We start from the raw sequence: 54,962 nt of genomic DNA on the forward strand, positions 1-54,962 counted from the left end.
ATGAAGGGTGCTCCGGCGGGAAAGCGCCGAGTATGCCACTGCCGGGAGTGGCAACCGAAGATGCCATTCTTCCCCCCCCCTTGCCTCAGCGAGGGGGGACTTCTTGCGACCCGAAGCGCCGCTTTTCCTTTGCTGCCCGCGCGCTCAGCCGAAACGATCGGCCAGCGCGTCGGTGGCCTGCACCAGCACATCGACAATTGCCGGCTCCGATGCGGCATGGCCGGCCAGCACCACGTGAAAATCCGCTTCGGGCCATTCCGCCGCCAGATCGTAGGCGTTCTTCACCGGGCAGATGATGTCGTAGCGGCCATGCACGATGGTGGTGGGGATATGGCGAATCTTGTGGACATCGCGCAGCAGTTGATTGGGCTCAAGATACGCGCCGTTGCGGAAGTACTGCGCCTCGATGCGCGCCAGGCTCAGGGCGACCTGCGGCGCCTCAAAGGCGGCGACGGTTTCCGGGCTTTCGGCCAGGGTGATGCTGCCACCCTCCCATGCGCCCCAGGCTTTGGCGGCGGCCAGTCGGACCTGTTCGTCCTCGGAGGTCAGGCGCTGCCAAAAGGCTTCCAGCATGTTGCCGTGTTCTTCGACCGGAATCGTCGCGGCATAGCGCTGCCACTTCTCCGGCAAAATCCACGAGGCGCCGCCCTCTTCGTAAAACCAGCGGATCTCTTCCGGGCGGCATAGAAAAATACCGCGGATAACCAGGCCCAGCACGCGCTCAGGATGCTTTTGCGCATAGGCCAGCGCCAGGGTCGAACCCCAGGAGCCGCCAAAGGCCACCCAGCGCTCGATGCCGAGTTTTTCGCGAATGGCTTCGATATCGGCGACCAGATGCCAGGTGGTGTTGTCGCGCAATTCGGCATGCGGGGTGGATTGGCCGGCGCCGCGCTGGTCGAACAACACGATACGGTAGCGCGCCGGATCGAAAAAGCGCCGATGGTAGGTGGCCAGTCCGGCACCTGGGCCACCATGCAGGAAAATCACCGGCAGGCCGTCCGGGTTGCCGCAGTCCTCCACGCGCAAGGTATGAATGGCATCGACTGGAAGATGGTGGGTGCGGTACGGCTCGATCTCGGGATACAGCTCGTGCATGGCGTGGCCTCGAAAAAAACTTGCGCGAGCATAGCAATCATTGTGGGAATCAGGCTCCCTGCATGGCTTTGCTCGGCATCCATTGCCTGATGGAAATCGCGGTTGATTCGGCATCGGGCGGGGCGGACACGCGATAGCCAGGGCGGTCGCCGCAATGGCCGTGCCGCCATGATCGGCTTGGATGATCGTGGCGCAGGTTTAAGCGCTGGCGGCACTCTTCAGCGCCACGGCGAGCGTGCGCAACGCGTGGCGCGAGCGCGGGTCATGCAAGCCGGAGTACAGCACGACCTCATGCGTAGGCAGCGTGGGCAAGGACAAGGCCTCGCTGATGTCGATGGTGCCTGCGGGCGCGGTGCGTCGGGCGATGACCGCGACGGCCAGCCCCGCGGCGGCGGCTGAGCCGACCACGGCCGCGCCTTTGCCGATAAAGACTTCGGTCCAGGGAATGCCGGCCTGGTCCAGCACGCGTACGGCGGCCAGACGGATGCTGCACGTTTCGCCCTGGGTCGCCAAGGGCAGCGGCTGGCCGGAGCGATGCTGCCAATCGGTGGCGGCGATCCAGCCGAAGCTTTCGGCAAACAAGGCCTCGCCGTTGCGGCGTTGCTCCTCCGGTTGCAATACCACGGCGGCGTCGAGGTTGCCTTCCTCGTAAGCTTGCATGACCTCGCGCGAGCCGGCTACGCGCAGCTCGATCAACAGATTCGGATCCTGCTCGCTCATCCGACGCAGCAAGCCAGGTAGTTCGCTGCCGACAATCTGGTGGCTGATGCCAATGACCAGCCGCCGCTGTTCGATCTCAAAGGAGGCAACCGCGCGTTCGTGCGCGCCGACCAGCTCGCGCGCCGAGTCGAGAAACGCGGCGCCTTCCGAAGACAGTCGCACCTGGCGTGGGGTGCGCTCCAGCAAGCGCCGGCCCAGGCGCTCCTCGAGCCGGCGTAGCTTCAGGCTGATCGCCGACTGGGTGCTGTCCAGCGCCTCGGCGGCGCGCGTGAAACTTTGTAAATCGGCAATCAGGACAAAGGCTTTAACAGCATCGAGGTCGAGCGTTTTCATGAGCTAAGCCATTTCATTCTGTGACGACTAAAACATGTCGGTATGTGTTTTCGTGCTGGATGGTAGCGGAGCCGGTTCGATCTGCCCCCTGTCTTCCGCCTGGGTACCGTGCATCCCATGGGTCTTCAGTTTGACCAGGTGCCCGCGGCATTCCACATCGCACGGGTGATGGGCCGGTTTTCATGCGGAGTCTGCAAAACCACCAGGGTGGTCGTGCTGATGCTGGGGTGAATCTTCAGCAGGCGGTCGAGGACCGACTCCAGGTGCGAGATCGACATGGCGACGACATGCAGCAGCGCCGAATCCTCGCCCGCCAGCCGGCGGCAATCGAGCACCTCGGGGATATCCGCCACCAGCGCGCCGATGCGTGCGCAGACCCCGCCATCGCAACGCAGCCGTACCATCGCGTCCAGCGCGAAGCCCAGTTGTTTGGGATTGATGATGGCGCGATAGCCACGAATGACACCGAATTCTTCCAGCCGCTTCACCCGCTCGGCGACGGCCGGCGCGGACAGCCGCACTTTGCGGCCCAGCTCGGCATAACCCATGCGTGCATCCTGTTGCAGCGCCTCGATCAATTGCCAGTCTTTGTTATCCAGCTCGACTTTCGATTCCATCGTCATATGGCCTTATCTTTCGTTTGATCCATAACCAAAATGGCCAGGAGGCCTATGAATCATTATTCACCGGAATAGAGGCCGCGACTACGATGGACGCCTCCCCGCTGTAGGAACGCCCCCATGGAACCCACCGAACGTCTGGATGGTCGAGCGCTAGGGGCCATTGCCGTGGCCTTGCTGACGTGGTCGTCAGCTTATGCCGCGATCGCTTACAGCCTGGCGTCATTCACCCCTGGACAGGTCGCGTTTTCCCGCTTGCTGATTGGCTCGCTGTGTTTTGCCATGCTGCTGATATTCAAGCGCCTGCCGATGCCCCACCGTCGCGATTGGCCGCAGTTGGCCTTGCTGGGCCTGGTGGGTTTGACGGTGTACCACGTCTGTCTTTGTTACGCCGAAACACGCAGTCCCAGCGGTACCGCGGCCATCTTGATCTCGTTAGTGCCTGGCGCGACGGCGGCGGTGTCGGCCATCTGGCTGCGTGAGCGCTTGAGCGGCCGCAAGCTGCTTGGCCTGAGCGTGGCCTTGGCCGGTGTGGTGCTGGTGGTGCTGACGAGTGGCAAGCAGGTCAGTTTCGAGCCGATGGCCGCCCTGGTGCTTGTCTGCGTGCTCGCCTCGGCGATTTACTTCGTCGGCCAGAAGCCGCTGTTCGCGCGCAGCAGCACCATGAGCGTGACCGCGTTTACCTTCTTCGTCGGCACCTTGGGTGCGGCACCTTTTGGCCTCAGTGGTTTAGCCGCCGCCGTGGCTGCCGCGCCTACCTCGCATATCTTAAGTTTGCTCTGGCTTGGGGTGGCGCCGACCTTTATCGGCTACATCGCGTGGAACCTCGCCTTGAAGCGCGCACCTGCCTCGCAGGTCAGCAGCTTTATTTACCTGTCGCCACCGATTGCCGTGTTGATTGGCTGGTTCTGGCTGCACGAGCAGCCCACCTTGCTGACGCTGGCTGGCGGCGTGCTTACCGTGGCCGGTGTGGTGCTGGTCAATGCGCGGCGCCGTGCCGTACCGGTGGTGGCCGCGCCCGCCATGGTGGCCGATGCGGCTTGTAAATAAGGACTTACCCGACGTGACTCACATCAAGTTGATCGAGGCGGCCGGCCAGTTGCCGCAAGCTTGGGCATCGCAATGTATCGGCGCCGTAGGCACGGCCAAGCTCAAACTGATCTGCATGAACGCCACGGCTTACCCTGAAGAGTGTCATGACTATGCCGAAGGCCTGCTAGTGCTTGACGGACACATGATGCTTAGCGTCGAAGGGCAGGCCGTGCGGGTGGGGCGCGGTGAAATGTATCTGGTGCCGGCCGGGGTGCGGCACAGCGTGGATGCGGGCAGCTATGGCACGCTGCTGATTCTCGATGAGTAAGTTGAGCGACTAGCCGCCAGAACATCGCGTGAGCGACTCGCGAGCATGCCCGCGCTGCCGCGATTTTCCCGAACGCGGATGGGCCTGTGCAAGGTCTTCGGCGTGGCGAAAATAGTAGTGAAAAGACGCCTATACGGCTTTTATAAGATGTAGTGACCTTGGCTCGATCGGTTACTCAATTACCCGGAGTGGTCTATGTACGTGCTTCATATTGCCAACAAGAACTACTCGTCCTGGTCGTTGCGGCCGTGGGTGCTATTGAGCGAGCTGGGTATTCCGTTCGATGAGCAACTGTTGCCGTTCGGGGAGGGCTCGAACTGGGCCAGCTTTCGTAGCTTCTCTCCGACCGGGCGGGTGCCTTGCCTGCATGACGGTGAGACGGTCGTATGGGAGTCGATTGCGATCGTCGAATACCTGGCGGAGCGCCATCCTGGCGTTTGGCCGGCGGATCCGTCGGCGCGCGCCTGGGCTCGTTGTGCGGCAGCAGAAATGCATGGCGGTTTCGGCGCGCTGCGCGAGCATTGCTCGATGAGTTGCGGCGTGCGCATCCGCTTGCATGAGATGCCTGCGGCATTGCGTGCGGACATCGCGCGCATCGATGAGCTTTGGAGCGAAGGCCTGGCGCGTTTTGGCGGCCCCTTTCTCGCCGGTGATACGTTTACCGCGGTCGATGCGTTTTATGCGCCGGTCGCGTTTCGCGTGCAGACCTATGGCTTGGAGTTGAGCCGCGAGGCCGCCGCCTATGCCGCGCGTCTGCTCAGCCTGCCCTCCATGGGCCGCTGGCAAGCGGCGTCGCTGGCAGAAACCTGGCGCGACCTGGCGCATGAAGATGAATTAAAACGTGCCGGGACCTGGCTGGAAGATTTGCGCCACGGATAGATAGCCGATGCCTGGATAGACCAGGCATGGGCAGGCCAAACATGGGTAGATCGGGGCAAGAGGCTGTCAGTCCGGCAAAAACTTACCACGCGCTCAAGTCTTCCAGTTCGCAGAGTTTGCTCCAGCTGGGGCGTGCGCGAACCAGATCGGCCAAGTGCTTCAGCGCCGGCCATTCGGTCGCCGGCCGCGGCATGTTGCGCGACCAGCGCATATACATGGTCAGCAATAAATCAGCGGCAGATAGGTTCTTGCCTACGACATAGGGGCCGTGAGCGGCCAGGTGTGCTTGCAGATTGTCCCAGACCGCATGGATTTTCTGCTGCAAGGCCTCACGTTGCGCCGGGGAGTGCTCCGGCGCACCGAGATCCTTGGGGTAAAACCACAGTCGGTACGCCGATGCCAAGGTATTGCTGAGGTAAACCATCCACTGCAGCCAAACGTCGCGTTCCGGGCTGCCCGGCAATGGCGCCAAGCCGGCTTCGGGGTGTCGCTCCGCCAGCATCATCAACAAGGCTGTCGACTCACTGCGCGGCTGGCCGTCAAGGATAAGCGTCGGCACTTTGCCTTGCGGGTTGAGCTTGAGGTAGTCAGGGTTGCGCTGTGCGCCGGCGTCGAAGTCGATGTCCACTAACTGGTAGGGCGCACCGATTTCCAGCAGCGCCTGGTGCACGACCATGCTTGCGGTGCCGGGGGAGTAATAAAGCGTGTACATGAGTCAGGCCTCGAAGAACGGAGAATCTATGTCGTAGGTAGCCGTGCCTGCCAACGCCCCAGGGCGATCAGCAAGACGGCGACGACGACAAAGGCCAGCAACACCGCCAAGCCATCGATCCAGACTTGCGCATAGCCCAGCGCCGACACGTCGAGAAAGGGGTAGGGATACCAGCCGTTGACGGCGCCACGCGCCAGCACATAAAGAAAGTATGCCGCGGGATAAAGCAGCCAGTAGCCGAGTTGCCGCCAATGCAGGTTTTTCTTGGGTACGGCAAACCACCAGTACAACAGGAATAGCACCGGCATGATGTCGTGCAGAATCACATCGGCTACCAGTTGCCAGCCTTCGGGATGCCAGAGCTGGCGCAGCAAGGCGTTGTACAGCGCGCCGACGACAACGATGCTCATCGCGATGCAGGTGTAGACACTTGGCCGTCCAAGGAATCGACTGAGCTGGCCGCGCGGCCCCCATGCGGTGGCGGTCAATGCCAGCGCTACCAGCAGGTTGGTCAGGGTGGTGAAAAAGCCGAAGTAGATCCAGACACCGGCCCACGCACCTTGGCCGCTTTCGTTGGTGATTTGAATCGACAAATAAAGCTGCAACGCCAGCGCCAGCCACTCCAGCAGCGCCGCCGTCGCGGCAAAGGCGCGATAGCGGCTGACAAAGGTGGCGGATGGGATGGCAGACATCCTGGCGCTATTACAGTTTGTAGGCGCGGTGAATGGCCACGATACCGTTGGTGAGATTGCGTACCTCGACGCGACCAAAGCCCGCGCGTTCCATCATGCCTTTAAGCGTTTCTTGATCCGGATGTTTGCGGATCGACTCGGCCAGATACTGGTAACTGTCGGCGTCACCGGCAAACAGCTGGCCGAGCTTGGGTAGCAACTTGAACGAGTGGAAATCGTAAAGCTTGCCGAACAGCTCGCTTTGTACCTTGGAGAACTCCAGCACCAGGGCGCGGCCACCGGGCTTGAGTACGCGACAGATGTCGGCGAGCGCCTTGTCTTTGTCGGTGACGTTGCGCAGGCCGAACGCCATGGTCACGGCATCGAAGCTGTTATCCGGAAACGGCAACACTTCGGCGTTCAGTTGAGCCCAGCGCAAGCCCGAGACCAGGCCGCGGTCAGTCATGCGGTCGCGGCCAACGCCAAGCATGGCTGCGTTGATGTCACCGACGACGACCTCGCCCTGATCGCCGACCACCGGCTTGAGCAGCGCCGCGATATCGCCGGTACCGCCAGCCAGGTCCAGCACGCGGTCGCCGCGGCGTACGCCACTGACGGCGACAAAGTGCCGCTTCCACAAGCGGTGGATGCCGAACGACATCAAGTCGTTCATCAAGTCGTAGCTGCGCGCCACCGAGGTGAACACCTGGCCGACCAGCTTTTGCTTGTCGGCGAGAGGCACATCACGAAAACCGAAGTGGGTGGTCGGGGTCTGGGTGGTCTTGGGCTGGTCGTTCATGCGCGACATGCTACAGCAGGCGCCGCCTGAACTCAGCTGCCGGCATCTCAGGAGGCGGGCGGTCAGGGGGCATTGTTTAAGTGGGCGGCGGTGGATAAGCGCAAACAAACCCGTCCATTCGATAATCGACGATGTATTAAGAAAGGGTTGGTTCGGCCTGGTTTTATTCCCGGGTTAATGCGCGGGCCGTCACAGCTTGGCCATGGTCACGGCGATTAACGAGACGGGTTGCCGGCGCGAGCATTGCTGGGCCTTCATGCCGAACGCTATATTCGGCCTCATTACAGTTACAGGCAGGGTAGCCCGATGTCGACATGGTTTGATCTCCGTCGCACTGTCCTATCGATTACTGTATCCATCTTTCTGATGACAGGATGCCGTCACGCCATGTCTAATCAAGTCGATACCCGAATCGAACCACCCGCACAGACCAATGCTGTTCCGTTGCGGTTTATGGCACATAACTTTGCGGCGCACTGCTACAACACGCAAAGTTGCAGCGTTGTGTACGACAACCATCAATTCACCCGGCCGTATGAAGACAATCCATCCGGCGCGCCGGACGGCCCCGACTACCAGCGTCGTTGGGGCACGGCATCATATCTGGGCGTGAGTAACTTTCCGTCTCCGGCCGAGGTGCGCTGGACGTCGCACGATGGTGTCGCGCATGAGGCCAAGGTGGATATCGGCGACATCTTCAAGAGCGAGCTGATTTGGCACGGCGTGCCTAAAGCAGACATGGCGGATTTTTACGAAGGTCCGGTCGCTGGCGTGCCGAATGTTTTCCTGGAAGTTAACGACCGCACGATTAATGCGTATATGAAGATGCTTGTGCCGACCAAGACGGAACAAATCCCCGGAAATAAATATAGCTATGGCCGCAACGATCTTTTTCTGGCCTGGAGCCATACCTACTAATTCAGGGAGTGAATGACATGAGTGGTAAGGAACCCAAAGAAAAACACAAGCTCGGCGAAGATGGCGTTCTACAAGACGGGGTGTCGTATTACCAGGCCGGCGACGAGAAGCTACGAACCTATCAGGACGCCAGCCAGGCACTGTCGCGCTTTCAGGTGCCGGTGCTGTTTGACGACACCAGGCTGGGCAATAACCAGAGGCCGTGCGATCGACTCTATGTGGCTGCCTTCGATGGCACCAGCAACGATAAAGATAGAGACCCCCTGCATGCGACCAATATTGCCAAGATCGCGGGTCAGATTAGCGCCTCAAACGAAAACAATGGGCACATTCAGGTCGGTTACTTTGCTGGTCCTGGTACCCAAAACAATCCTGCTACGCGCCTCGTCGATAGTGCAAGAGGGCATACCTACGATAAGCGCCTCGAGCAGATGTATAAACAGTTCACCGACCAGGCTTGGGAATGGAAAGAGAAGAATCCCGATGCCGAGATTCGCGTGGCCGCTATCGGCTTCAGCCGTGGCGCGGAACAGGCTGCGGGTTTTGCGCGCCTAGTGCATGAGCGGGGTATCCAAGACCCGACCGGTGCCAGGTACACGTACGGGCTGGACGGGCTGATTACCGATGTGAAGTACAGGAATCCTCCATTGGTCGCCCCGGGGCAAGTGGCTCAGGTCGAGGGTTTGTTTGATGCGGTAGGTACCGGTACACCGTATAACCGTGATCGCCGCCCGCCGCCCTCAGTGATCTCGGGCATCCACATCATTGCCGAGGATGAGCGTCGCAGCACATTCCCGTCTGATCGTATTATCCGTCCGGGTCTGTCGCCCGATGGGCGTTTCCTGGGCCTGACTGTAGCGGGCGCGCATTCGGATATTGGCGGCAGCTACCACCGCGATGGCCTTGCCGTGCGCAACCACAATCTGATGACGGACTATCTCAATGGGTTGAGCAACAGGCCGTTTCTCGTCAAAAACGCCGAGCCGAGCAGTCCGGCCATGAATGTTATACATCGCTCGGAAGAAACCTTTCCGTTCAATTTGGGGCGTAAGGTTGATCGCTCCAAGCCCGAGGGCTATAACGATTTGCTGGTGCCGCCTAGCCTGGCCAAGGCGGTGGATCGTCCCATGCTGGCCGAGCCGCGCGATCCGATCTTGAATGCCCAGTTTTCACGGCGCGCCGTGCTGATCCAGCCGCTGCCGGGAACGATGGTTCAGGAAGCTCAGTCGCAAGAGCCTCGGGGAGCATCAGTGGCAGTCGCCTCGGCATCCTCATCGCCTCTTCTTAGCGATACGCGGCATCCCAGCAACCCGCTATACGAGCAAACCCTGGCGGCGGTGCATCGGCTGGACGCAGGGCTAGGCCGCACGCCGGATGAGAGCAGCAACCGGCTGGCCGCGTCGTTGACCGTCTCCGCACAGAACGCCGGCTTGACCAAGGTCGATCACGTGGTGCTGAGCGAGAAGAATGAACTCGGTCCCTCACGCGCCTTCGCCGTGCAAGGTGCGATGGACTCGCCGTACAAGAAAATAGCCAGCGTGGAAACCGACAAGGCGCTCGACATGACGGTTGAGCAAAGCAGCCGTGCGCTGCGGGCGACGCCGGCGAACCAGGCACAGGCACTGCAACAACCTGCGCCTGTGCCGCAGCAGGGACAGGCGCAGGGCCCGATGCGGGCACCGTAACAGAGTAGGCACGCTTGGCATGCCCATCGGCATGTTCACGTGTTACTGCAAAGACAAGGCCCGGATTTGGCTGTCTAAACTGACTTGTGTGCCAGGAGTGCGCCGAGGTGTATTCCTGGCGCACAGCATCTTGGGCAAGGCGTTTCACAGCGCGGTCGTTTTGCCGCCTTCCTCATAAACCACGCCGTCTTTCATCACGAAGCTGACCCGTTGCATCGCGGTGATGTCGTCGAGTGGGTTGCCCGGCACGGCAATGACATCGGCGCGTCGTCCGGGAGCGATCTGCCCCAGCTCATCTTGCTTATGCAGCAGCTCGGCATTGTGGGTGGTAGCCGCTTGCAGCACATACAGCGGCGGCATGCCGGCTTGCACCATGTATTCGAATTCCTTGCCGTTCTGGCCATGCGGATAAACGGCAGCATCGGTACCGAAGGCGATTTTCACGCCGGCCTTATAAGCCTTGCCGGCGGTGGTCTGAATCAGCGGGCCGACCTGCCTGGCCTTGGCGGCTATTTGCGTTGGGTAATAGCCCGGCTTCTCGGCCATCTCGGCCACGTATTTGCCGGCGATAATGGTGGGCACGTACCAGGTGCCGTGCTGTTTCATCAGCTTCATGTCGTCGTCATTCATGAAGGTGCCGTGTTCGATCGAATCGACACCGGCGAGAACGGCGCGCCGGATCGCTTCGGCACCATGTGCATGTGCGGCCACGGTAAAGCCGTAGTCATGCGCCGCAGTAACGACAGCCTTGATCTCCTCGATGGTCATCTGCGCGTTATCGACACTGGCGCTTTCGTCCAGCACGCCGCCGGAGGGCATGATCTTGATGACGTCGACGCCCTCCTTGTAGTGCTGGCGCACGGCCTTCCAGCCGTCTTCAGGGCTATTGATGATGCCGTCCTTGATGCCGGGATTGCCGGCCAGATCGGCGCGATAGCCGTCGGTGGGATCGGCGTGGCCACCGGTAGAGCCGATCGCTTTACCCGCGGTATAGATGCGTGGGCCGGGCACCAGCCCGGCATTGATCGCATTGCGCAAGGCAATGGATTCGTTATCGTTATCGCCGAGATTTCGCACGCTGGTAAAGCCGGCCAGCAAGGTGCGCCTGGCGTAATTGACGGAGCGGATCGCGTAGTCGGCGGTATTCCAGCGGAACTGATCGGTGTAGCCGGTCGGGCTGGTTTCCATGGTGAGGTGCGTATGCGCATCGATAAGCCCGGGCAGGCAGGTGGCATCCGGCAGATCGCGATAACTGAAGTTGCCGCCGGCTGCGCTGGCCGCCTGCTGGTAGGGTTTCGGGTCGACAGCGCCGGCACGCACTTCCTTGATGCGCCCGCTTTGCACAATCACCGTGCTTTCACCCAGCAATTTGCCGGTGGCTGTATCGAGCAGCCGAGCGCAGTGCAGCAGGCTGACATCGTTGCTGGTCGGGGCGTCGGCGGCGTGAGCGGCCAGGGGTAGTGCGAGCGCGATAACGAAGGCGAGGCGTGCGGACATAAGCATCTTCCATCTTCCTTACGGCGGAGCTGCCATCTTAGTCGCAGCGTGGCTAGACCTACGAGGTGCAAGGCGTTGTAGGGCTTCGCAAGGCTTTAACCCTCCACAACCCTCCCCTGCAGGCAGAGGAGGGGGCTGTAAGCCCGCCGGTGTTTAGCGCCTCCCCCGTGCATGCAGGGGGAGGCTGGGAGGGGGCCTTTACGCAGCCAAGAGGCGTATGGAAAGATCTTGAAGGGCGCAGCCCATTCAATCTTTATGGCCGTGATGCTGCCGGTGCTCAGCCTCGACATGACGGCGATGCAATTCGTCGCTGGTCGACGTTTCGAGCACGACTGGCTGCTCCTCCACGGGATGCGGCCTGGCCGTCTCGGCATCGCCCCCCGAGGTGATTTTCAGAATCGAATGACGGACCTCGCGTGACAGGATGACGCGCGCATCGCGCACCATGCCCTCCAGTACCTGGTCGTAGTCGAGCTTGCCGTCGGCGTCGGTCCAGACCACACGGCTTTCGCGCAGCTTGGAAATAAAACCGCGGAACAGGGCCTTGTCGAAAAACTCAGGTGCCGATAGTTCGTTGAGCAGGCTTAGTCGCTGCGCGGTGAGCGTGCAGGCATTTTCCAGCTCGGCGCCGGTGAGCGTGTGTGGGCCATTTTTAACCAGTGCGGCAATGGTGATGTAGTAGCGCTCGAAGGCCTGGATCAGGCTGCGCGCAATCACTTTGAGCTGATAGGCCGCATCGTCCTGGCCGGGGCCGCGTTCAAGCAGGCGCCCTTCGCCGGTGGATTCGAGCAGGCCACGACGCACAAACAAATCAATGGTCAACTGCAACTGGGCGGCAAAGCCGTCGGCATCCCAGGGCAAGAACAGTTCGCCCTGGATAAACGGGTAAATGATCTTGCCCAACCGCAACACCGAAGCCCGCGACATGCGGCGGTTATTGAGGAAGCAGCAAGCAACCCATGCCGCTGTGGCGGTCAGGTGCAATACGTTGTTGCGGAAGTAGCTGAGCAATACCGCTTGCTCATCTTCGGTGACCAATACATCGCCCAGCGGGTGACGTACGCGGCGGATCCAGGCCATCTGTTCGCCATAGGCGATGATGCCGGCAGGGTCCATCGGGGTCAGCGTGACGCGTTCCGAATACGGCAGCTCTTCCAGCAGTGCTTTCATCAGTTCCAGCTGGGCAAGCAGATCGTTCTCGGCCATCGCGTGCTTGGGCGTGGCCAGCATGGCCAACCCCAGCAGATTGATCGGGTTGACGTCGGCGGCGCGGTTGATATTGATCTGAATGCGTTCGCACAGCTGATCGACCACCCCGTTAATCCACTCGGGTTTGGCGTCGTGATCGGTGGTCGTGGTGCGCCAGTCCGTGCTGGCGGCATCGAGCAGTGGATTCAGCTCGATCGGCTCACCGAAGTTCAGGGCGACATGGCCGTAGCGCTGGCGCAAAACCTTCAAGCCGCGCAACAGTCCGAACAGGGATTCTTTCTCTTTGGGCTTGCCGCTGAGCTCGCCGATATAAGACTTGCCCTCCATCAGCTTTTCGTAGCCGATGTACACCGGTTGAAACAACACCGGCCGGCGTGGCGCGCGCAGAAAAGCGCGCACGGTCATCATCAGCATGCCGGCTCGTGGCGCCAGCAAGCGCCCGGTGCGCGAGCGGCCACCTTCAATGAAGTATTCGATGGGCACGCCGCGATCGATCAACTGCGCCAGGTATTCGTTGAAGACCACTGAGTACAAGGCGTTACCCTTGAAGCTGCGACGCAGAAAGAACGCGCCGCCGCGCCGCAGAATCGGCCCGATACCCGGCAGGTTGAGATTAACTCCGGCGGCGATATGCGGCACCACCACGCCGGCCTTGTGCAGCTGATAGCTGAGCAGCAGGTAGTCGGCATGGCTGCGATGGCATGGCACATACACCACCTCATGTCCCGGCGCGGCGGCGCGGGCTTTATCGAAGTGGTGCATAGCGATGCCGTCGTACAGCTTGTTCCAGAAATTCGACAGCAGAAACGACACCGAGCGCACCACCGGATGCGAATAGTCGGCGGCGATTTCCATCGCCAGCTTCTTTGCCTTGTGCCATGCCTTGGCGTGACTGATGTTTTCCTTGGTCACCGTGGCGGCGATAGCGGCGCGTACCGGTTCGGCGTTGAGTACCGCGTCGACCACGGTGCGGCGATGCGATAGATCGGGGCCGATCACAGCGGCACGGATGCGATGGAAATGTGTGCGCAGTACGCGGGCGATCTTGCGGGCGAAACGCTCCGGCTGGATGTCGCCGGTTTCTTGCAGCGCCGTGCGCAGCGAGACCGGTGCGGAAAAATGCACCACGGTGTCACGGCCATTCAAGAGCAGGGCGAGCAGGCGGCGGAAGCGGCCGACCATGACCCAGTTCTCCGAGAACAGCACGCTGAACCAGCCCGATTCGCGGTTAGGCGCACGGCCGACATAAATCGAGACCGGCACCAGTTGGATGTCGCGCTCGGGCTGACCTTCCAGTGACCGCAGCAATTGGCTCAAAAAATCATTGGGCACGCGATGGCGATTACGCCCGAACAGCCAGCCATCGCGGCGCGTCAATGCAAACATCGACCGTTTGCGGCGCGTGCCGGACAGCAATTGCATCGGGCTGGGCAGGCCGGCTTCGCGGCAGGCGCGGTCCAGAATCAGCGCATCGGAAAAACCATCGCGCTCGATCACATAGCAAACCGGCGTACCGGGCTGCAGCACTGCGGCCGGTTCGGCCGGATCACGCCGCAGACGTACCCAGGGTTGCAGCAGCTGCCCGGCCAGATGGAACCACCACGGTGAGCGGCTGCGTGTAGAGGAATCGAGGGTCGACATATTCTGCATCGGCGGATTGTAACCGTTGCGCTGGTTAGGCTTTTGTTGGAAGTCACGATGCGGGCGGCGGCGGCTTACAGCAGCGGCTCACGCCACTGCTGTAAGCCGGTTCATCGCTGGGGACGGCTTGCTAGATTTTTGCCGCCACCGAGCCGCTGGCTGCCGGTGCCGGGCTGCTGGCAGTGGGGGCGGGAGCGGTCAGGCGCGCATGCGCCTCATGCACGCGGCGCAGCATGTCTTCGCTGTACCAGCGGCCGTCCTGCTGTACGAGTGCATATTCTGTCGATAGAGGTTTGCCGAGCAGGGTGTAATCGATCTTTACCCGGGCGTGGCCGTCCTTGTTTTCGATCGGGGTGACCTTGGCCGAATTCAGGCTGTCATCCAACGACAAGCCATAGATGCCCAAGACCTGCTTCAAGCCGGTAAAGCCGATGGCGTACTTCTGCATGGCGGTGTCGAAATCCATGCTGCGCAGTTCGTCGGCCTTATGAAGATCGAGCTTGCGCGCCGTGGCCACGGCGGCGTTGATCGCCGACTTGGCCTTGTCTTGATTGAACCAGGCGACTTGTTGGGCCCACGGGGCGAGTACGCCGAGGATGTCGTGTGCCTGTTGCTTTTGGGTGTCGCCCATTTGTTTGTCTTGGTCGATGCCCGTCTTGGCGATCTGCTGCACGATGCCAATCATGATCGGCAGCTGGTCTTTGTACTGTTGCTCCATCTGCATCAGCTTAGGTTTGAACTGGGTGTAGAGCTTGGTTTCCGCATCCACTTCGGTGAACTGGCGAATATTGTCGGCGAACTGGGCGCGATCTTGATCGGTAAGTGGTTGTTGGTCAGGGCGTGGCAGCGCCCAGTCACTGCGCACGGTGGCGTACTCGGCAGGCGGCAGCGAATGTTTCCAGAAGCCGGCAAAGTCATCGGCCTTGATCAGGTCGATCGATTGCTGGATAGCGGCTTCGGGCGTTTCGCCGCCGGGTTTGGCGGCTTCCGCTTGGTCTTTGTCTTTGTTGTGGCAGGCAGCGAGTGCCAGCACGGCGACAAACGCAAGCAGCAGGTGGCGTAACGAGTGAAAACGCATCGGGGAATCTCGCGGTAAGTGGCGGTTTGCCAAGCGGGATGAGGTGCAAGAGGGCGAGCGTAAGGGCGGCGACCGCGGCTAAACAAGGGCCGTTAGTCGCATCATCGCCGTTGCCCAAAAAGAAAACCCCGCTGGCGTTGGGCCTCGCGGGGTAATCCGGCAGAGCCGGAAGGGAAATGGCCTTGCCCGCAGAATATTGAGGTCAGCAGGTGTTGGCGCTGGTCATGTTACTGGCTGACCAGAGTTAAGGCAATACTTTATGTTTTGTTATGTAACAACATGATTTTTATAATTTTCTACTTTACTGCACGCGCAGCGCATTGATCTTCTGCCGCCGTTGTTCTTGGTGCGGCGCCGCCCAGTCGTTGTCGAACAGGGCCGGCTCCCACGAGCCATAAGTGGGGTTCGGCAGCACAAACCAGCGGCTGCCAATCCACGGCAGATACGGCGTCATCGCCTTTTGGCGGCCCTCGGCGTTATTGGCCATAACGTCGACAAAATCGCCGATCTGGTCGCCAAATTGCATCAATACCCGGTAATGGCGACCCACCAGCTGGCGGTGACAACCCTTGTCGCTGCCCGCTTGTTCGCAGTCTGGCACCACCGTGCCCAAGCCCAGAAACGCACTTGGGCCAGCGACCGGCAGGCCTGCCTTGTGCAAATTGGCCAGCGTGGCGGCATCCAGGTCCTTGGCGCGATTGGAGATGTAGATCACCGCGATGCCATGCTTGGCCGCGAACTGGGTGAATTCGACGGCGCCGGGCAAGGCGCGTGCGTTTTCTTCCTTGCACCAAGCGGCCCAGCTCGCTTCGTTGAAGTCGCCACCGCCTTGGATGAGGCGCGCCTGATATGGCGAGTTATCCAGCACGGTTTCGTCGATATCCAGCACGATTGCGGGTTTTAATCCTTTGAGCGGGGTTGTGCGGTCGCTCTTGGGCAGTGCGTCCCAGTGCGGGTCTTTCAGCGCAGCGAGCAGGCGAGATTGAGCGTCGCGGTAGGTTTGTAGATAAATCAGGTCATGCTCGATCGCGGTCTGGCTCCAAGCCACGGCATTGAGGTTGTCATTCGCTGCGATGGTGGTGGCTGCCGGGGTCAGCGCTGCCGGTGCAGCCGCCTTTTGCGGCGGCTGAGTGGGCGCAGCGGCGCAAGCGCTGAGCAGGCCGAGCACGGTGGCTGTCACCGGCAGACGAATGGACATGCGGATTCCCCAGGAGATCGGCGGAGGCGTCGAGGCCGCAAAGTTTACGACAGCGGCATTACCGGACAAGCCGCGGTGCGGTTCGTCGTTTGCGCCACCGACATTAGCGGTCTCGTATTCATCAACAACGCATCGCCGTTAAATGCATCCGGCCATGGGGCTGGCGGCCTAGGCAGCCTGCTGACAGACTGCAGGTCACTTTGAAACCTTGTTGAATCGAATGGACTCCATCCAGCCCGTTCCGCGCGAACCTTCAGGCATCGTCCGTATCGTCAGCTACGCGCTGGCAGCGGCGGCTTTGTTGATGGTGATGTGGTTGCGTCTACTGCCAGCGCTGCTGGCCGGTTTGCTGGTCTACGAACTGGTACAAGCTACCGCGCCGTTACTGGGCAAGCGCATTCCCAGCGACCGTGCGCGCGTTCTGGTCGTGGCGCTACTCGGAGTGATTGTGGTGGGCTTGCTGACCTTGCTGATTCTCGGAGCAGTCAGTTTTTTCCGCACCGAGATCGGCAATCCGGAATTGCTATGGCAACAGCAATTAATGCCGCTGGTGGAGAAGGCGCGCCAACAGTTGCCGCCTACGGTAGTGGAGTGGCTTCCCGATAGCGTGGAAGATTTGCGCGACATGGCGTTGCAATTAGTAAGCAAGCACTCCTTGAGTCTGCAATTGCTCGGCAAGGAAGCGGCGCGCGTCTTTGTGCATATTCTTATCGGCATGGTGCTTGGCGCCATCGTGGCACTCAGCCGCGCGCGCCCGGCGCATCAGGTCGGCCCCTTGGCCGCTGCCCTGGGGCAGCGCTGCCAGCGATTGGCCGAGGCGTTTCACAACATCGTCTTCGCGCAGATCAAGATTTCGCTCATCAACACGGCATTCACCGCGATCTTCTTGCTGGGTGTGCTGCCGCTGCTGAGTATTCATATCCCCTTGGCCAAGACGTTGGTGGTCATCACCTTCATCGTCGGCTTGCTGCCGGTTATCGGCAATCTCATCTCCAACACCGCCATCACGATTGCCGGCCTCTCCGTATCGTTGTGGGTCGGTGTTGCCGCGCTCGGCTTTCTCATCCTCATCCATAAACTCGAATACTTCCTCAACGCCCGCATCGTCGGCACCCAGATACGCGCACGCGCGTGGGAGTTGTTGGTGGCGATGTTGGCGATGGAAGCCGCATTCGGCTTACCCGGCCTGGTGGCGGCGCCGATTTACTACGCGTATTTGAAGAGTGAGTTGGAGGCGGAGCGGTTGATCTGAGTGGCGGTAATGCTTGTAGCGCAGTCGCTATTTTGCCATCTCAATCAGTGGAAGCAGTAGCGTGCGCCTCTGCATCCACTCTCGTCAGCGTCGACGCATCGACCGTGACGGCGACACGTAAGGTCAGCATATAGATCACATCTTTGGCAGCGCCGGTGATGGTATCCGTAGTGAAGACGTCGATCACGCCATCGCCACTTTGGATACTTAAGTGCACGGTCGGTAGGTCGTTGTCATCCTTGTATACGGTGGCATGCCAACCTGTGGGGATTGAAATGAATGGTGCACTTACCCGATAGTGGCCGAGGCCGATACGCGCCGTAGCAATGCCAAGTTGGCCAAATGCAAAAGCACTTACTCCAGGTGCATGCTCACCATCAAGCACGACTGAACCATCCGGCAGTAAGTTGAAAGCTGTCGTGATTATGGTCTGCATGTTCAAGCCTTTTTGATGAAGTTGTTGGCGTCGACGACCGTATTTCCTTCATGCCATATCCGGAACACAGACGCTCCCATCGACCATCCGCCCACGCATAGCTCGTTGCTTTGATTGATTCCGAAATAGCACCCGAACATTCCCGCCCGCTCAAAAGCCAAATAAGCACTGTTGTATGCGTTGGAACCATTTGTAGTAATGGTGAGGCCGCCTTTGCGTCCGCTAGGGTCGCCAAAGATGACCATGGGCTGCATGACCTGAAGGGATTCACCCATGCCGTAAGCGGTGACCAGCTTTCCAGTCAGATTGCCGCCCGACTTTGGCAGAGAAGCATTTGCCATGCTTAACGCTGCGGAAACGCGCGTATCGAGGTCTGCATCATTATTCGCGCATTTGCTAAACGCGGTGCGCACAGAATCGCCGTCGGCACCGCTGGGAGCAGTACCGAGATTGATGTTTTGAATACTCATGTTTGTTTCCTGTGTGAGCGCCAGTTCTATTGAATTGACGACTATAAATTGCCGCGAGGTGACCTAAAGATGGGTTATCAGCTACCACGCTATACGGCTTGGCAAGCTGTAACACCGCGCACCTATGCGAGAGAGAGCTTTGCCTCCAGCTCGCTGATTCGGGTCTGCAGTTGATGCAGCTGAGCATCGGAATGCTGCCAGGCTCCTATTAGGTATGTCACGAGACCAACATAGTTGACGTTCTGCAGTAACGGTTCTTCGCAGTCGATGGCCTTTGGCGGTACATAATTTTCGGGTTCCGTTCCAGGGAGATAGGGTGTCTGGTCTCCCTCCGTTCGCGTGCTTTTTCGCACAGCATCCTTGACACCATCCACCAGCAACGGAAAGCGTTCGGCGAGTTCGTGTGCGATCACGCCGACGCGCCGCGCCGTCGCGTCACGCGTATCGGTGTATTCAATCGCGCGAATACTACGCATGCTGTCGGCAACCTTTTCGGGCGACAGATCGACAATGTCCTGCTTGATCCGATAATCGGAGTTTTGCGAAAGCGTGCCTGCAAACCATGCATTCCCGCCTTCCATAAACTGAAAGGCATTGGTACTGCTGCCGAGGTGAAAACTGATTTGCGTACGTGATGTGCTGGAGCCGCCTTCATAGACATCGATGGCTGCCAAATGCCTGGCTCCCCAGTGCGATGCCCTCATCAATGAATAGGCGTTTACATTGGAATTGCAGTCGAGCTGGATCGCGCAGCCACGCGTCACCCAATCGCTCCAGCTACCACCAATGCCAGTCCCTGAAACATTTATCATGTGCAGGCCGGTGATAGTCTGGCTCGGATTGATATTGTTGATAGTGCCGGTAACGTTGCCGCCCGTGACGGGAAGTGCTGCATTGGCGATGGCCGCAGTGGCAGTGGCGCGGCTGTCCAAATCCACGAAGTTGTTTTGGCACTTGCCGAATGCGCTGCGTACGGGATCACCGTCAGCGCCGCTTGGAGCGGTACCGAGATTGATGTTTTGAATGGACATATGGCTACTCTCTTTTTTGAAGATCGATGACTTCAGGATGGAAATTGCCGCACAGACGCCCGTCATGAGTAACGTGCAAGTAAGTCTCTGCGGAGGTTCTTATGGAAGATCAGTCGCCTGATATCTGCATTGAGCAAGTGAGAACCGACTCCAAGATCATGTCGCGATGCAGGGCCTGTTGGCGGGATTTCTCGGCGTTGGGTCAGTGGCATCACAACCGTGTGCTTCAAACGATTTACAGCCTGCCCAAGTCAACCAGGCATACCGTGGGAGGAATGATCAGCCCTTGCGTGTAGTTGGGCGCAACGCCGACGATCGATTGAGAGATATCAACGCCATCGGGTCTGCTCCTGTAGCAAGAGATCAATACGTTGGTCAGCCCATTGGGCACGTCCCCGCCAAACTGGACGCCCAGGCTGGTGAATGCGAATCCATAATTCGATGTGGGTTGTCCCGTGATGCCTGAAGCGGTGGCCTGGCCCCTAACGTTCAGATACTTACGACCAGAGTCGAAGATCAGATCTCCGGAGGCATTGAAGGTCTGAAATCCGATATTCCCGGACGACGATTGTGGGACGCGATCGAAGACGTAGGCCTTGAAGGTGGATAAGGCGGTGTAGAAGGATGCGGTATAGCTTCCATCACCGTTTCGAATGATTTCAAACAAGCCGACGAATCCACTGGGGGAATAAACCACCAGGATGGGGGCGATACCTGAGTAAGTGAGAAACCCTGATGGCTTGTCTCGGCTGTAGGTGCAGGCAACATCGTTGATGGATATCAACGAGTAGTTGAACATCTCGGAGTCCAGCGAAATGTTGCCTGAGTCGGCCATGATCTGCAGTCCGGCGCTCATGGGCTGTACCCGTAGACGATGGTGGTATTGCCGCCCATATCGCCCGCATATTTCCAGGACAAGGTGTTGCCCGAGATGCTGACTTTTACCGGGGCGTGTAAATTTCCATTCGCATCACGATGCGGAATCGGGCTCGATGTGACGGATAGGACAACGAAAGGTTTGCCCATAGAGAATTCCGGTACGTTGATGCTGCCGCTGCTTCCGTTGGTGTCCACCGAGCCGACACATCGCCCTGGCGCGTAGGTGGTGTCGAACAACAAGGCACCATTGGCGTCGTAACACTCCAGACCGGCGCCCATTACCAAAGCCCCATGCGCACGCGCAGCCTACCGCTGGCATCGAATACTTGTACCAGCGTATTTGTCAGTACCAGCCGTCCGTTGCCGCCCGATCCATTCAGTTCAAAACTGTTGCCACTCTTCGAAATCGACCAGCCGCGTTGACCTGGGACGTAATCGGTCGATTGAATGACATCGCCGATCATCGCATTGGTGATCCATCCATTGCCGATGAGACCTTGCGAGATAAACGTCTGCCCGTTCTGCACCACGAAGGGCGATGTCAATTGGTTGTTGATGACATTGATAAGCGCAAAGCGGTCGGCCTGCACAAGAAACTGGCTTTGATACGAACCATCCGACTGCTGCTCTACGCCAAGGCCCATGCCTGCCGCATAAATCTGGCCGGTGGCGGTATTTACCTGCGCACGCAGTGTGTAAGTGGCCTTGAGTTTGCCGTCGGCATTCGCTTGCGCGGAGGATACCGCCTGGACCGCCGCGGAGTTATTGTTGGTCGTCGCTTGAACGGTATCGATGCGCGTGGCCAGCGCGCCATCCGCATCTGCTCTAGCCGATTGTTCTGACCACACTCCGGCAAATACAGTCGACGAGCCAGCGGCGTCGCTGACGTTGCCTGCCATGGGTGGATTCATCTGCGCGAATACACCATCGACCTTGGTCGATACGGCCTTGACGGTATCGTTGACGACAGAGATGCGTCCGTTGACGGAGTTAGGCAGGCTGGCTGGACCATCGATCAATCCGATGCGATCGGTAAGCTGCTGGCCGAGTTCGGTAGCGCCGATCTGCCCGGCGAGATAGTCGAGAATCGGGCGCGCATCCGAGCTGGCTTGTCCGTTGACGCCATTGCCCACGGGATACCAGGCGCCGATATTGCCGGTCTTATCGACCAGTCGCCCCCAGAAGAACAGCGATGCACCCGCTGCCAAGCCCTGCAGGGTGTGTGTGTTCTGAGGATAGGCAAAGTCACCAAGCTTGCCGGCCTGTGGCAGATTCGGCGTGGTTCCGTACCAGATTTCGGTGCGTTGCGTATCTTCCGCCCCGACAGGAAAACCCCAGTTCAAGCGGATCGCGAACACCTGTGATGCTGCTGTCAGTGACGTAAGCGCCGGTGGCAGGCCGGTCTTGCCGGCGACCACGGTGACGGGTGACAGCACCGGCAGAGAGCTCACTTCACCGCTGTTGATGGCGCGTACACGTGCAATGTAGTTGCCGGTGTAAATGCCTTCGACATCGATCGATGATCCGTAAGAGCGCCCGGCACTCACCCACTCGCCATCGTTGCGTCGCCACTCCACCTGATAAGACGTCGCATTCTTTGCCGCATCCCAGCCAATGGTCATCACATTGGTGGCGATGCCTTGCGTGATTACCACATGGCCGTCCAGATGCACGTTGGTCGGCGGTGCCTGCGTCGCGCTCGGCAACGAGCTGATCGGTGGGATCTGGATGATGGTGCCGTTATCGATCGCGGCATATTTGTCGGCGACGTGCTGCAAGGCGGTGATGGTGTAGCTGATATCGCTGGAGGATTTGTCCTCGATCACCGACAGCACTCGATACAACTGCGCCGCGAGCGTGGTGCTTTCGGTGACCCAGGTGGATTCTGCTTGCGGCAACTCGGAGAAACCCGGTGTCGCGACACTGAGATTGCGGCCATCGATTGCGGTGATCGGCCTGGTCTGCGAAATCCCTGACGGCAGGACAACAGTCAGGTTGTCACCGACAGCAGCCTGGTCGGGAGCCTTGTCCACCGTAACCATATTCGAGGTCGCGCTGGTGATGCGGCCACCTTGTCGCTTACCGGCACGCGCTGCATCGGCGATACGGATGATCTGTCCAGGTGCGGCAATCGTGCCATCCAGGCCGACGCGGAACGTGACGGTATCCGTCTCCAACCGCGAGGTGAGCAACACCCATTGGCCTGCGCGTTGTGCCTGAGCTTGCGAGGTGCAGCCGAACGCCGTGAGCGTGGCTTGTTGAATGCCATAGCGCGCAAGGCCAATGCGGTCTTCGACGTATTCGACCTTGGCACGGTAGAAGTCGGCCGGATCGTTCCAGGTGACCAAGGCGGTGGTGTAGCGCGTTTTCCGGGTGCTGGCGGCGTACGTGAATTTGCCGCCGATGACGTTTGCCGCCGTGTAGGCATACACCGGATCGGCCGGCATATCGGCCGACGCCGTGATAGCGCCACCAGCCCAGTACGAGATGCCGCGAAATACGCTCGCCAGGTCGCTCAGCAGCTTGTAGGCGTCGCTCGCGCTTTGCAGAAAAATATTGCAGGTAAAACGCGGCTCCTGACCACCCATGCCATCGCTGACGGATTGATCGCAGTACTGCGAGATCCGATACAGCTCCCACTTGTTGACCTGCGCCGCGCTGATCAAATGACCCAGGCCATAGCGCGGATGCGTGGCGAGGTCGTAGTAGATCCACGCCGGGTTGTCGGTCCAGGCCGGCTTGAAACTGCCGTCCCAGACGCCGGCATACGTCCGATGCAAAGGATCGTAGTTGCTCGGTACCTGGATGACCCGGCCCCACATGTCGTAAGCCCGGCGGGGGATATTGCTGAATTGCGCGGCATCGCCCGAAATCGCCATCAAGGCGCTGTTCGGGTAGCGGAGCTTGGCATCGATGACTTCGGTATAGCTGTCGATCGTGGTGATGTCGGCAATGCTCGAACTGTTCGCATTGGCGGTGATGCGTGTCACGCGCACGTTCCAGCCGGTGGTCGCCGCAGGCAGATCGATGCGATGACTGCGCTGATACTTGGTCGTGGTCTTGCCGGTTATCGCACCGTTATAGGCAGCCACGTAAGCGCCGCCATCGGTCTGCACTTCGATGCGATAGCTGATGGTGTAGCCATTGATGTCGCCGTTGCTGGTATCGGCCTTGGACAGGCTCGGCACGCCGATGGTGATGCGCAGGGCGGATAGCGTGGTGTTGCTGAGCGAACGCACCCACGGTGAGCTCTGCTTCAGCTCGACACCCACGTTGATCTCGTTCTCCACCGCCGGATAGCCGGGAATGGTTTCTTGATCTTGCGTGCCGCTGCGCGTCTCGACGTGCACGTTCTGGAAATTCAACGAGCCATCGGCGTTGGCCAGCGGCGTCTCATCCAGGTAAATCGACTGCTGGCCATTCACCAGGCCGCCGATTTCGCCTTCGCTGATCAGATCCAGAATGCGGAAGTACGCAATGGAGCGCAGGCTATCGGGCGATTCGACCGGCGTGCGCTGCTTGCCGCCGCCTTTCGCACCGCGCGGTGTGATATGTGGTTTCGTCATGAGCTTGCCCTTCAGAGCGGTTCGTAGAAATTTTTCGGACGGCGGCCAGAAAGCAGTGCGCCGATGCCGGTACCTGATGTGGCGGGCGCATAGTCATCGGCATGGATGCCGGCAGACACCACGGCCGAGCCCACGATCAAGCGACCGTAGAGCAAGGGGACCGGGTTGCCTTGCGCTTGCGTATTCACCGCGCCATTGAATACGTAACTCGGCTGATTATCAGGACGGTCGCCGTTCTTGAGGCCTTTGGGCTGCGGCGAGAGCATCTGCACGACGCCACCGGCCATCATGCCAATACCCGTCTGCATCAATACCCCGCCAATACCCGAACCGGCGCCCATGCTCCATCCGGAGATGAAACCACCGACGACAATAAGTACGGCGCCCATGATGATGTTGAAAACGCCACCGCTCTTGCTGCCAAGAAGCACAGGTGCGATGCGAATGTCATCGCTGCCGCTAGGCTTGTTCAAGTCGTCTTCTTTGAGATTTTTTTTACCTGCGAATATGGCAAAGCCCAAGCCGCGATCTTTGGCTTGAGCCAGAAACGACCGAAAGCCTTCTACCTGCGAACAAAGTGCCTGAAAGGCCTCCGCTGCGGTGTTGCCATCGAGAAGAAACTGAAATCGGCGCCCAAATTTGCTGCGCAAGGGGCCGTAGAGAATGATGGTTCGTAATTGCGACATGGGTTACTCCGGGCAATAAAAAAGCCCGCACATGGCGGGCTTCGGATCAATGGCGGGCGAATTCAGAGCGACGCTGGAAGCTTCGATCTCAAGCTGGAGGTGTACTCGTCGATCGCCTTCGAGTAGGTCTCGCTGATGTTTTCTTCGTTGTAGTTATTGGCGATGTTCGCGCCGGATCCATGGACGGCGAATGTCTGTTCGATACCCTTGGCCTTGATCGTGATATCTGTGCTGACCCAGGCCTTGATCTGCCGGGTGAACGTCAGGGAACGGCCAAGGTTGGATGGTGGATATGCCCAGAATTCCGTGACGCGCATGGAGATATGTGGAGCATCGCCAGGTGCCTTTGCGGGCTCGACCATGTAATACCCGCGCTCACGAAGTACCAGGCCAACGATGTCGCTCATCTGAGCGGCCACAGTCTTGTTGTCTGCCAGGAGGAAAACCAGACTGACATCGGGAATGCCAAAGATGACAGCGGCGCGCCCGCTACTGCCTAGCTGCTGAATCACGCTCTTGCTTACTCGCGGCTCGGATGCGTCGGGCAGTTTGGTGAAATCGCGTGCATCGGCAACGGAGTCCAGGATGATCGGCTTCAATTCGGTGGAGGCAACGTTTGCACTGGGCAAGGGCAGTTGAATGGTTTTCGCATTGAAGCCGCATCCGCCAAGCAACACCGCTGCGACCCATACTGTGATTCTCTTCTGCATGATTGCCCGCCTGATTGAGATCGGCGGATCGTAGCGCAAGTTACTGCGAATGACGGTGTGCTCGTGGGTGACGCCTTCAAGGTGTCGCGATGTGACCGGCGATATCACTCAGGCGCCAGATCGAACGAGTAACCTCTTGCCAGTAGCCGCCATAGATATCGCGACTGGAGAGGCGGCCATGCAGATGATGAAGCATCAGGCCGCCGCCCAGATAAATGCCGGCATGGTTCGGCACCAGGTTTCGACTGCGAATCTGCATCAGAATCATGTCGCCGCGCTGCATGTCCGCAGGAGATACGGCAACAAAACCCGCCGCTGCCAGATTCTCGGTATACAGATCCGAATGCCCGTCATCCCACCAGTTATCGCGGCGTTCCGGGTCGGGCAGTTCGAGTTGCAGCTCCTGTGCATACCAGTCGCGGCATAGCGACCAGCAATCGAGAATGCCGTGATGGAAAGGACGACCGACCAGTGGCGCTCGGTAGCCGGTGGGTTCGATATGTTCGATGTCACCGGTGCTGGGATGGCCATCTTGATCGCGCATCACCGATTGAATCACCCACGGCAGTCCCGATGTTTCGCAGGCCACGCGGTCGCCTTCCGAAGCATGTGCCGATGCATCGGGATGCGAGTGCACGACAGCGATGATTTCGCCGCTGTCCTCGGCAGCGGCATAGTCTTCAGCGGCCATCACGAAATGCTCGCTGGGCGTCGCAGCGGTGTTGCGGCACGGCCAGTAACGCTCTCGCCCCTTGACCACGATCACCAGGCCGCAGGCCTCGCGTGGATAGTCGGCGAGCGCGTGCTGGCGAATGGCTTCGCGTGTGGCGGGCATCATGTGCGTAGCAGTCCGGCGGCGGGATAGCTGCCATAAGGCAGTGGATTGTGTTCACCGAAGCGCAACTTGCAGGACGACAACCGGCCGCCACAGACATCCTGGACGGGATCGCTCGTGGGTGTGTCGTCGGCTTTCGCCACCGGACCGCCGGTATAGCCACAGTACGGGCCGCGGTATCCGCCGCGCTGCAGCCAGGTGCAACTGTTGGCGATGATGGTGCGCCCTGGCAGTTGCTGCTGGCCGAAGTCGAGCGCGCTGGCCAGCTCAAACTGCACGAGTTCGTTCGTCTCGGTGATCTTGCGTTCGAGGAACCACTTGTCCGGCGGAAACTCCTGCGTGGGATCGGCGGTGGCATTCTCCCCGCCAAAGCTGGCGGCATCGAGATACTGGCCGAAGGTTCGATGACGCGTCAGCAGTGCGCCAAGCATGTCCTGGTAGGCGAGACACAGGGCCGTGATGCGTCCATCGACATTGCCGACGCTAAGCGTCGGCGCGGGTGGCTTGTCCGGATTCAGCTCGAAACCTTCGGCCTGGATCGGCCACGGCCCGTACTCCAGCCCCTGCCACCAGATCGAGCCCAACTGCGTATAGCCGTGAAAACGCATGACGTCGCCGCTGCCGCCACCGGTGATCGAGCGTGCATCGAGTTCGAACAAGACGACCTCCGCGCCAGGTTCCAGTTTTTGGATATCCGCATGAATCGTCATGGTGCGAACACCTGCTGGAAGGTGGCGGATAAGCTGTAATAGCCCGCGCTACGTGGTATCAGGGTGTAGTTGGCGCAGCGATACAGCATGGCGACGCCAAGCGGCGGCGTCCACTGGAACGAGTTCGATCCCGCATGGCGGTCGAGGAAATCCTTGATCGGCCGCACGTAGGTTTCATCGCCTTCGAACGACAACGGCCAGCTGTCCACCCGATTGTTGATGCCGTCGTTGACGCTTTGCGCATAGCCGTCGCCGAATTGCGCGGTGCGTACACGAAACGTGGTCTGTCCTTGCGGGTCGGTTTGCGGAACCCAGGTGAAAACTTCTTTGGTGACCGAATCAGCCATGTTGCATCCTCCACAAAATGCCGCCTTGACGCTGTTCGCGCGTCATGACTTCTTTGACTTTGCCTTCCACCATCGCCGCGAGTTGGCGGCCGGCATCGTCGCTCTGTCCCTGCGTATCGCTGCGTGAGCCGTCGTTGCCGACGTTGACGGTGATGCTGATCTGGTTGCTGACGCCGCCGCTTGCGCTACTGCTGCTTTGCACGCCGAGCTTGCCGTCGCTGCCGCGTGTAAGCGGCATGATGGCCTCGGGGCCGGCCTCGCCCATCAAGCCGGTGCCGCGCGCCATCGGGAACATCGTCGGGCCGTTGACTACACCGCCACGGGCGAACGCATGCATTTCCCGCCCGCTCAGAAACACGCCGCCGTGGGCGAAGCCGGGCCAGCCGATGCTGGTCGAGCCGCTGCCGGTATAGCTCCCGCCACCCAGAATGTTGCTGCCCGATTGCCCGGCCCAGCTGGTGGACAGCGAGCCATAGCTGCCGCCGCCGAACAGGCCGCCGATGGCATTGCCAAGCATGCCCAACGCGCTGCCCGCCAGCTTGGAGATCTGCGAAGCGGCTGCATCGGCAAGCATCTGCCGGAGCATTTTGCGAAAGCTTTTTCCGGCCGCAGCGAAATTGCCGTCCAGCGACTGGAACAGCATGTCGCCCAGGTTGGCGCGAATCTGCGTGCCCGCCTGGGAGGCCAGATCGATCATGAAGCTAGTGCTTTTGGCGACGTCGCTTTCGGTTTCCGTGCTGCTCTTGCCGTCTCCCGCAGCGGTTTTTCCGTCGCCTGCTACAGCCGCTTCGGCGCTTTTGTCCGAGGAGCCAAGGCCGCCCACGAAGGCTTGTGCATAGGGGTTTCTCAGTTGCAGCGAGCGCGCGCCGTCACTGAGGCTGCCCACGGTGGTGTCGGCGATACCCTTGCGAAATTGCTCGAAGAAGTCGTTGCGTGCCTTCATGCGAGCATCGCGCGCCACTTTGCCATCGTTGTTGAGCGCTGTGTTCAGGCTGGCCGACAGTGACTTCTTGATGGTTTCGGTGGTGCCCGCGATCGCCTTGCTGGTATCCGGGGTGGGTTGAGCCGGCGGTTTCTGCAGGACGTTTTGCGTCGCTTTGATTGCAGCCTGCAAGCTGGCGTTGAGCGCACTCAGTGTTTTGTTGGTATCGGCTTGTTGCTTGCTGTTCTTGTCTACAGCTTGCCCAAGTACTTTGAAATCGTTGCTATCGGGATCAGCCATCGCTGCGTGTCCTGTCGAGCATCATCAATGCTTCCAGCTCCCACCGGTTGAGCCGGCGGTGAGTCAGTTGCATCCAATGATGAAGTTCGCTGTGAGTGAGTGGCGTTGGCAACAGCGCCAGCCACTCGATCAGATAAGCCAGTTCGGGCGGCATCTCGATGTGTCCTGCCAGCTCGGCCGGTTTGCGGCCGGTCTGGCGCCAGACGGCTTCGAGATGCCGCCGCAGCGGCTGGCCTCCGCTATTCAGGGGTTGGGCCAGCCGCTGCTCAGCCTTCAGCCACTCGGCGAGTTGGCGAAGGCGTTGCCAAAAAAAGCCGCGTCGTTGGCACTGACCTGATCGACGTGCTCGGCGATCTGCGGCGCTTCGCGAAGAAAGCGACACACGTTGTCGTGCGTGCAAGGCTCGCTGAAGCTCCAGTCGGAGACCAGCGCGGCGCGGACGGCAAGCAGGCTTTCGTCCAGGGTCGCCTGCAATAACGCCTCGCCGCCCTGGGCCAGTTTCGCAGCTTCCTGCAGCGCTGTATCGCGTGCCTGGCGAAACGCATCCGACCACTGACTGCGGATATGCAGCCAGTGGTCGGTGGCGCTGCCGTCGAGCAAGGTCAAGGGCAGGCGTTGCCCGCCATTCGCTCGCTCACGGATCTTGAAGGCATCCATATCGATCATGGGCCGCTCCGGGTGATGCGTAGGTGGGTGCCGCTGACGCTGTCGTACAGCGCCTGGATCGGCAGCGACAAGGTAACCGGGCCATCATTGGTCACATCGGCCTGGCCGCCGGTGTACTTGATGCGCGGCAGCCATACGACATAGCTGTTGGCGCCATCGGACAGCGTCAGTTCCAGCGAGCTTTCGCTTTCGTTGATGAACTTGCCCAGCAGCGATGCGTCCTGGAAATACGCCGTGACCGTGCCGGTGAGATTGCTGCGGCCGATACTTGGTCGCAGGGTCTTGTTGCTGCCGATGACGAAGCGCGGTTCGATACCGTTGACCAGATCGAGTTTGAGCTCGGTGATCACGGCCAGCACTTGGCCGCCTTCCTTGATCGTGCCACTCAGCGCATCCATCGGCCGATTGGCGGGTGCAGCAATGTAGGTGGCATCGGGAATGCTGGCGGTATCGGTGGCGCTGGCCTGGCCGATGACGTCGAAGGTGACATGGGCAATCGCACTGGGCTGTACATCGAAGTGCAGGCCGTTGATCTCGCAACCGGTGTAGCGGATGTATTGCCCGATGTCGGCAAACGAACGCTCCAGGCTGAAGCTGTTACGTGCGGTACCGGCATTGAGCACGTTGGCGTTCCAGGTGTTGCCCAGTGCCGCGGCGAACAAGTCGTCGTAGGCGCCGTAGCTCAATTCGCCCTGTACATCGCCGCCCACCTGGATGGTGCCGTGGCGCAGGTCGGCAATCTGACGGTCGCCACGCAGTTCTTCGGACTGCATGGTGCTCTTGGTGAGCGCAAGGGTGGTGCTTTTATGGCGCAGCTGGCGCAAGGCCGGCTTGGTCGGCGTGATGCCATAGCCGGTCTCGGCAATATAGGCGAGGCTGTGGCGGCTGCCGGTGGCGATAGTCATGCGGGTGCTCCTTGGTGAAAGGTTTGGGTATGGGTGTTGCGGCTCTGCCTGTGATGGGCAGGACATGTCAGGCGTGACTGGTCCAGGCGGTCCAGGCGACGATCACGCTGAGGCGCAGCCAGCCGTCCTTGACGATGGCGATGGAGCGGCTGGTAGTGCTCACGACAACGGCTTGGCCGTTATGGCTGAGTTGGCGGCCGGCAAAGAAGTACGCACGCAGCGCGTCGGCTTTTGCCAACAGGCCATCGATGCCGCCGCCGGGGACGTCGTTGAGGTCGATCTGAAAATTGCCGCTATGGCGATCGTTGCCGCTGGCGCCGAGACTGCCGCTGACGACGGGTTGCGGCACGAGAGAAAGCGACGCCCATGCCTGACCGGCAGTGGGTGTGAAGTCACGGCCTTCGTAGGCGGTCGGCAGATTGAGTGCGGCGGCTTGATAAGCCTCGACCAGAGCGGTGTTGATATCGCTGAAGCTCATGATGAGTTTCCGTAGGTGGAACAACGCGTGGATGAAAAAAACCCGCCGATGGGCGGGTTGAAAGAGAGCGTTAAAGCGGGTGATGTTGAGCCTGGGTGTGCCGGGCCTTTCGTCGTTGTAGCCAATGTAGGCGGTAAAGCGCGGAAGCGTCACTTCCGCAATACGCTTTTTGATTTCAGCCGATGGATGTGGCTGTTGTTGCTGTGTCAGGTGCCAGGAACAGCGTGCGTTCCGCGATGCGTCGGCGCAGCAATCCAGCCAGTACTTGTCCGCCGGCCTGGCTCCAGCGTTCAAACTCGGCGGCCGCACCCAGATAGTCGCTGGCATTGAGTTTGCGCAGCAAGGTGGAGCCTGCGAGAGCTTTCGCGCCAAGGTTGAAGGTGAAGCTGGTGAGCGCATCGAACTGCGATTGCTGCAACGGCACCTTGACCAGTGATGCGATGGCTGTCGTGGCCTGGGCGAGATCGGCTTGCAGCAAAGCCGTGGCCTGCGCCATGTCGATACTCAGGCCGGGCGTCACATCAGGACCGGTATGGCCGTAGCCGATGGTCCATATGCCGACGCTGTCGCGATAAGCCTGTGCACGAAATCCCTCAAAGCGTTTTATCAACGCGATACCGGTGGCGCTTACCGTCATGCGGGAGGCCATCATGCTTTCACCCGCAGTACGCGCGCCAGATTTCCCCGTGCGGCGAATACGAGCACCGCCAATACCAGCAAGATGCCCAGCTGCCACGGGCCGGTTCCGACCGGCACTCGATGGCCCAGCATGATTTGCAAGGCCTGGCCTCCGCTGCATACGATCAACAGCCACGCGCAGGCTGAAATCCATGGCTTATAACGAGCATCGTGAGCGCGTCGGTACGTCATCAATCGCAGGCAGATCGACGAGCTCGTCAGCATGGTGAGCAGGCTCAGCGGGTCGTGCAGCAACAAGTCAGACATGCGGGCCCCCGCGATCGCGAAGCCATGCCTGCAGATCGAAGGTGCGTCCACGCTCGATCAGTCCGAGTGTCACGGTGACGCCGAGTGCCGAGGCGAAAAAAGCGGCCAGCCCGGTAGTCTGCAATGGCAGCCAGCGCATCACTTCTGGTGCGGCGAGATAGCCCAATGCAATGGACACGCCGAGATAGATCAGCCGCCTCCACACGGGCAGTTCTTTCGATGAAACGACAAACAGCGTGGCGCCTGCGAATGCGCCGACCAAGGCATTGCCATCCACACCAGGAATAGCCGCCGCGAGACCGATGCCTGCGGCAGCAGCTATCACAGCGGTAGCGGGTTCGGTCATGGGAATCTCCGAAAACAAAAAAAGGCCGCGTGAGCGGCCTGAGGGGTAAGAGCTGGATCGAGCAAGGCGAAGTCGCTGTCTTGCGCGCTGGCCCATGTTGCACATTTTCCTCGGAAAGTGCGGAGGTAGCGATTCCGCACGAGTCGATGATTTGAAAACGCGTGCGCCGGTTTCAGTCGGCCAATGCATTGGCACACAGCGCCAGTGTCCACTCGTACACCGGGCGCCATACCCGTCGATAGCCGGCTTCGTCGCGTTCGATCATCAAGGCGCGTTTGCGGTCGCTCACGGGAACGCGGCCATGGCCGTCGCAGGGTTGGCAAGTGATCAAGCGTTCGCCGATGCGTATTTCGCCACGGCCTTCGCAATGAGGGCATAGATTCGGCGTAGCCAGCTCGACCAGGACAGCCTGTCGTACCGCGCGATAGATCGGCCCGACCGCAGGCCATTGCCGCGCCTTGACGGTTTCCAGCTCGTCAGTCGCACGTTGCAACGCTTGCCGTTGCGATGCGCGGGTGCCGTAAGTGCCATCGATATCGTCTTGCGCGACATGTTGCGCAAGCTTGGCCGCCTCCAGCTCGCGGCGCAGGCGCATCCATTCGCGCAACTGCGCCTCGCGCACGATGCGATCGACCTCCACGCGATTGAGTTGCGCGCCATCAGGCCACCACACCGTGCAGAAGACTTCGCGGGCGAGGCGGTCGTCAATCATGCCGAGCGCTCCGGCGATGTCTTGGGGAGTGAGTTCAGGGACGCCGCCGTGATGCACTTCGTAGCGCGCGGCTGCCGGATTCAGGCGGGCCAAAAGCTTGCGTACGTTCATTGAGTTTCTCCCTGGGTGACATGAGCGAGCAGTAGCGGACGGCGATCTTGGGAGCGTGATCCGCAAGATCTTATGATAAGTGTACTTATCATTATGTGTCAATTAGACTTGGCAAAACGCCAAGTAAACTTGACACATGACTACCTTCGCAGAACGCTTCAAAGAGGCCCGCGAACGCGCCGATATCTCGCAGCGTGCGCTGGGCAAGCGCATTGGCTATACCGGGTCGACCATCAGCCAGTGGGAGGCGGGTGTGATCGAATCTGACAATATTCGCGTCGCAGCCCTTGAGATGGCCGCCGGTATCATCGGTGTTTCGGTCCGTTACCTACGCACGGGTAAGGAAGACGAGAGTCGCGGCGAGGTGCCCAGCGGCTTGCGCGCAGCACTCCCTGATGTGCGTCAGTTGCCGGTGATTTCGATGGTGCAGGCGGGGTTGGGTCGCGAGGCGGCCGATCCCTACCCGCGTGGTTACGGCGAGCAGAGCGTGAGCGTGGATGCCGAGATGGCCAAGGATCTGGGGCGATTGGCGTTCGCGCTGGAGATTACCGGCGAGTCCATGCTTGATGAGTTCTACCCGGGCGACATCGTCATCATCGACCCCGGTATCAAGCCGCTGCCAGGCGATTACGTGGTGGCGCGGATCGAGCACGATGGCAGCGCCACGTTCAAGAAATACCGCAGTCGCGGCAACGACGCACAGGGGCAGGCAATCTTCGAATTGATGCCGCTCAACCCCGATTACCCGACGGTGGTGGTCAACGCCGAAAACCCCGGCAGCATCATCGGCACGATGATGGAGCATCGGCGGCGGCGCCGAAGGTTTTAGCCGGCTGCTTTCTTCCGGTGCCGGGCGTTTAAACACGCAGAACAAATCGGCGCGCAGCACCTGCGATGAAATCCGTAACGACCTTGCCTTCTGGATGCAGAAGGCAATCTGGTCACTTCGCCGCCAGCATCGCGGCGATCTTCGCCATATGCGATTCGGCGGTTTCGCGAACCACTTCTTTGTCGGCTTCTGGATCTTTGCCCTGCCAGTGCAAATCGTCTTGCGGCAGTTCATGCAGGAAGCGGCTGGGCTGATTGCTGTGAACTTCGCCGTAGCGCTTGGTCTTGGCTGACCACGACAAGGTGAGCATTTCTTTGGCGCGGGTGATGCCGACGTACATCAGGCGACGTTCTTCGTCGATGCGGCCTTCGTCGAGCGCGCCCTCCTGCGGCAAGGTGCCGTCTTCGCAGCCGACGATAAAGACAAAGCGAAACTCCAGGCCTTTGGCGGAGTGCAGCGTCATCATGCGCAGGGCATTGCCGGGTTCGTCACGGTCGGCATGGCTGAGCAGGGCCAGCTGAGCGGCGAGGTCGCCTGCGCTGTTGTTGCCTTTTTGCATGGCGCGAAACCAATCGGCAAGCTCGCGCAAATTGCCCAGCCGACGCTCTCGCAAGGTGGCATCGGTGGTGCTGGCAATGATTTGTTCGGCGTAACGGGTGCGGGTCAGTACGGTTTCCACCAGATCGGCGGCGTTCTGGTGCAGCGAGGCACTGCGCAGTTCGTCGAGCAGGTTGGTGAAGGAGGACAGCGCCGCTGCCGGGCGCGGCGTCAGCTGGCGCAGTACCGCGTCGCTGCGGGCGGCATCGAGCAAGGATGCGTGCTTGGTCTGGGCGATCTGGCCGAGTTTTTCCAGCGTGGTCGAGCCGATTTCGCGCTTGGGCACATTCACCACGCGCAGAAACGCAGCGTCGTCGCTGGGGTTGGTCAGCAGGCGCAGGTAGCAGAGCAGGTCTTTGACTTCGGCGCGGTCGAGAAAGCTGAGCGCGCCGGTGAGGTGATAGGGAATACGTGCCAGTCGCAGCGCTTTTTCCAGCGGGCGCGCCTGGAAATTGCCGCGGTAGAGAATCGCCATGTCGTGCCAGCGCGCCTTGTGCTTTTCGGCCAAGGTGGTGGCGATGGCGGCGATGCGCTCGGCTTCGTGCTCGTTTTCCTTGCATTCCAGCACGCGAATCGGCGGGCCTTCCGGATGATCGCTCCACAGCTTTTTCTCGTGCAGATGCGGGTTGTTAGCGATCAGCAAATTGGCGGCGCGCAAACTGCGTTTGCCGCAGCGGTAGTTCTGCTCCAGCTTGATGACGCGCAGATTGGGCCAGTCTTTGCCGAGCTGGTCGATGTTTTCCGGGTTGGCGCCGCGCCATGCGTAAATCGACTGATCGTCATCGCCCACGCAGGTGATCCGCCCGCGCTCGCCGGCCAGCAGCTTGAGCAAGCGATATTGGGCGTCGTTGGTGTCCTGGTATTCGTCCACTAGCAGGTAGCGCAGACGCTCTTGCCAGGCGGTGCGCGCGTCGAGGTCGGTTTCCAGAATATGCAGCGGCAGCCGGATCAAATCATCGAAATCGACGGCGTTGAAAGCTGACAAACGCGCTTGATAAAGCTGGTAAATCATCGCCGCGTCCAACTCTTTCGGGCTGCGTGCGGCGGCTTGCGCCTGTTCGGGCGACAAACCGGCATTCTTGGCGCGGCTTAGCAGGTTGCGGATGCCGGACAGCTCGCTCCCCTTGATGCCCTTGGGAGCGAGTTCTTTGACGATGCTTTCGCTGTCGTCGGAGTCGAGCACCGAGAAGCCACGGCGCAAACCCGCGCGCTCATGCTCGATTTGCAAAAACTTCAATCCCAGCGCGTGAAACGTACACACGGTGAGCGCGGACGCTTCTTCGGAGCTGATCAGCTTGGCTACGCGCTCGCGCATTTCGCGCGCCGCCTTGTTGGTAAAGGTAATCGCCGCGATCTTCGACGGCGCCAGTTTCTTGCGCGCGATCAAATACGCGATTTTTTGCGTGATCACCGACGTTTTGCCAGAGCCGGCGCCAGCCAGCACAAGGAGTGGGCCGTCACAATGTTCAACGGCGGCCAATTGTTGCGGGTTCAGCATGAGGCGTGCAGACAGGTCAGGGTGCGCGCGGCGCGGTCGGCGATGGTAGCAAACGGGCCGGTTACGCGGGTTGGCCGTGCGCGATACCATGCATTTGTCTGACCCAGCCATGGCCAAGCTCTATTTCTATTACTCGGCAATGAACGCCGGCAAGACCACGACCTTGCTGCAGAGCGCCTACAACTATCACGAGCGCGGCATGCGCACGATGATTCTCACCCCGGCGCTGGACAACCGCTACGGTGAGGGTGTGGTGGCCTCGCGGATCGGGCTGAAGGCGGATGCGCACCGTTTCGGCGGCGAAGAGAACCTGTTTGCCAAGGTCGAGGCCGATATCGTCGCTCGTGGGCCGCTGCATTGTGTCTTCGTCGACGAGGCGCAGTTTCTGAGCAAGGCCCAGGTGTGGCAGATCAGCGATGTGGTCGACCGTCTCAATATTCCGGTGCTGGCCTATGGCTTGCGCACCGATTTTCGCGGCGAGCTGTTCGAGGGCAGTCGCTATCTGCTGGCCTGGGCCGACAATCTCGAAGAGATCAAGACCATTTGCCACACCGGCCGCAAGGCCACCATGGTGGTGCGCGTAGATGAACAAGGCCGAGCCGTGACTGAGGGGCCGCAGGTTGAGATTGGCGGCAACGACCGCTATGTCTCGGTCAGCCGGGCCGAGTTCAAGAACATTACCGAAGGCCACGGCCGTATTGAATTGCAGCAACCCATGCTGCCGCTGGGTAAAGGGCATTGAGCCCGGCCTGCGATCCACCCGCCCTGATGACCCTCAGGCCTGTGTTTCACTTAAGGAAAAGCGCATGAACGAGCCGATCACCATCCCTGCCTGGCAGCGTCCGCACTGGCAGCCGAGCGACGAAGAGATCGTTCTGCAGTTCTATGTGTTCGGTAAATTCGAGGCCGTGCGCGCGCCTTCGGCAGACTACGGTAGCGACGGCCTGCCTGAGGGCATCGAGCTGACCAGCCATCACCACAGCGCGTTGCGCCAGTGGGAGGGCTACCCGCTCAAAGGCCGCCTGGGCCGCAGGTTGAAAGAAGACGCCCCCGAGGCTTACAAGGCCGCTTTCGATGCGCCCGAGGTGCTGGTGGTGCGTGGCCGCATCAAGGACAGCGGTGAAACCGGCTACCTGCGCGATACCCTGGGTGTGCTGACCGCCCTGCTCGATATCGGCGGTGTGGCGATTCTCGACCCGCAGGTGCTGACCTTGTTTGATGCCGCCAGCTGGCGGCGCCAATACCTGATTCGCGATGGCGCCCCGCTGCGCAACCATGTGCTGATTCTGCGTGATGGCGATGAAGGCAAGGATCGCTTATGGATTCACACTCGCGGTCTGCGCAAATTCGGCCGCCCCGATATCAGCCTGCGTAACGTGCCTGAGCGTGAAGGCGATCGCGCGGGTGCTTTGTGTGAGCGGTTGGTCGAACTGCAAGCGCTGGGTGCGCATTTCAAGGATGGTCAGCCGCTGGAGGCCGAAGGCGTGCCGCCAGGCTTGAAGGCAAAGTTGGCTGGCGGTATCGAAGACCCTGAATTCAACAATACCTATGTCGAATTTCGCTGGCCGCAGTGAGCCTATCGCTGGCAGCGCGGGCAGAAAAAGGTTGAGCGCTGCCCCAGGGTGACTTGTCGAATGACCGTGCCGCAGGTGTGGCACGGTTCGCCCTCGCGGCCATAGACATTCAGCTCGCGAAAGAAATAGCCGGGTGCGCCATCGGGGTTGAGAAAGTCGCGCAGCGTGGTGCCGCCGCGTTCGATCGCCCAGGCCAGAATGCGTTTTACTTCAGCGGCCAGTTGCGCATAACGAGCGCGCGAGACGCTGCCTGCCGGTCGCCGAGGGTCGATGCCGGCGGCGAACAAGGCCTCGCTGGCGTAGATATTGCCGACGCCGACGACGACGGCGTTGTCCATCAAAAATAATTTCACCGCCGCTTTGCGTCCGCGCGAAAGATGCCACAGCAGATCGCCGTCGAACGCGTCCGTCAGTGGCTCAGGCCCGAGTGTGCTGAGCAGGGGATGGACTTCGCCGGGGGCTTGCCATAACAGGCAGCCGAAACGGCGTGGATCGGTGAAGCGAAGAATGCGTGCACCGGTCGCCGAGCCGGGTTCCACCGCTATATCGACGTGATCGTGCTTGCCGGGCAGTACATCGGGTGGCAACACTCGCAGCATGCCGGACATGCCTAGATGCAGTAACGCGCTGCCGGCTGCGGTATGCAGCAATAAATACTTGGCGCGTCGCTCGACGGCATCGATGCGCTGACCGGGCAATAGTTCGGTGATTTCAGGCGGAATCGGCCAGCGCAGATCGGCGCGCCGCAAGGTGACCGCAGTAACGTGCCGACCGACAAGATACGGGCTGATGCCGCGGCGGGTGGTTTCGACCTCGGGAAGTTCAGGCACGACAGTCTTCTCGACAAATCGTGCGTGCCCAGCGATGAGCCAGCGGCATCCATGGCAACAGACGTCGCTCGCGCATGTCCGTGGCGAACGCCCGGCAGATCGTCATGACCAATCCGCGTGAAAGCTGCCTGGCTGGTCGATGCGCTCGAAGGTATGCGCGCCGAAGTAATCGCGTTGTGCTTGCAGCAGATTGGCGGGCAGGCGCTCGGCGCGGTAACTGTCGTAGTAAGCAATTGCAGAAGCGAAGCAGGGTACCGGCACGCCGGCCTGGACAGCGCCACTCACGACATCGCGCAAGGCTTGCTGATACTGCGTGGTGATATCGCGGAAATACGGATCGAGCAACAGGTTCGCCAGCTGGGGTTCGTGCGCATAGGCATCGGTGATCTTCTGCAGAAAGCGGGCGCGGATGATGCAGCCGGCACGGAAGATTTTCGCGATGGTGCCGTAGGGAAGATCCCAAGCGTACTCGTCGGAGGCCGCGCGCAGCTGGGCAAAGCCCTGTGCATAGGAGACGATTTTGCTGAGGTACAAGGCACGGCGCACGGCTTCGATAAACGCCGTGCGATCGCTTTTGAAACCTGCGCTGGCGGTAGGGCCGGTCAGCGACTTGCTGGCGACAACGCGCTCATCTTTCAGCGCAGAGAGCAGGCGTGCGAAAACCGATTCGGTAATCAACGGCAGTGGTACGCCAAGATCGAGCGCACTCTGGCTGGTCCATTTGCCGGTACCTTTTTGCGCGGCGCGATCGAGGATGACATCGACCAGATCGTTGCCGGTCTGGGGGTCTTTCTTGCCGAAAATATCGGCGGTGATCGAGATCAGATAGCTATCCAGCTCGCCCTTGTTCCACTCGGAATAGACCTCGGCCAGCTCGGTATTGGACAGGCCCAGCACATGTTTGAGCACGGCATAGCTTTCGGCGATCAATTGCATGTCGCCGTACTCGATACCGTTATGCACCATCTTGACGTAATGCCCGGCGCCATTCGGGCCCATATAGGCCACGCAGGGCTCGCCATCGGGAGCGCGGGCGGCAATTTCAGTGAGGATGGGCGCGACCAGGTCGTAAGCATCGCGCGGGCCGCCGGGCATGATGGACGGGCCGTGCAAGGCGCCCTCTTCACCGCCGGAGACACCGGTGCCGATAAAGTGCAGGCCTGCCGCATTCAATTCGCCTTCGCGTCGGATGGTGTCCTTGAAGAAGGTGTTGCCGCCGTCGATCAGGATGTCGCCCTTGTCCAGCAGTGGTTTCAGTTCGGCGATGGTGGCGTCGGTGGCGTCGCCGGCCTTGACCATCAGCAGGATGCGGCGCGGTTTTTCCAGCGAGCTGACGAAATCCTTGAGGGTGTAGGCGGGAATCAGTTTTCGATCGGGGTGCGCGGCAACCACTTCATCGGTTTTCTCGCGGCTGCGGTTGTAGATGGATACCGCGTGGCCGCGGCTCTCGATGTTGAGGGCGAGGTTGCGGCCCATCACGGCCATACCGATCACACCGATCGCTTGCTGTGTCATGACTGCGTTCCTGGGGCATCGTGGGTGGGGAAGCATATGGGGAAGGCGTGGGATTAGTGCAAGTTTCGATTTATTCGCTTGGGTGGGAGCTGGCTCGAGTTTGGCTTGTTGGTTGTGGTCTCGCTGGCTGGCTCGCCTGTGGCGGGCTTTCGAACCCCTGCCGGGGTCCGAGTCACTTTTCTTTGCGTGCTCAAAGAAAAGTAACCCAAAGAAAGAGCACCCCGGTGCGTCGCCCTCCGGGTGCGTGAGGGCTGGCCGGGCTTTTCGACAGGGCTCCTGCCCTGGCGAAAAGGCACTGGCGTCCCTGCCAATGCCCCTGCGGGCCTGATCGCCCAGCCCTCACCGACGCACAGGGGCCTGGACGTCAAAAGCCAAGAGCCAAGAGCCAAGAGCCAAGAGCCAAGAGCCAAGAGCCAAGAGCCAAGAGCCAAGAGCCAAGAGCCAAGAGCCAAGAGCCAAGAGCCAAGAGCCAAGAGCCAAAGCAAAAAACAGTGGCGGTGACAGCGGCAGCGTGAATGAGCTGCGGTGTTTGCGCTGATTTTCAGCCTCGCGGCTTTGGCCCCTCCCCCTACGTGTAGGGGGAGGCTGGGAGGGGGTGGGGCTTGCGACAGGCCTGCCCGCAGGCGCGCAGACCGCTAAGCGTCGGGTTCTTTTCTTACCCCGGTGGCGGGGCGTGGGGCGTAGCGCAGGGAGATCAGTGCGACTCGCGAGCCTACGCGGACATAGCGCTGCGGGCCGGTCACCGAGGTTTCGCCGAAGTCGAGTTGTTGGCCATCGAGGCTGAGTACGGCGGATGGTTTGGCGAGGCCGATCTTTGCCGGATCGAAATCGCTCAAGGGGCGCCAGCTCAAGACGGCCGCGGCGGCGGTTTCGGTCAATTCGCCGAGGCGGCCTTCGTCGGCGCGCACGGGGGTGCCGTCGATGCGCCACCAGTGTCCGTCGCGTTTGGCGTAGTGTTCGGTGGCGGCGCCTTGCATGCTGAGTTCGATGCGGGTGATGGCGCTGGGGGCCAGGTTGAGCAGGGTTTGCCCGGCATCTTGCTGATCACGTTGCAGTTGCCATCCGGCCAGCGCGAGTAGCGCGCCGACGCCGACGAGCAGGCCCAGGCGTGTGCGGGTGGCTTGTTTCATGCGCGGCGCCGCCGCCAGGCGATCCAGCCGCCGATGATCAGCAGCAGTAAGGGCAGGCCCAGCATAAAGCCCATGCTGACGGCGTTGAGCTGGCCTTGCGACAGTTCGAGTACCCGGTCGGGTGCCCCGCGTGGTGGCAGGTTGACCAAGGCATCGTCGCCGAGCAGCCAGTCGAAGATGCGTTCGCCCAGGGCGCGGTTGCCGCCGTTGCCGAGGAAGGTATTGGAGAGAAAGTCGCCGTCGCCGATGACGACAACACGTTGCTCGCTTTTGCTGGGGCTGGGCGAGAGGCGGCTGAGGGCGAAGCCGAAATCCAGTGGGCCTTTCAACTCACCGGCGTTGGCATCGAAGCGAATATCCGAGGGACGGTCGTTATCGATCGGATGGATCTCAGTCCAGCTCTGCGGTCCTGAGCGTAGAAAGGCCTGGGTGCCCCAACCGCTTTGCGTCACCTGTGCCAGCGCGGAGACTTGCGGAAACAACGTGGTCAGTGTGAAACCGCGGGTTATCGCTTGCGGCGGGTAGTCGCCCAGCGCGATCTGACGTGGATCTTTTAAGCCCAGGGCGGCGCCTTGTCCGTCCACCAGCACGCCCGGCAATACGCGCACGCCGAGGGTGTTTGCCAGGGACGCCAGGCCCAGATCATCGTTGCTGGGTTCGGTCAGCCACAGCAGGTTGCCGCCATCGGCGACATAGTCGGTAAGCGCTTTCACCGCGCCGGGTGGTAGCGCCAGAGCGGGGCTGGCCAACACCACCAGGTCGGTATGCTCGGGCACCGCGGTGACCTGGGTGAAATTCAGTGGCACCGCACGCATGCCGCGGCCTTCCAGCTGCGAGATGAAGATGCCGAGGTCAGCGTTGCCTTTGCCATCGGCACGTCGCTCACCGTCACCGGTGACAAAGGCGACGATGCGCTCGCCGCCGCGTGCAAGCCGCTCCAGCGCAGTGGTGAGGCTGCGTTCGGATAACTCGTCCAGCTGCTGTTCGCGTTGCTGGTAGTGAATGATGAGCGCGCCATCGACGCTGACACCCAGTTCGCGCATGGCGGCCGGATCCAGTTGCGGGTCGACAAAGCGCAGCGTGAGATCGGGTTTGAGGTGTTGGTAACGCTGCACGAAGCTGGTGATGGTTTGACGTAGATCGCCCTGCGGGTTGGCGTAGCTGACGATTTCAACCGGGCCGTGCAGGGTGGTCAAGACGGCGCTGGTTTCCTGTGAAAGGCTGGCGCGCCGGTCATGTGTCCAGTCGGCGATGAATTCATGCCGGGTCGACAGATAGCCGATGGCGCCGGCGCCGAGTAGCAAGGCTAGCGCGAACAGCCAGCCGTCCAGACGTCTAAAGGCGCTGCGCTTGAATGAGGTCGTCATTAGCCGCGCTCCCTTTCTGCGGATACTCGGCGTATCGCCAGCATCAGCGAAAGCGCGATCAGCAAGGCGAACCAGATGAGGTCCACGCTAGAGACCAGTCCGCGCAATAGCGGTTCAAGATGGGAGCTCAGCGCCAGCCAGTTGATGGCGCCGTTGCCGACCCCGGCCATTTGTGCGCCGAGGTTGATGATGGTCAGGCCCAGGCCAAGCATCAGGCTGGCGGCGGCTGCGATGGCCGGATGCGAGGCGAAGGCTGAGCAAGCGACACCCAGCGCCGCCAGTGACGCCAGCATCAGCAGCAAGCCCCATGAGGCGGCGGCGAACTTGCCCCAGTCTAGATGGGTGCCCTGGGCTACGCTGAGTGGCATCGCCAGCACCAGAAGCAGCCACAAGATCAGCCATAACAGTACCGCCAGATATTTGCCGAGCACGATTTGCGAACCGGACAGACCGCTGGCGAACAGCAACGGCAGGGTGCCGTTGCCGCGGTCGCCGGCGAGTACCGACATGGTCAGCAGCGGCACGATGACCAGGGCCAGTTCAGCCAGGCCGAAAGGCAGAAAGCCGCCGGTAAGCAAGCTGCTCAGCATCGGTACGGCGACCAGATCGGTATAGCCTGGGCCACCGGGCAGTGCCGCCAGCTTGATCTGGTTGGCAAGAAATTGACCTAGCAACAGAATAAAGCGCCACGCCAACTCGCCCAGCGTGAGTGCGGCGAGCACCCAGGCCAGCGGACGCACGAACAAGCGGCGAAGCTCCAGCCGTGTAACAGCTACTACGCTCATGCGGCGTGGTTCCTGGGGTGGGCAGGTTTGTTCTCGATAGATGAGTTGCTGCCGCCACGCATCGCGATATCGAAAAAGCTTTGTTCCAGTGACTTGTGATCGCCCTCGGCAATCGGGGCATCGTGATGCAAACGGCCCTCATGCAAGATCGCCACGCGGTCGCATACCGCGGTGACCTCGACCAGCAAATGGGTCGAGAGAATCACCGCGGTGCCTGCGCTGGCTTGTTCGCGGATCAGACCGCGCAGGGCGGCCACCTGCACCGGATCGAGTGCGTTGGCGGGTTCATCGAGCACCAGTAACGCTGGTTTGTGCAGCAGCGCGCAGGCCAGGCCAAGTCGCTGGCGCTGGCCCTGCGATAGCACGCCGGCCAATCTGCGCTGCAAAGAGCTCAGCTCCAGCCGCTCGGTGATCGCCTCGCGTGCTTGTCGCAGGGCCGTGCCGTTCAGGCCGCGCAGGCGGCCATGGGCGTTCAGGTGCTCGCCTACGGTTAATTCCGGCCACTGTGGGGCGCGCTCAGGCAGCCAGCCGATGAACTGTCGCGCCTGTTGCGGATGTTCGAGGAAATCTGCCCCATTCAGCTCGATTGTGCCGCTATCGGGGCGTAACGCGCCAGCAATCATCGATAACGTGGTCGATTTGCCGGCGCCGTTGACGCCCAGCAGGCCCAGCACTTGGCCGCGTTTCAAGCTCAGGCTCAGGTCTTGAACCGCAGGACGCCCGGCGCGGTGGCGGCTGAGTCCGTTCAGTTTCAACAGGTCTTGCGACAAAACGGCAGTAGGCATGGTCATTGCACGATTGTCGGGGTGACCATATATCCAGCACAACGGGGTAACAACTGCTATACGCAAGTCGTGCGATCATCGACACGTTTGTTGTAACACCAGAGAACCATGCTGGCGGGTACGGAAACCGGCGGCATAGACTGTCTTGCGAATCAAAGTGATCAATCATCTGGGTGCCTCCATGCTTGATGCAGTACTGAATTTCCTTTCCAACGGCGTCACTAGCGCCGGTTGGGTCACCATGCTGATCTATACGCTGGTGATGACGCAGATCACCATTTTCACGGTGACGCTGTATTTGCACCGCTGCCAGACGCATCGCGGCGTCGATCTGCACCCGCTGATCGCTAACTTTTTCCGTTTCTGGGGCTGGCTCACCACCGGCATGGTCACCAAGGAATGGGTAGCGGTGCATCGCAAGCATCACGCCAAGGTCGAGACCGAGGAAGATCCGCACAGCCCGCAGATCTACGGCATCAAGAAGGTGTTCTGGGATGGCGTATCGCTTTATCGCGATGCCAGCGAAGTCAAAGAAGATCTGGAGAAATACGGCCGTGGCACCCCGGACGACTGGATCGAGCGCAAGCTTTACAGCGCGCATCCGTACTGGGGCCCGACCTTGATGCTGCTGATCAACCTCGCCTTGTTCGGCGTGATCGGTGCCGCCCTGTGGGCCGTGCAGATGGTCTGGATTCCGTTCTGGGCCGCAGGCTTCGTCAATGGCGTTGGCCACTGGTGGGGTTATCGCAACTTCGAGAGCGCCGATACCGCGCGCAACCTGATTCCGTGGGGTTTCTGGATCGGTGGCGAAGAGCTGCACAACAATCACCACGCGTTCCCCAGCTCGGCCAAGTTCGCCTTGCGCAAGTGGGAGTTCGACATTGGCTGGGCGGCTATCTGCATGCTGCGCGCTGTTGGTTTGGCCAAGGTGCTGCGCGTAGCGCCCAGCCTAGATGTGCGCCCGAATGTGCATCTGCCGGATGCCGAAACCCTGAAGGCCGTACTTACCCATCGCTTCCAGGCCATGACCGATTATTACCAGGGCGTGATTGTGCCGACCCTGCGCGATGAAGCTCAGCATGCTGGCGAGAACATCAAGCTGGTGCCGCGCCGCATGCGCCGGGCCTTGGCCGATGGTGGCCGCTGGCTGGACAACGAAGGCCGCGATCGTTTGCAGGCGGTGTTGGCCAAGCGTCCTACCTTGAGTGTCGTCTGTGATTTCCGTGCCCGTCTTGCGGCGCTAATGGAGCAGCGTGGTGCTGATCAGGCACTGAAGGGCCTGCAACAGTGGATCCACGAGGCTGAGCAGAGCGGTATCCGTGCCCTGCAGGATTTCGCACAGCGCCTGAAGGGCTATGCGGTTGCTGGCGCCTGAGTCGATACGGCAATATTTTTTTGAAAAGCCCGCCGAATGGCGGGCTTTTTCTTTGCGGGGTCTTCAGCGGTGCCTATGGGGCTGCGGCTGCATCTCTTGGCTGCCGTTGATCCAGGTGCTTCGCGGGTGGCCGTCATGGTCCGTGCTTTGGCGAGTGCTTGCCGGATACGGCCCGGCTCTTTGCTATGGGCGATTGCCTCGGGTGCGCTCAATGTGATGCATAGTCCGGGTGTGCCGTGGCGTTCAATGCTGAAATCAAGTCGCTGTGCCGGCCCAGCGCGGCTAATCCAAATACATGGCTAAGCAGGCGCGCGACGACATGACGGGACCGGGGCGAGCGGGCAAAAAAAACCCGCCACGAGGGCGGGTTTTTCGAGGAGCTGCAAAGATCGATTACTTGATCTTGCCTTCCTTGTAGATCACATGCTTGCGGACCACCGGATCGTACTTCTTGAACTCGAACTTTTCCGGGGTGTTCTTCTTGTTCTTCTGCGTGGTGTAGAAGTGGCCGGTACCGGCCGAGGAGATCATGCGGATCTTGTCTTGTTTGCCACTAGCCATGGTTCAATCCTCAGACCTTTTCGCCGCGAGCACGCAGGTCGGCAATCACGGCTTCGATGCCATTCTTGTCGATGGTGCGCAACGCTTGGTTAGAAACGCGCAATTTGATCCAGCGGTTTTCGCTGGCAACCCAGAAGCGGCGCTCGTGCAGGTTTGGCAACCAGCGGCGACGGGTTCTGTTGTTAGCGTGCGAGACGTTGTTGCCTGTCTGCACACCCTTTCCGGTGACTTGGCATCTACGGGCCATGAGGACCTCCGTAATTAGTTGTGTACGCCCGTTAGCCAGGGCTACATCGGCCCAGCGGCGCTTGGCGCCACGCGATGCTGGAGGGTGGTGCTTTCAGTGTGATTCGTGAGGCCCGCATCGCGTCGCGGACATACCCGAAGTCTCGGGCCGGCACAGTTGAGCCGCGTATTCTCCCAGAAAAACAGGGCTGTGCGCAATCCTGGGCGGTTTCGGCCGCGGCTGAGGCCAGCTTTTACGGCAGGCCGGCCGGTCGCGGGGCCGGTTCGGCCGCGAGGTCAGGGAATCGTCGGGAACTGTGCGGCCGTAGGCGGATAGCTGGCGACAAGGCGGTTGGGCCGGCGTTTGGGCATGGCGGGCCTGTCGGGATTTGTGGAACAATCGACCTCTTTGGTTTTAACCACATACGCGCAAGAGCGAGGGAATCCAATGGCAGACGTTATCGCCAACGGCCAGGCCAATGGCCAGGCTAGTCAGCCGCAGTTGATGCTGCAGAAGATCTACGTCAAGGACGTGTCGTTTGAGGCGCCCAACGCGCCGCAGATCTTCCAGGAGATCGCCGAAACCGATCAGCAGCCGCAAGTTCAGCTGAACCTTGGCCACAAGGCTACGGCGCTGGGCGGCGATCTGTACGAAGTGATTCTGAGCCTGACCCTGACCTGCACGGTCGGTGAGCGCACAGCCTATCTGGCCGAGGTGCAGCAGGCGGGTTTGTTCGGCGTGGCCGGGTTCAGCGAGCAGGATCATGCCGGCATCATCGGCAGCTATTGCCCGAACCTGTTGTTCCCATACGCCCGCCAGGTGATTTCGGGCCTGGTGCTGGAGGGTGGCTTCCCGCCGTTCCTGCTGCAGCCGATCAACTTCGACGCTTTGTTTGCCGAGCAGCAGCGCCGCACGATCGGTGGCGACGAGGCTCCGACGCTCAATAGCTGAGCGCACGTCATGCTTGAAAATCCGACCCTGGCCGTCCTTGGTGCCGGTTCCTGGGGCACCGCACTGGCGGCATTAACCGCGCGCAATGGAGTGCCGACCCGGTTATGGGGTCGTGATGCCACGGCGCTGGTGGCGATGGCTGAGAGCCGTCGCAACCAGCGCTATCTGCCGGATCTGGAGCTGCCGGCCGAGCTGCGTTATGAAAGTGATCTCGCCGCCGCCCTGCGTGGCGCCGAGGTGGTCTTGATCGTGGTGCCCAGTCACGCCTTTGCGGCGATGCTGGACGACATCGCGCCCTTACTGGAACCCCATGCGACGATTGCCTGGGCGACCAAGGGGTTCGAGCCGGGCACCGGTCGTTTCCTGCATGAATTGGTGCAGGAGCGCCTGCCAGGGCGTGCGGCGGCGGTGGTTACCGGGCCTTCGTTTGCCCGTGAAGTGGCGGCCGGCCTGCCCAGCGCGGTCACCGTGCATTCCGACGATGACGCCTTTGCGCATCAAATCGCCTCACTGCTGCATGCGCCGAATTTTCGCGCCTACTCGGGCAGCGATGTGTTGGGTGCCGAACTGGGTGGCGCCATGAAGAACGTGCTGGCGGTGGCCACCGGCGTGGCCGATGGCATGGCGCTGGGGCTTAACGCGCGTGCCGGCCTGATTACCCGCGGCATGAACGAAATGCTGCGTCTGGGCGTCGCCCTGGGCGCACGTCCCGAGACCTTGATGGGTTTGTCCGGCCTGGGCGATCTGGTGCTCACCTGCACCGGTGACCTGTCGCGCAATCGCCGATTGGGTCTGGCACTGGGCCGCGGGCAGGCGATCGATGAAGCGGTACGCGAGATCGGCCAGGTGGTCGAAAGCGTAGTCACGGCCGATGAAGTGACCCGACTGGCGACCAAGCACGGCCTGGATCTGCCCATCAGCAGCGGGGTTCGTGCGGTCTTGCATGGCGAGGTCACCCCCGCGGAAGGCTTGAAGGCGCTGATGTCGCGCGAACAGAAGCCGGAATACCCACAAGGCCTGTTTGGGCCGAATCTGTAACGCTGAAGCCCGCTTTCACCGGGCGGGCCTGGCGAATGTCGATCTTTTTTGCATCTACTCACCTAGCTGACGAACACTAAGACGCTGGCCTTGCTAAGCTCGGCGTTTTGGTCGCCACAGCGGACCGCATGCGCATGCAGCAACCCGATGAGAAGCAGCAAGGCGATCTGATCTCGCGCGGCAGCAGTGGCCGCGATGAGCCGTTGCCTGGCGTATGGCGGCGTGTACTCGACGCGCCGGCGGCAGCGGCTACCCATGAGCGTGGCGTACTGGGCTTTTTCCTTGAGGTGATGCCGGAGGAAGGCTCGCTGAGCGCGCGGCTCGATGTGGCTCCGGTATTGCTGGCAGTGGCTGAGCATGGCCGTTTCACCCGACCCGCGCCGTTGGATAGCAAGCATTTATCGCATCAGCCGTTGGAGCCACACGAGCAGCGGCTTGCCGCCACCGTGCTGGGTTTATCGCAAAGCCTGCGGAAAAGCCGTAGCTACGCGCGGTTGGCGGGCCATGTCGGCGATGCCTTGCTGGCCGAGATTCTCGATACCGCGCCGTGCTTCCTCGGTGGTCTGGCCGGGTTGCGCTTGTCGCGCGGCAAATCGCATCCGTTGAAATGGCAGTGGCAGCTGGAGGTCGATGGCAGCCAGCGGCTGCTGCCCTTGCTGCCGCACAACCAGCGCCTGTTGCGTATCGACGGCCTGTGGTTTCTCGATCCCGAGCGTGCCGAACTGGGCCATCTGGAAGCTGCCGCCGAAGAAACCCATTGGCTTGATCTGCCGCCGCTGAAACACGAATACAGTCGTCGCCTGCGCGACGCCTTGCCCGGTAGCCGGTTGGCGCAGCGGGTGCCGTTGCCGCAGGTGTTCAACGAATTGCGTCGCGCCGAACTGGCGCCCAAGCCGGTACTGACCCGGCATGCGCGGCTGGCCGCGGGTACGCCGCCGCTGGCCTATGCGCGGCTGGCCTTCGATTACGCCGGTGAACGTTTGCCTGGGCGCGGCGGCGAGCCGCTGGTGCGACGTGTGCGCAATGGGCAGCTGATCGAAATCATCCGCCGCCGCGCCGAAGAGCTCTCGACCATGGAGCAGCTCGAGCACGCCGGCCTGACCCCGGGTGTCGACACCGAAGGTCTGCCCTGGGATGTCGCCGATACGTTGCCCGAAGATGCCTGGCTGTTTCCGGGCAAGGGCTATGCCGGCGCTCTGGAAGTGAATACCCCGGCGCGTTGGCTGGCGCTGCGGCCCAAACTGGAAGCCGAGGGTTTCCAGCTCGATTACGCCCCCAGTTTCCCGTTCGAAGTGTTGGAAGGCCCGGTACGCTGGTATGGCAACGCGGTAGAAGATGCCGACGATCACGCCTTCGATCTGGAAATCGGTATCGAAGTGGAAGGCAAGCGGCACAATTTGTTGCCGGCGGTCGCGCAGGCCTTGGCCGAACATCAGCTCAACCTGAGCCCCGCGCCGAACGAGCCCGAAGATGCCGTGTGGTATGCGCCGGTCGATGAGCGCCGCCGCGTACCGGTGCGCTTGAAAGAGCTGCGCGGCCTGCTCGCGCCGCTGGCCGAGTATCTGGAAAAGCCAAAGAAAAAACTGCACCTGCCACGCGTGCAGGCGGGCCGGCTGGAAGAGATCGTCGACGCCTTGCCCAGTGGTGGCGCGCTGGAGGCGCCGGAGCAGCTGCGCGGATTCACCGCGCGTCTGCGTGATGCCGCCGAGCGTGCCAGCGATGCGATTCCGCTCGGTCTCACCGTCGAACTGCGGCCGTATCAGCGCGAAGGTTTGCGGTGGTTGAATGCGTTGGCCGAAGCCGGTGTCGGCGGCGTACTGGCCGATGACATGGGCCTGGGCAAGACGCTGCAGTTGATTACTCATTTGCTGGCGCTAAAAGAGCGCGGCGAGCTGACCCAGCCCGCGCTGATCGTGGTGCCTACCAGCTTGATCCCGAACTGGCTGGCCGAGATCGCGCGTTTCGCCCCGTCGCTGCGCGTGCTCACGCTGCACGGCCCGCAGCGCGGTGGCGAGTTTGCCCAGCTGGGCGGGCAAGACATCGTATTGACCAGCTATGCCTTGCTGCCGCGCGATGTGGTCACCTTGCGCAAACAAGCCTTTGCCTTGATCGCACTGGATGAAGCGCAGCAGGTGAAAAACCCGCGCACCCAGGCGCGCCGCGCGGTACTGAGCCTGCGCGCACCACGCTGCATTTGCCTCACCGGCACGCCGCTGGAAAACCACCTGGGCGAACTGTGGTCGCAAATCGATCTGGCCGTGCCTGGCCTGCTTGGCGACGAAGGTGCGTTTCGCCGGCACTACCGCGTGCCGATCGAAAAGCAGCGCGATACCGAATGCCAGGAGCGCCTCAATCGCCGCCTCGCGCCGTTCATCCTGCGCCGGACCAAGGCTCAGGTGGCGAAGGAGTTGCCGCCGAAAACCGAGATTACCCGCCGGGTGGTGCTCGAAGGCCGCCAGCGCGAGCTATACGAAAGCCTGCGTCTGTCGCTGGCGGACGAATTGCGCGAGGTGATTGCCCAGCGCGGTATCGCGCACAGCGGCATCATCGTGCTGGATGCCTTGCTCAAGCTGCGCCAGGTTTGCTGCGATCCACGATTGGTCAAGCTGGAGGCCGCGCGTGGTGTGCGCGATTCGGCCAAGTTCGAATTGCTGATGGACATGCTGCCCGCCCTGCTGGCCGAAGGCCGCAAGGTGCTGCTGTTCTCGCAATTCACCGAAATGCTCAAGCTGATTGCGCATGAGCTGGATCACCGGCGCATCCGCTACGTCACGCTCACCGGTGAAACACGCGACCGCGCCGAGCCGGTGCGGCAATTCCAGGAGGGCGAGGTACCGCTGTTCCTGCTCTCGCTGAAAGCCGGTGGCGTCGGCCTCAACCTGACCGCCGCAGACACGGTGATCCACTACGACCCGTGGTGGAATCCGGCCGCCGAGGCGCAGGCCAGCGATCGTGCGCATCGTATCGGTCAGGACAAACCGGTCTTCGTATTCCGTTTGATTACTTCAGGCACCGTCGAAGAACGAATCGAAGAGCAGAAGGTACGCAAGGCGGAACTGGCCGAAGCGCTGCTCGAAGGCGGCGGTAGCCGTGAACGGCTCAGTTTCGAGCAAGAAGATCTGGACGCCTTGTTGGCGCCGGCCTCTTAGCCGCTTCAATCAACGAGCCCTGAGCGAGCTTCGCTTTCATCGCCCTGCAAGCTTGCAGGGCGTGGGTTTACTGATCGGCTACGGTGCGCGCGCGCAATAAGGCATCGACGGCTTGCTGCCACTCTGGCGAACCCGGCGTCGATTGCGGCGCTTCCTGATCGAGCTTCTGCTGCACAGCGCGATTCCATTCGTCTGAGCCGGGATCCGGGCCGTGACCGCCCCCATCGCCGATGCCGAGAGTTTGATCGACCCAGGCGTACCACTGCGGTGAGCCGAGTGCGGCGTGAGCCGGGCTAGATGGTGTCGCGGCCTGTGGCGATGGCGGCGCGGAGGGTGAGCAGGCTGCAAGTAGCAGTGCGAGGGTGAGGCTGGTAGCGAGTCGGCGCATGAGACGGCTCCTAACCGCTAATGCGGGCATCGAGATGAATCACACCTGACATGACGTGGGCGTTAACTGCGCGCCGCCACTTCGTCGATATGCAGCAACAGGTCGGCGGGATCTTCATACACGCGGAAGGCGCCGGCGTGCTCGAGCTCTTCCTGGCCATAGCCGCCCGAGAGCAAGCCGATGCCGAGCGAGCGGGCACGTTGCGCTGCAAGCATGTCCCAGATGCTGTCGCCGATGACCAGGGCTTGATGGATATCGCAATCGAGCCGCTGCGCGGCAGTGATAAACAAATCGGGATCGGGTTTGGCGTGGCGTACCTGGTCGCGGGTCACCACCGGTACTTTCGATGGATCGACCCCGAGTGCTTCAAGATTATGTGCCGCCGTTTGCATGCGGCCGCTGGTCGCGATGGCCCAGGGAATTTTCTGCTCGGTCAGAAAGGCCAGCAGCTCGCGTGCGCCGGGCAGCGGTTTGACCGAACCCTGAGTGGCTTGGCGGTTATAGGCTTCCGCATGCCAGTGGCGCAGACGGGTCAATCGTTCTTCGGTGATTTCCAGGCCGGTTTCGCGCAAGAGAATATTGGCGAACAGGCCGCCGCTCATGCCGATTTTGCGGTGAATCCGCCACACTGATAACTCGACCCCTTCTTTGTCCAGCGCCTCCTTCCAGGCGAGCACGTGCTGATAAACGCTATCGACCAGGGTGCCGTCGAGGTCGAACAAGAAAGCCGTATCGCTGCGGGCCATGAGGGGAGGTCTCCGTGGTGGGCTGAAGCAAGTGTCGCGCTACATCATGAAAAGCAAAAGCCATGCGCGGCAGGCGGCGATAACTCAGCAGCGCCCATAGCGCTGCGAGCAGCGCAAGCACAAACATCAGGGCGACAGAAAGAAACAGCGCCGCAAGCATAGGCATGCCGCAAACAGGTCCATCCTGCGCGGCCGCCCACTGCGCGAATGCGCGGCTTTGCATGGTGAAGTAGGCGGCCGGAAATACGACAGACAGGGCGCCGAGGATGAGCGAGGCCGATCGATAAGTCAGGCGCCTGCTCGCGGGTCGCTTGATGGCGTCATTCATGCCCGCGTATGTCCCTGCCAAAGAAGCCGCTTTGTCGTGTTGCGGCAGCCGGGCGGGTCGCCGCCGATATCACTTCAATGGAAAGGATTTATCCAGCTCCATCATGGCCAGCGCGGCAGCGCCCACCAGACCCGGTTCGGGATTCATGATCGCCTGGGTCGGGATATGTTCCATGGTGTCGCGGAAACGGCCCTTCGCCTCGAAGCGTTCGCGGAAATGCCCGCGTCGCTCCAGCCATGGCAGCAGGATCGGAATCAGGCCGCCGGTAAGGTAGACACCGTCCCAGGCGCCCATGGTCAACACCAGATCGCCGGCGACACTGCCGAAAATGCCGGCGAAGGTTTCCACCGTGCGCACGCAAATCGGATCGCTGCCGGCTTCGGCGCGCTGGGTAATGTCTTCCGGTTGCAACGGCTCGGGGGTCTTGCCCGCGATATTGCACACGGCATCGTAGAGATTGACCAAGCCCTGGCCGCAGATCAGTCGTTCATTGGAGACGCGGCCAAAACGCTGGTTGAGGTAATTGAGTATCTCGATGTCTTCCGGGCTGTGCGCCGCAAAGCCGGCATGACCGCCTTCGCTTTGCAGCACGCTGGCCTTGCCTTCGCGCATCAGCAGGCCGCCGACACCGAGCCCGGTGCCCGGCCCGACGATGGCAAAGGTTTGCTCTTCACGGCCGCTGATAACGGGTATTGGCAGGCTGCCGACAGAAACCAGGTCGGCCGGCTTGAGCAAAGTCACCGCCATACTTTGCGCGGCGAAATCGTTGGCCAGATGCACCGAGTCCATGCCCAGTTCGGCCTGCAGTTTGTGCGCGACGATCGACCATGGGTTATTGGTGATCTTCACCGTTTCGCCATCGCTGATGCGGCCAGCGGCAGCGATCACGGCGCGGCTGGCGCTGAGCCCGCTGTCGCTGAAATATTGGCGGATCGCCTCGGCCAGCGAGGTGAAGTCCTTCACCCGATAGCGCCGCACGCTGCCGTCAAGCAACGGTGCGCTGCGGTCGGGGTGGGTCAGCGCGAAGCGGACATTGGTGCCACCGAGATCGGCAAGCAGGGTCGGGGCGGCACTGGCGGAAAAGCTCATGGACAATCCTGGCAACGGGTCACTCAAGCCTGCGTCGGGTGGCAAGCAAGCCTTAAGCAGAGAGGCTTGCTTCGTCCAGCGCCGTGCCGTTGCTTTCGATCACCTTGGCGTAGAGTTTCGCCGTCGCTTTGGGCGTGCGCTTCTGCGTGGCAAAGTCCACATGGTACAGGCCAAAGCGCTTGGAGAAACCTAGGGACCACTCCAAATTATCCATCAGCGACCAGGCGTAATAGCCCTTGAGGTTCACTCCGGCCTCGATCGCCCGGTGCAATGCCTGCAAATGTTTGCGTAGATAACTGGTGCGCAGCGGGTCATCCAGCACCTCGGCCTCGGCCACCGGCGGATCGTAAAAAGCCGAGCCGTTCTCGGTGATGTACAGCGGGATATCGCCGTAGCGGCTCTTGAACCAGGTCAAGGTGTCGGTAAGGCCTTGCTCGAACACTTCCCAGCCGGTTTCGGTGTAGGTCTTGTTGGGCTGGCGCACCGGTGAGGCTCGCAGCGGATACTGCAGCGGATCGTTTTTCACCACGGCGCGCGTGTAGTAATTGATGCCGACAAAATCGACCTTTTGCTGGGTCAGCTTGAAGTCGTCGTCGGGGAAATCCGGCCATGCGTCGCCGAAGATTTCTTTCAACTCCGGCGGATAGCTGCCCAGCAGTGCCGGGTCAGCGAACTGCTCATTCATATAGGCGTGGGCGCGACGGGTGGCGGCCAGATCTTCGGGGCTGTCCGAGTGTGGATACTTCGGCTCGATATTGAACACCACGCCGATCTCGTGCTTGCCGACGCTGCGATAAGCCTGGATGCCGGCGCCGCTGGCGCGCATCAGGTTATGCGCGGCGATCGGCGCCTCGTACTTGCTGCGGTGGCCAGGGGCCAGCGCGCCATGCAGATAGCCGCCATCGGTGACCACCCAGGGCTCATTAAGCGTGGACCAGCGCTGCACGCGCCCGTCCAGCGCCTGGTACATCACGCTGGCGTAGTCGGCAAACCAGTGGGCGATATCGCGGTTGAGCCAGCCGCCGCGGTCATCCAGCGCCGCCGGCAGATCCCAATGGAACAGGGTGACGTTGGGAGCGATGCCGTTCTCCAGCAACTCATCGACCAGCCGCGAATAGAAGTCCAGGCCTTTGTGGTTGATCCGCCCAGTGCCTTCCGGCAGCACGCGTGCCCAGTTGATGCTTAGCCGATAGCCCCTCAGCCCCAGCGCCTTCATCAATTGCACGTCGTCTTTGTAGCGACGGTAGTGGTCGCAGGCGAGGTCGCCGGTGTCACCGTTAATCATCATGCCGGGGGTGTGGGCGAAGCGCTGCCAGATGCTCGGGCCGGCACCGTCGGCCAGCGGCGAGCCCTCGATTTGATAGGCCGAAGTGGCGGCCCCCCAGAGAAAGCCTTCAGGAAAACGGTAGCTACGGGTCATCGACGGGGTTCCCAATGCCGCATCGCGGCTTGATGTAAACGTTTACATTGAGAGAATAT

At 61.0% G+C, this 54,962-nt stretch carries 57 protein-coding genes; 13 read left to right on the forward strand and 44 right to left on the reverse strand.

Features of this window, described 5'->3' with window-relative positions; all coding sequences use genetic code 11:
* Nucleotides 1-144: 144 nt before the first annotated feature.
* The 3 genes from pip to OUZ52_RS01135 form a co-directional block, all read right to left on the reverse strand.
* Complete coding sequence (gene pip, locus OUZ52_RS01125) at nt 145-1,095, reverse strand: prolyl aminopeptidase (RefSeq protein ID WP_266156462.1); 951 nt, start codon at nt 1,093-1,095, stop codon at nt 145-147.
* Between the two features lie 198 nt (nt 1,096-1,293).
* On the reverse strand, nt 1,294-2,148 hold the full coding sequence (locus tag OUZ52_RS01130; protein WP_266156463.1) for a LysR family transcriptional regulator: 855 nt from the start codon (nt 2,146-2,148) through the stop codon (nt 1,294-1,296).
* Nucleotides 2,149-2,273: 125 nt separating this feature from the next.
* A complete protein-coding gene (locus OUZ52_RS01135) occupies nt 2,274-2,765 on the reverse strand; it encodes an Lrp/AsnC family transcriptional regulator (RefSeq protein ID WP_266156553.1) in 492 nt (163 codons plus the stop codon).
* Nucleotides 2,766-2,888: 123 nt separating this feature from the next.
* Between OUZ52_RS01135 and OUZ52_RS01140 the strand changes: the two genes are divergently transcribed.
* The 3 genes from OUZ52_RS01140 to OUZ52_RS01150 all read left to right on the forward strand — a co-directional run bounded on the left by OUZ52_RS01140 (nt 2,889) and on the right by OUZ52_RS01150 (nt 5,007).
* Nucleotides 2,889-3,818 (forward strand): DMT family transporter, encoded by a 930-nt coding sequence (locus tag OUZ52_RS01140; protein ID WP_266156464.1) that lies wholly within the window; start codon nt 2,889-2,891, stop codon nt 3,816-3,818.
* Between the two features lie 13 nt (nt 3,819-3,831).
* Nucleotides 3,832-4,128, forward strand: a complete 297-nt coding sequence (locus tag OUZ52_RS01145) for a cupin domain-containing protein (protein WP_266156465.1) — start codon at nt 3,832-3,834, stop codon at nt 4,126-4,128.
* A 195-nt stretch (nt 4,129-4,323) separates the two neighbouring features.
* Complete coding sequence (locus tag OUZ52_RS01150) at nt 4,324-5,007, forward strand: glutathione S-transferase family protein (protein ID WP_266156466.1); 684 nt, start codon at nt 4,324-4,326, stop codon at nt 5,005-5,007.
* A gap of 82 nt (nt 5,008-5,089) precedes the next feature.
* On the opposite strand, the gene OUZ52_RS01155 is transcribed toward OUZ52_RS01150, so the two are convergent.
* The 3 genes from OUZ52_RS01155 to ubiE are packed head-to-tail and all read right to left on the reverse strand — an operon-like array spanning nt 5,090 to nt 7,189.
* Nucleotides 5,090-5,719 (reverse strand): glutathione S-transferase family protein, encoded by a 630-nt coding sequence (locus OUZ52_RS01155; RefSeq protein WP_266156467.1) that lies wholly within the window; start codon nt 5,717-5,719, stop codon nt 5,090-5,092.
* A gap of 26 nt (nt 5,720-5,745) precedes the next feature.
* A complete protein-coding gene (locus OUZ52_RS01160) occupies nt 5,746-6,411 on the reverse strand; it encodes a Pr6Pr family membrane protein (protein WP_266156468.1) in 666 nt (221 codons plus the stop codon).
* Between the two features lie 10 nt (nt 6,412-6,421).
* On the reverse strand, nt 6,422-7,189 hold the full coding sequence (gene ubiE, locus OUZ52_RS01165) for a bifunctional demethylmenaquinone methyltransferase/2-methoxy-6-polyprenyl-1,4-benzoquinol methylase UbiE (protein WP_266156469.1): 768 nt from the start codon (nt 7,187-7,189) through the stop codon (nt 6,422-6,424).
* Nucleotides 7,190-7,576: 387 nt separating this feature from the next.
* On the opposite strand from ubiE, the gene OUZ52_RS01170 reads away from it, so the two are divergent.
* Together OUZ52_RS01170 and OUZ52_RS01175 are read left to right on the forward strand one after the other, a co-directional pair.
* Nucleotides 7,577-8,107, forward strand: a complete 531-nt coding sequence (locus tag OUZ52_RS01170; protein ID WP_266156470.1) for a hypothetical protein — start codon at nt 7,577-7,579, stop codon at nt 8,105-8,107.
* 17 nt (nt 8,108-8,124) lie between these two features.
* Nucleotides 8,125-9,792, forward strand: a complete 1,668-nt coding sequence (locus OUZ52_RS01175) for a T6SS phospholipase effector Tle1-like catalytic domain-containing protein (RefSeq protein WP_266156471.1) — start codon at nt 8,125-8,127, stop codon at nt 9,790-9,792.
* A gap of 144 nt (nt 9,793-9,936) precedes the next feature.
* Here OUZ52_RS01175 and OUZ52_RS01180 read toward each other — a convergent pair whose 3' ends face one another.
* The 4 genes from OUZ52_RS01180 to OUZ52_RS01195 form a co-directional block, all read right to left on the reverse strand.
* A complete protein-coding gene (locus OUZ52_RS01180) occupies nt 9,937-11,289 on the reverse strand; it encodes a metal-dependent hydrolase family protein (RefSeq protein ID WP_266156472.1) in 1,353 nt (450 codons plus the stop codon).
* Between the two features lie 246 nt (nt 11,290-11,535).
* On the reverse strand, nt 11,536-14,148 hold the full coding sequence (plsB, locus tag OUZ52_RS01185; RefSeq protein WP_266156473.1) for a glycerol-3-phosphate 1-O-acyltransferase PlsB: 2,613 nt from the start codon (nt 14,146-14,148) through the stop codon (nt 11,536-11,538).
* A 121-nt stretch (nt 14,149-14,269) separates the two neighbouring features.
* On the reverse strand, nt 14,270-15,217 hold the full coding sequence (locus tag OUZ52_RS01190) for a hypothetical protein (RefSeq protein ID WP_266156474.1): 948 nt from the start codon (nt 15,215-15,217) through the stop codon (nt 14,270-14,272).
* Nucleotides 15,218-15,518: 301 nt separating this feature from the next.
* Complete coding sequence (locus OUZ52_RS01195) at nt 15,519-16,415, reverse strand: 5'-nucleotidase, lipoprotein e(P4) family (RefSeq protein WP_266156475.1); 897 nt, start codon at nt 16,413-16,415, stop codon at nt 15,519-15,521.
* A 220-nt stretch (nt 16,416-16,635) separates the two neighbouring features.
* Between OUZ52_RS01195 and OUZ52_RS01200 the strand changes: the two genes are divergently transcribed.
* Nucleotides 16,636-17,667: an AI-2E family transporter gene (locus OUZ52_RS01200; protein WP_266156476.1), complete on the forward strand. Its 1,032-nt coding sequence runs from the start codon at nt 16,636-16,638 to the stop codon at nt 17,665-17,667.
* Between the two features lie 40 nt (nt 17,668-17,707).
* On the opposite strand, the gene OUZ52_RS01205 is transcribed toward OUZ52_RS01200, so the two are convergent.
* The 20 genes from OUZ52_RS01205 to OUZ52_RS01300 all read right to left on the reverse strand — a co-directional run bounded on the left by OUZ52_RS01205 (nt 17,708) and on the right by OUZ52_RS01300 (nt 32,722).
* Nucleotides 17,708-18,103 carry a hypothetical protein gene (locus tag OUZ52_RS01205; RefSeq protein WP_266156477.1) on the reverse strand — a complete coding sequence of 132 codons (396 nt, stop codon included), beginning with the start codon at nt 18,101-18,103 and terminating at the stop codon, nt 17,708-17,710.
* A gap of 2 nt (nt 18,104-18,105) precedes the next feature.
* Nucleotides 18,106-18,573, reverse strand: coding sequence for a hypothetical protein (locus OUZ52_RS01210; protein WP_266156478.1), 468 nt, complete (start codon nt 18,571-18,573; stop codon nt 18,106-18,108).
* A 122-nt stretch (nt 18,574-18,695) separates the two neighbouring features.
* Nucleotides 18,696-19,604 (reverse strand): tail fiber domain-containing protein, encoded by a 909-nt coding sequence (locus tag OUZ52_RS01215; protein WP_266156479.1) that lies wholly within the window; start codon nt 19,602-19,604, stop codon nt 18,696-18,698.
* A gap of 235 nt (nt 19,605-19,839) precedes the next feature.
* A complete protein-coding gene (locus OUZ52_RS01220; protein ID WP_266156480.1) occupies nt 19,840-20,460 on the reverse strand; it encodes a hypothetical protein in 621 nt (206 codons plus the stop codon).
* The gene (locus tag OUZ52_RS01225; RefSeq protein WP_266156481.1) at nt 20,457-20,762 is read right to left on the reverse strand and encodes a hypothetical protein; all 306 of its coding nucleotides are present in this window, start codon (nt 20,760-20,762) and stop codon (nt 20,457-20,459) included. Before OUZ52_RS01225 ends, OUZ52_RS01220 begins: the two co-directional genes overlap by 4 nt.
* Entirely contained in the window at nt 20,762-24,049 is a 3,288-nt protein-coding gene (locus OUZ52_RS01230; protein WP_266156482.1) for a TipJ family phage tail tip protein, read from the reverse strand. The genes OUZ52_RS01225 and OUZ52_RS01230 overlap by 1 nt, the downstream gene beginning before the upstream one ends.
* A gap of 11 nt (nt 24,050-24,060) precedes the next feature.
* Nucleotides 24,061-24,735: a tail assembly protein gene (locus OUZ52_RS01235; protein ID WP_266156483.1), complete on the reverse strand. Its 675-nt coding sequence runs from the start codon at nt 24,733-24,735 to the stop codon at nt 24,061-24,063.
* Between the two features lie 62 nt (nt 24,736-24,797).
* Nucleotides 24,798-25,484 carry a hypothetical protein gene (locus OUZ52_RS01240; RefSeq protein WP_266156484.1) on the reverse strand — a complete coding sequence of 229 codons (687 nt, stop codon included), beginning with the start codon at nt 25,482-25,484 and terminating at the stop codon, nt 24,798-24,800.
* Between the two features lie 37 nt (nt 25,485-25,521).
* On the reverse strand, nt 25,522-26,283 hold the full coding sequence (locus OUZ52_RS01245; RefSeq protein WP_266156485.1) for a C40 family peptidase: 762 nt from the start codon (nt 26,281-26,283) through the stop codon (nt 25,522-25,524).
* Nucleotides 26,280-26,990, reverse strand: coding sequence for a phage minor tail protein L (locus tag OUZ52_RS01250; protein WP_266156486.1), 711 nt, complete (start codon nt 26,988-26,990; stop codon nt 26,280-26,282). Before OUZ52_RS01250 ends, OUZ52_RS01245 begins: the two co-directional genes overlap by 4 nt.
* The gene (locus tag OUZ52_RS01255; protein ID WP_266156487.1) at nt 26,987-27,337 is read right to left on the reverse strand and encodes a phage tail protein; all 351 of its coding nucleotides are present in this window, start codon (nt 27,335-27,337) and stop codon (nt 26,987-26,989) included. The genes OUZ52_RS01250 and OUZ52_RS01255 overlap by 4 nt, the downstream gene beginning before the upstream one ends.
* On the reverse strand, nt 27,330-28,559 hold the full coding sequence (locus OUZ52_RS01260) for a phage tail tape measure protein (protein WP_266156488.1): 1,230 nt from the start codon (nt 28,557-28,559) through the stop codon (nt 27,330-27,332). The genes OUZ52_RS01255 and OUZ52_RS01260 overlap by 8 nt, the downstream gene beginning before the upstream one ends.
* Nucleotides 28,552-28,941, reverse strand: a complete 390-nt coding sequence (locus OUZ52_RS22945) for a phage tail assembly chaperone (RefSeq protein WP_425493754.1) — start codon at nt 28,939-28,941, stop codon at nt 28,552-28,554. The genes OUZ52_RS01260 and OUZ52_RS22945 overlap by 8 nt, the downstream gene beginning before the upstream one ends.
* The gene (locus OUZ52_RS01270) at nt 28,833-29,225 is read right to left on the reverse strand and encodes a hypothetical protein (RefSeq protein ID WP_266156490.1); all 393 of its coding nucleotides are present in this window, start codon (nt 29,223-29,225) and stop codon (nt 28,833-28,835) included. The genes OUZ52_RS22945 and OUZ52_RS01270 overlap by 109 nt, the downstream gene beginning before the upstream one ends.
* Nucleotides 29,222-30,130, reverse strand: a complete 909-nt coding sequence (locus OUZ52_RS01275; RefSeq protein ID WP_266156491.1) for a phage tail tube protein — start codon at nt 30,128-30,130, stop codon at nt 29,222-29,224. Before OUZ52_RS01275 ends, OUZ52_RS01270 begins: the two co-directional genes overlap by 4 nt.
* A gap of 67 nt (nt 30,131-30,197) precedes the next feature.
* On the reverse strand, nt 30,198-30,608 hold the full coding sequence (locus OUZ52_RS01280) for a phage tail terminator-like protein (protein WP_266156492.1): 411 nt from the start codon (nt 30,606-30,608) through the stop codon (nt 30,198-30,200).
* Nucleotides 30,609-30,783: 175 nt separating this feature from the next.
* Nucleotides 30,784-31,260: a lysozyme gene (locus tag OUZ52_RS01285; protein ID WP_266156493.1), complete on the reverse strand. Its 477-nt coding sequence runs from the start codon at nt 31,258-31,260 to the stop codon at nt 30,784-30,786.
* The gene (locus tag OUZ52_RS01290; RefSeq protein ID WP_266156494.1) at nt 31,257-31,553 is read right to left on the reverse strand and encodes a phage holin family protein; all 297 of its coding nucleotides are present in this window, start codon (nt 31,551-31,553) and stop codon (nt 31,257-31,259) included. The genes OUZ52_RS01285 and OUZ52_RS01290 overlap by 4 nt, the downstream gene beginning before the upstream one ends.
* The gene (locus OUZ52_RS01295; RefSeq protein ID WP_266156495.1) at nt 31,546-31,899 is read right to left on the reverse strand and encodes a putative holin; all 354 of its coding nucleotides are present in this window, start codon (nt 31,897-31,899) and stop codon (nt 31,546-31,548) included. The genes OUZ52_RS01290 and OUZ52_RS01295 overlap by 8 nt, the downstream gene beginning before the upstream one ends.
* Nucleotides 31,900-32,071: 172 nt before the next feature.
* The gene (locus tag OUZ52_RS01300; RefSeq protein WP_266156496.1) at nt 32,072-32,722 is read right to left on the reverse strand and encodes a DnaJ-like cysteine-rich domain-containing protein; all 651 of its coding nucleotides are present in this window, start codon (nt 32,720-32,722) and stop codon (nt 32,072-32,074) included.
* Between the two features lie 136 nt (nt 32,723-32,858).
* Here OUZ52_RS01300 and OUZ52_RS01305 point away from each other — a divergent pair, with 136 nt between their 5' ends.
* Nucleotides 32,859-33,551: a LexA family protein gene (locus OUZ52_RS01305; protein WP_266156497.1), complete on the forward strand. Its 693-nt coding sequence runs from the start codon at nt 32,859-32,861 to the stop codon at nt 33,549-33,551.
* A gap of 112 nt (nt 33,552-33,663) precedes the next feature.
* On the opposite strand, the gene OUZ52_RS01310 is transcribed toward OUZ52_RS01305, so the two are convergent.
* On the reverse strand, nt 33,664-35,646 hold the full coding sequence (locus OUZ52_RS01310; RefSeq protein WP_266156498.1) for a UvrD-helicase domain-containing protein: 1,983 nt from the start codon (nt 35,644-35,646) through the stop codon (nt 33,664-33,666).
* A gap of 109 nt (nt 35,647-35,755) precedes the next feature.
* On the opposite strand from OUZ52_RS01310, the gene OUZ52_RS01315 reads away from it, so the two are divergent.
* Both OUZ52_RS01315 and OUZ52_RS01320 read left to right on the forward strand, forming a co-directional pair.
* The gene (locus tag OUZ52_RS01315) at nt 35,756-36,388 is read left to right on the forward strand and encodes a thymidine kinase (RefSeq protein ID WP_266156554.1); all 633 of its coding nucleotides are present in this window, start codon (nt 35,756-35,758) and stop codon (nt 36,386-36,388) included.
* A gap of 64 nt (nt 36,389-36,452) precedes the next feature.
* A complete protein-coding gene (locus tag OUZ52_RS01320) occupies nt 36,453-37,220 on the forward strand; it encodes a hypothetical protein (protein WP_266156499.1) in 768 nt (255 codons plus the stop codon).
* A 2-nt stretch (nt 37,221-37,222) separates the two neighbouring features.
* Here OUZ52_RS01320 and mutM read toward each other — a convergent pair whose 3' ends face one another.
* The 6 genes from mutM to OUZ52_RS01350 form a co-directional block, all read right to left on the reverse strand.
* On the reverse strand, nt 37,223-38,050 hold the full coding sequence (mutM, locus tag OUZ52_RS01325; RefSeq protein WP_266156500.1) for a bifunctional DNA-formamidopyrimidine glycosylase/DNA-(apurinic or apyrimidinic site) lyase: 828 nt from the start codon (nt 38,048-38,050) through the stop codon (nt 37,223-37,225).
* Between the two features lie 102 nt (nt 38,051-38,152).
* On the reverse strand, nt 38,153-39,565 hold the full coding sequence (gene gndA, locus OUZ52_RS01330) for an NADP-dependent phosphogluconate dehydrogenase (protein ID WP_266156501.1): 1,413 nt from the start codon (nt 39,563-39,565) through the stop codon (nt 38,153-38,155).
* A gap of 635 nt (nt 39,566-40,200) precedes the next feature.
* A complete protein-coding gene (locus tag OUZ52_RS01335; protein WP_266156502.1) occupies nt 40,201-40,695 on the reverse strand; it encodes a hypothetical protein in 495 nt (164 codons plus the stop codon).
* Entirely contained in the window at nt 40,692-42,062 is a 1,371-nt protein-coding gene (locus OUZ52_RS01340) for a GldG family protein (protein ID WP_266156503.1), read from the reverse strand. Before OUZ52_RS01340 ends, OUZ52_RS01335 begins: the two co-directional genes overlap by 4 nt.
* Nucleotides 42,062-42,847 (reverse strand): ABC transporter permease subunit, encoded by a 786-nt coding sequence (locus OUZ52_RS01345; protein ID WP_266156504.1) that lies wholly within the window; start codon nt 42,845-42,847, stop codon nt 42,062-42,064. The genes OUZ52_RS01340 and OUZ52_RS01345 overlap by 1 nt, the downstream gene beginning before the upstream one ends.
* Nucleotides 42,844-43,638, reverse strand: coding sequence for an ABC transporter ATP-binding protein (locus tag OUZ52_RS01350; RefSeq protein ID WP_425493752.1), 795 nt, complete (start codon nt 43,636-43,638; stop codon nt 42,844-42,846). Before OUZ52_RS01350 ends, OUZ52_RS01345 begins: the two co-directional genes overlap by 4 nt.
* Nucleotides 43,639-43,813: 175 nt before the next feature.
* Between OUZ52_RS01350 and OUZ52_RS01355 the strand changes: the two genes are divergently transcribed.
* A complete protein-coding gene (locus tag OUZ52_RS01355; RefSeq protein ID WP_266156506.1) occupies nt 43,814-45,007 on the forward strand; it encodes a DesA family fatty acid desaturase in 1,194 nt (397 codons plus the stop codon).
* 393 nt (nt 45,008-45,400) lie between these two features.
* Here OUZ52_RS01355 and rpmG read toward each other — a convergent pair whose 3' ends face one another.
* On the reverse strand, nt 45,401-45,568 hold the full coding sequence (rpmG, locus tag OUZ52_RS01360; RefSeq protein ID WP_266156507.1) for a 50S ribosomal protein L33: 168 nt from the start codon (nt 45,566-45,568) through the stop codon (nt 45,401-45,403).
* 10 nt (nt 45,569-45,578) lie between these two features.
* A complete protein-coding gene (rpmB, locus tag OUZ52_RS01365; protein ID WP_114844930.1) occupies nt 45,579-45,815 on the reverse strand; it encodes a 50S ribosomal protein L28 in 237 nt (78 codons plus the stop codon).
* Nucleotides 45,816-46,241: 426 nt separating this feature from the next.
* On the opposite strand from rpmB, the gene secB reads away from it, so the two are divergent.
* From secB to OUZ52_RS01380, 3 genes are all read left to right on the forward strand, one after another.
* Nucleotides 46,242-46,745, forward strand: a complete 504-nt coding sequence (gene secB, locus OUZ52_RS01370) for a protein-export chaperone SecB (protein ID WP_266156508.1) — start codon at nt 46,242-46,244, stop codon at nt 46,743-46,745.
* A gap of 9 nt (nt 46,746-46,754) precedes the next feature.
* On the forward strand, nt 46,755-47,783 hold the full coding sequence (locus OUZ52_RS01375) for an NAD(P)H-dependent glycerol-3-phosphate dehydrogenase (RefSeq protein WP_266156509.1): 1,029 nt from the start codon (nt 46,755-46,757) through the stop codon (nt 47,781-47,783).
* Nucleotides 47,784-47,917: 134 nt separating this feature from the next.
* Complete coding sequence (locus tag OUZ52_RS01380; RefSeq protein ID WP_266156510.1) at nt 47,918-50,932, forward strand: DEAD/DEAH box helicase; 3,015 nt, start codon at nt 47,918-47,920, stop codon at nt 50,930-50,932.
* 67 nt (nt 50,933-50,999) lie between these two features.
* On the opposite strand, the gene OUZ52_RS01385 is transcribed toward OUZ52_RS01380, so the two are convergent.
* From OUZ52_RS01385 to OUZ52_RS01405, 5 genes are all read right to left on the reverse strand, one after another.
* On the reverse strand, nt 51,000-51,320 hold the full coding sequence (locus OUZ52_RS01385; RefSeq protein WP_266156511.1) for a hypothetical protein: 321 nt from the start codon (nt 51,318-51,320) through the stop codon (nt 51,000-51,002).
* 62 nt (nt 51,321-51,382) lie between these two features.
* Entirely contained in the window at nt 51,383-52,066 is a 684-nt protein-coding gene (locus tag OUZ52_RS01390) for an HAD family hydrolase (RefSeq protein ID WP_266156512.1), read from the reverse strand.
* Complete coding sequence (locus OUZ52_RS01395) at nt 52,011-52,394, reverse strand: hypothetical protein (RefSeq protein ID WP_266156513.1); 384 nt, start codon at nt 52,392-52,394, stop codon at nt 52,011-52,013. Before OUZ52_RS01395 ends, OUZ52_RS01390 begins: the two co-directional genes overlap by 56 nt.
* Nucleotides 52,395-52,463: 69 nt before the next feature.
* A complete protein-coding gene (glk, locus tag OUZ52_RS01400) occupies nt 52,464-53,483 on the reverse strand; it encodes a glucokinase (protein ID WP_266156514.1) in 1,020 nt (339 codons plus the stop codon).
* 52 nt (nt 53,484-53,535) lie between these two features.
* Nucleotides 53,536-54,903, reverse strand: coding sequence for a GH1 family beta-glucosidase (locus tag OUZ52_RS01405; protein ID WP_266156515.1), 1,368 nt, complete (start codon nt 54,901-54,903; stop codon nt 53,536-53,538).
* Between the last annotated feature and the right edge of the window lie 59 nt (nt 54,904-54,962).

Origin of the sequence: Dyella silvatica (assembly GCF_026283955.1) — a bacterium.
Taxonomy (GTDB): domain Bacteria; phylum Pseudomonadota; class Gammaproteobacteria; order Xanthomonadales; family Rhodanobacteraceae; genus Dyella_C; species Dyella_C silvatica.

Excerpts from the sequence above, each read along its gene's own strand:
- OUZ52_RS01405 (WP_266156515.1), bottom strand. The coding sequence starts at position 54,903 with ATGACCCGTAGCTACCGTTTTCCTGAAGGCTTTCTCTGGGGGGCCGCC.
- rpmB (WP_114844930.1), bottom strand. The coding sequence starts at position 45,815 with ATGGCCCGTAGATGCCAAGTCACCGGAAAGGGTGTGCAGACAGGCAAC.
- secB (WP_266156508.1), top strand. The coding sequence starts at position 46,242 with ATGGCAGACGTTATCGCCAACGGCCAGGCCAATGGCCAGGCTAGTCAG.
- ubiE (WP_266156469.1), bottom strand. The coding sequence starts at position 7,189 with ATGAACGACCAGCCCAAGACCACCCAGACCCCGACCACCCACTTCGGT.
- OUZ52_RS01385 (WP_266156511.1), bottom strand. The coding sequence starts at position 51,320 with ATGCGCCGACTCGCTACCAGCCTCACCCTCGCACTGCTACTTGCAGCC.
- OUZ52_RS01335 (WP_266156502.1), bottom strand. The coding sequence starts at position 40,695 with ATGAAACAAGCCACCCGCACACGCCTGGGCCTGCTCGTCGGCGTCGGC.
- OUZ52_RS01135 (WP_266156553.1), bottom strand. The coding sequence starts at position 2,765 with ATGGAATCGAAAGTCGAGCTGGATAACAAAGACTGGCAATTGATCGAG.
- OUZ52_RS01270 (WP_266156490.1), bottom strand. The coding sequence starts at position 29,225 with ATGATCGATATGGATGCCTTCAAGATCCGTGAGCGAGCGAATGGCGGG.
- glk (WP_266156514.1), bottom strand. The coding sequence starts at position 53,483 with ATGAGCTTTTCCGCCAGTGCCGCCCCGACCCTGCTTGCCGATCTCGGT.
- OUZ52_RS01260 (WP_266156488.1), bottom strand. The coding sequence starts at position 28,559 with ATGGCTGATCCCGATAGCAACGATTTCAAAGTACTTGGGCAAGCTGTA.
- OUZ52_RS01315 (WP_266156554.1), top strand. The coding sequence starts at position 35,756 with ATGGCCAAGCTCTATTTCTATTACTCGGCAATGAACGCCGGCAAGACC.
- OUZ52_RS01220 (WP_266156480.1), bottom strand. The coding sequence starts at position 20,460 with ATGAGCGCCGGACTGCAGATCATGGCCGACTCAGGCAACATTTCGCTG.
- OUZ52_RS01380 (WP_266156510.1), top strand. The coding sequence starts at position 47,918 with ATGCAGCAACCCGATGAGAAGCAGCAAGGCGATCTGATCTCGCGCGGC.
- OUZ52_RS01390 (WP_266156512.1), bottom strand. The coding sequence starts at position 52,066 with ATGGCCCGCAGCGATACGGCTTTCTTGTTCGACCTCGACGGCACCCTG.
- OUZ52_RS01170 (WP_266156470.1), top strand. The coding sequence starts at position 7,577 with ATGTCTAATCAAGTCGATACCCGAATCGAACCACCCGCACAGACCAAT.
- gndA (WP_266156501.1), bottom strand. The coding sequence starts at position 39,565 with ATGACACAGCAAGCGATCGGTGTGATCGGTATGGCCGTGATGGGCCGC.
- OUZ52_RS01355 (WP_266156506.1), top strand. The coding sequence starts at position 43,814 with ATGCTTGATGCAGTACTGAATTTCCTTTCCAACGGCGTCACTAGCGCC.
- OUZ52_RS01285 (WP_266156493.1), bottom strand. The coding sequence starts at position 31,260 with ATGATGGCCTCCCGCATGACGGTAAGCGCCACCGGTATCGCGTTGATA.
- OUZ52_RS01395 (WP_266156513.1), bottom strand. The coding sequence starts at position 52,394 with ATGAATGACGCCATCAAGCGACCCGCGAGCAGGCGCCTGACTTATCGA.
- OUZ52_RS01300 (WP_266156496.1), bottom strand. The coding sequence starts at position 32,722 with ATGAACGTACGCAAGCTTTTGGCCCGCCTGAATCCGGCAGCCGCGCGC.
- OUZ52_RS01140 (WP_266156464.1), top strand. The coding sequence starts at position 2,889 with ATGGAACCCACCGAACGTCTGGATGGTCGAGCGCTAGGGGCCATTGCC.
- OUZ52_RS01280 (WP_266156492.1), bottom strand. The coding sequence starts at position 30,608 with ATGAGCTTCAGCGATATCAACACCGCTCTGGTCGAGGCTTATCAAGCC.
- OUZ52_RS01195 (WP_266156475.1), bottom strand. The coding sequence starts at position 16,415 with ATGTCCATTCGTCTGCCGGTGACAGCCACCGTGCTCGGCCTGCTCAGC.
- OUZ52_RS01320 (WP_266156499.1), top strand. The coding sequence starts at position 36,453 with ATGAACGAGCCGATCACCATCCCTGCCTGGCAGCGTCCGCACTGGCAG.
- OUZ52_RS01350 (WP_425493752.1), bottom strand. The coding sequence starts at position 43,638 with ATGACCATGCCTACTGCCGTTTTGTCGCAAGACCTGTTGAAACTGAAC.
- OUZ52_RS01235 (WP_266156483.1), bottom strand. The coding sequence starts at position 24,735 with ATGTCGCAATTACGAACCATCATTCTCTACGGCCCCTTGCGCAGCAAA.
- pip (WP_266156462.1), bottom strand. The coding sequence starts at position 1,095 with ATGCACGAGCTGTATCCCGAGATCGAGCCGTACCGCACCCACCATCTT.
- OUZ52_RS01250 (WP_266156486.1), bottom strand. The coding sequence starts at position 26,990 with ATGACGATTCATGCGGATATCCAAAAACTGGAACCTGGCGCGGAGGTC.
- OUZ52_RS01130 (WP_266156463.1), bottom strand. The coding sequence starts at position 2,148 with ATGAAAACGCTCGACCTCGATGCTGTTAAAGCCTTTGTCCTGATTGCC.
- OUZ52_RS01200 (WP_266156476.1), top strand. The coding sequence starts at position 16,636 with ATGGACTCCATCCAGCCCGTTCCGCGCGAACCTTCAGGCATCGTCCGT.
- OUZ52_RS01180 (WP_266156472.1), bottom strand. The coding sequence starts at position 11,289 with ATGTCCGCACGCCTCGCCTTCGTTATCGCGCTCGCACTACCCCTGGCC.
- OUZ52_RS01255 (WP_266156487.1), bottom strand. The coding sequence starts at position 27,337 with ATGGCTGATTCGGTCACCAAAGAAGTTTTCACCTGGGTTCCGCAAACC.
- OUZ52_RS01210 (WP_266156478.1), bottom strand. The coding sequence starts at position 18,573 with ATGAGTATTCAAAACATCAATCTCGGTACTGCTCCCAGCGGTGCCGAC.
- OUZ52_RS01275 (WP_266156491.1), bottom strand. The coding sequence starts at position 30,130 with ATGACTATCGCCACCGGCAGCCGCCACAGCCTCGCCTATATTGCCGAG.
- OUZ52_RS01225 (WP_266156481.1), bottom strand. The coding sequence starts at position 20,762 with ATGGGCGCCGGTCTGGAGTGTTACGACGCCAATGGTGCCTTGTTGTTC.
- OUZ52_RS01175 (WP_266156471.1), top strand. The coding sequence starts at position 8,125 with ATGAGTGGTAAGGAACCCAAAGAAAAACACAAGCTCGGCGAAGATGGC.
- OUZ52_RS01340 (WP_266156503.1), bottom strand. The coding sequence starts at position 42,062 with ATGACGACCTCATTCAAGCGCAGCGCCTTTAGACGTCTGGACGGCTGG.
- OUZ52_RS01150 (WP_266156466.1), top strand. The coding sequence starts at position 4,324 with ATGTACGTGCTTCATATTGCCAACAAGAACTACTCGTCCTGGTCGTTG.
- OUZ52_RS01160 (WP_266156468.1), bottom strand. The coding sequence starts at position 6,411 with ATGTCTGCCATCCCATCCGCCACCTTTGTCAGCCGCTATCGCGCCTTT.
- rpmG (WP_266156507.1), bottom strand. The coding sequence starts at position 45,568 with ATGGCTAGTGGCAAACAAGACAAGATCCGCATGATCTCCTCGGCCGGT.
- OUZ52_RS01245 (WP_266156485.1), bottom strand. The coding sequence starts at position 26,283 with ATGATGCCCGCCACACGCGAAGCCATTCGCCAGCACGCGCTCGCCGAC.
- OUZ52_RS01310 (WP_266156498.1), bottom strand. The coding sequence starts at position 35,646 with ATGCTGAACCCGCAACAATTGGCCGCCGTTGAACATTGTGACGGCCCA.
- OUZ52_RS01215 (WP_266156479.1), bottom strand. The coding sequence starts at position 19,604 with ATGTCCATTCAAAACATCAATCTCGGTACCGCTCCAAGCGGCGCTGAC.
- OUZ52_RS01230 (WP_266156482.1), bottom strand. The coding sequence starts at position 24,049 with ATGACGAAACCACATATCACACCGCGCGGTGCGAAAGGCGGCGGCAAG.
- OUZ52_RS01190 (WP_266156474.1), bottom strand. The coding sequence starts at position 15,217 with ATGCGTTTTCACTCGTTACGCCACCTGCTGCTTGCGTTTGTCGCCGTG.
- OUZ52_RS01305 (WP_266156497.1), top strand. The coding sequence starts at position 32,859 with ATGACTACCTTCGCAGAACGCTTCAAAGAGGCCCGCGAACGCGCCGAT.
- OUZ52_RS01345 (WP_266156504.1), bottom strand. The coding sequence starts at position 42,847 with ATGAGCGTAGTAGCTGTTACACGGCTGGAGCTTCGCCGCTTGTTCGTG.
- OUZ52_RS01155 (WP_266156467.1), bottom strand. The coding sequence starts at position 5,719 with ATGTACACGCTTTATTACTCCCCCGGCACCGCAAGCATGGTCGTGCAC.
- OUZ52_RS01295 (WP_266156495.1), bottom strand. The coding sequence starts at position 31,899 with ATGACCGAACCCGCTACCGCTGTGATAGCTGCTGCCGCAGGCATCGGT.
- OUZ52_RS01375 (WP_266156509.1), top strand. The coding sequence starts at position 46,755 with ATGCTTGAAAATCCGACCCTGGCCGTCCTTGGTGCCGGTTCCTGGGGC.
- plsB (WP_266156473.1), bottom strand. The coding sequence starts at position 14,148 with ATGCAGAATATGTCGACCCTCGATTCCTCTACACGCAGCCGCTCACCG.
- OUZ52_RS01290 (WP_266156494.1), bottom strand. The coding sequence starts at position 31,553 with ATGTCTGACTTGTTGCTGCACGACCCGCTGAGCCTGCTCACCATGCTG.
- OUZ52_RS01205 (WP_266156477.1), bottom strand. The coding sequence starts at position 18,103 with ATGCAGACCATAATCACGACAGCTTTCAACTTACTGCCGGATGGTTCA.